This is a genomic window from Mobilicoccus pelagius NBRC 104925 (assembly GCF_000247995.1).
In the GTDB taxonomy this organism is placed as follows: Bacteria; Actinomycetota; Actinomycetes; order Actinomycetales; family Dermatophilaceae; genus Mobilicoccus; species Mobilicoccus pelagius.
Genome location: NZ_BAFE01000075.1, coordinates 1 through 56,321, shown reverse-complemented (window position 1 = coordinate 56,321; position 56,321 = coordinate 1). Strand labels below are relative to the sequence as shown.

At 68.7% G+C, this 56,321-nt stretch carries 58 protein-coding genes and 1 tRNA gene (1 of these 59 running past the window's edge); 6 read left to right on the top strand and 53 right to left on the bottom strand.

From position 1 onward, the window contains the following. Positions 1-208, bottom strand: partial view of an Ltp family lipoprotein gene (locus MOPEL_RS16095; protein ID WP_009483088.1) — the 5' portion only. The gene continues 284 nt to the left of window position 1, outside the view; 208 of the gene's 492 nt are visible here — the first part of the coding sequence; it begins with the start codon at positions 206-208; the stop codon falls past the left edge of the window. A 362-nt stretch (positions 209-570) separates the two neighbouring features. Between MOPEL_RS16095 and MOPEL_RS11535 the strand changes: the two genes are divergently transcribed. Next, on the top strand, positions 571-3,657 hold the full coding sequence (locus tag MOPEL_RS11535) for a DEAD/DEAH box helicase (protein ID WP_040634235.1): 3,087 nt from the start codon (positions 571-573) through the stop codon (positions 3,655-3,657). Positions 3,658-3,837: 180 nt separating this feature from the next. Beyond that, positions 3,838-4,227 (top strand): SDR family oxidoreductase, encoded by a 390-nt coding sequence (locus MOPEL_RS19010; protein ID WP_373279739.1) that lies wholly within the window; start codon positions 3,838-3,840, stop codon positions 4,225-4,227. Here the strand turns inward: MOPEL_RS19010 and truA are convergent. The 43 genes from truA to aspA form a co-directional block, all read right to left on the bottom strand. Further along, positions 4,151-4,987, bottom strand: coding sequence for a tRNA pseudouridine(38-40) synthase TruA (truA, locus tag MOPEL_RS11525; protein WP_009483085.1), 837 nt, complete (start codon positions 4,985-4,987; stop codon positions 4,151-4,153). The two genes, MOPEL_RS19010 and truA, sit on opposite strands and share 77 nt — an antisense overlap. A gap of 1 nt (position 4,988) precedes the next feature. After that, positions 4,989-5,948 carry a serine hydrolase gene (locus MOPEL_RS16090; protein WP_009483084.1) on the bottom strand — a complete coding sequence of 320 codons (960 nt, stop codon included), beginning with the start codon at positions 5,946-5,948 and terminating at the stop codon, positions 4,989-4,991. Between the two features lie 268 nt (positions 5,949-6,216). After that, positions 6,217-6,801, bottom strand: a complete 585-nt coding sequence (gene rplQ / locus MOPEL_RS11515; protein WP_009483083.1) for a 50S ribosomal protein L17 — start codon at positions 6,799-6,801, stop codon at positions 6,217-6,219. Positions 6,802-6,860: 59 nt separating this feature from the next. After that, on the bottom strand, positions 6,861-7,877 hold the full coding sequence (locus MOPEL_RS11510) for a DNA-directed RNA polymerase subunit alpha (RefSeq protein ID WP_009483082.1): 1,017 nt from the start codon (positions 7,875-7,877) through the stop codon (positions 6,861-6,863). 155 nt (positions 7,878-8,032) lie between these two features. Next, the gene (gene rpsD, locus MOPEL_RS11505) at positions 8,033-8,641 is read right to left on the bottom strand and encodes a 30S ribosomal protein S4 (RefSeq protein WP_009483081.1); all 609 of its coding nucleotides are present in this window, start codon (positions 8,639-8,641) and stop codon (positions 8,033-8,035) included. A gap of 23 nt (positions 8,642-8,664) precedes the next feature. Continuing rightward, positions 8,665-9,072: a 30S ribosomal protein S11 gene (gene rpsK / locus MOPEL_RS11500; RefSeq protein ID WP_009483080.1), complete on the bottom strand. Its 408-nt coding sequence runs from the start codon at positions 9,070-9,072 to the stop codon at positions 8,665-8,667. 167 nt (positions 9,073-9,239) lie between these two features. Continuing rightward, positions 9,240-9,617 (bottom strand): 30S ribosomal protein S13, encoded by a 378-nt coding sequence (rpsM, locus tag MOPEL_RS11495; protein ID WP_009483079.1) that lies wholly within the window; start codon positions 9,615-9,617, stop codon positions 9,240-9,242. A 179-nt stretch (positions 9,618-9,796) separates the two neighbouring features. After that, positions 9,797-9,910 (bottom strand): 50S ribosomal protein L36, encoded by a 114-nt coding sequence (gene rpmJ / locus MOPEL_RS11490; protein WP_006592630.1) that lies wholly within the window; start codon positions 9,908-9,910, stop codon positions 9,797-9,799. Positions 9,911-10,017: 107 nt separating this feature from the next. Beyond that, entirely contained in the window at positions 10,018-10,239 is a 222-nt protein-coding gene (gene infA, locus MOPEL_RS11485; protein ID WP_009483078.1) for a translation initiation factor IF-1, read from the bottom strand. Positions 10,240-10,538: 299 nt separating this feature from the next. Next, positions 10,539-11,393, bottom strand: a complete 855-nt coding sequence (map, locus tag MOPEL_RS11480; RefSeq protein WP_040634228.1) for a type I methionyl aminopeptidase — start codon at positions 11,391-11,393, stop codon at positions 10,539-10,541. A gap of 2 nt (positions 11,394-11,395) precedes the next feature. Beyond that, positions 11,396-11,959, bottom strand: coding sequence for an adenylate kinase (locus tag MOPEL_RS11475; RefSeq protein WP_009483076.1), 564 nt, complete (start codon positions 11,957-11,959; stop codon positions 11,396-11,398). Further along, entirely contained in the window at positions 11,959-13,272 is a 1,314-nt protein-coding gene (gene secY, locus MOPEL_RS11470) for a preprotein translocase subunit SecY (RefSeq protein ID WP_009483075.1), read from the bottom strand. The genes MOPEL_RS11475 and secY overlap by 1 nt, the downstream gene beginning before the upstream one ends. A gap of 179 nt (positions 13,273-13,451) precedes the next feature. Then, positions 13,452-13,940 carry a 50S ribosomal protein L15 gene (gene rplO / locus MOPEL_RS11465; protein WP_009483074.1) on the bottom strand — a complete coding sequence of 163 codons (489 nt, stop codon included), beginning with the start codon at positions 13,938-13,940 and terminating at the stop codon, positions 13,452-13,454. Between the two features lies 1 nt (position 13,941). Beyond that, complete coding sequence (rpmD, locus tag MOPEL_RS11460) at positions 13,942-14,124, bottom strand: 50S ribosomal protein L30 (RefSeq protein ID WP_009483073.1); 183 nt, start codon at positions 14,122-14,124, stop codon at positions 13,942-13,944. Then, positions 14,124-14,759 (bottom strand): 30S ribosomal protein S5, encoded by a 636-nt coding sequence (gene rpsE, locus MOPEL_RS11455; RefSeq protein ID WP_009483072.1) that lies wholly within the window; start codon positions 14,757-14,759, stop codon positions 14,124-14,126. Before rpsE ends, rpmD begins: the two co-directional genes overlap by 1 nt. 40 nt (positions 14,760-14,799) lie before the next feature. Then, positions 14,800-15,174 (bottom strand): 50S ribosomal protein L18, encoded by a 375-nt coding sequence (rplR, locus tag MOPEL_RS11450; protein ID WP_009483071.1) that lies wholly within the window; start codon positions 15,172-15,174, stop codon positions 14,800-14,802. Further along, positions 15,174-15,713: a 50S ribosomal protein L6 gene (gene rplF / locus MOPEL_RS11445; RefSeq protein ID WP_009483070.1), complete on the bottom strand. Its 540-nt coding sequence runs from the start codon at positions 15,711-15,713 to the stop codon at positions 15,174-15,176. The genes rplR and rplF overlap by 1 nt, the downstream gene beginning before the upstream one ends. A gap of 27 nt (positions 15,714-15,740) precedes the next feature. Then, positions 15,741-16,139, bottom strand: coding sequence for a 30S ribosomal protein S8 (rpsH, locus tag MOPEL_RS11440; RefSeq protein ID WP_009483069.1), 399 nt, complete (start codon positions 16,137-16,139; stop codon positions 15,741-15,743). Positions 16,140-16,231: 92 nt separating this feature from the next. Continuing rightward, complete coding sequence (locus MOPEL_RS11435; protein ID WP_009483068.1) at positions 16,232-16,417, bottom strand: type Z 30S ribosomal protein S14; 186 nt, start codon at positions 16,415-16,417, stop codon at positions 16,232-16,234. 2 nt (positions 16,418-16,419) lie between these two features. Beyond that, positions 16,420-16,992, bottom strand: a complete 573-nt coding sequence (gene rplE / locus MOPEL_RS11430) for a 50S ribosomal protein L5 (protein WP_009483067.1) — start codon at positions 16,990-16,992, stop codon at positions 16,420-16,422. Next, a complete protein-coding gene (gene rplX, locus MOPEL_RS11425) occupies positions 16,992-17,345 on the bottom strand; it encodes a 50S ribosomal protein L24 (protein ID WP_009483066.1) in 354 nt (117 codons plus the stop codon). The genes rplE and rplX overlap by 1 nt, the downstream gene beginning before the upstream one ends. A gap of 3 nt (positions 17,346-17,348) precedes the next feature. Continuing rightward, on the bottom strand, positions 17,349-17,717 hold the full coding sequence (gene rplN, locus MOPEL_RS11420; RefSeq protein ID WP_009483065.1) for a 50S ribosomal protein L14: 369 nt from the start codon (positions 17,715-17,717) through the stop codon (positions 17,349-17,351). 127 nt (positions 17,718-17,844) lie between these two features. Next, positions 17,845-18,153, bottom strand: a complete 309-nt coding sequence (gene rpsQ, locus MOPEL_RS11415) for a 30S ribosomal protein S17 (protein ID WP_040634225.1) — start codon at positions 18,151-18,153, stop codon at positions 17,845-17,847. A gap of 2 nt (positions 18,154-18,155) precedes the next feature. Beyond that, complete coding sequence (gene rpmC / locus MOPEL_RS11410) at positions 18,156-18,383, bottom strand: 50S ribosomal protein L29 (protein ID WP_009483063.1); 228 nt, start codon at positions 18,381-18,383, stop codon at positions 18,156-18,158. Continuing rightward, on the bottom strand, positions 18,383-18,802 hold the full coding sequence (rplP, locus tag MOPEL_RS11405) for a 50S ribosomal protein L16 (protein WP_009483062.1): 420 nt from the start codon (positions 18,800-18,802) through the stop codon (positions 18,383-18,385). The genes rpmC and rplP overlap by 1 nt, the downstream gene beginning before the upstream one ends. Beyond that, positions 18,802-19,647 carry a 30S ribosomal protein S3 gene (gene rpsC, locus MOPEL_RS11400; RefSeq protein ID WP_009483061.1) on the bottom strand — a complete coding sequence of 282 codons (846 nt, stop codon included), beginning with the start codon at positions 19,645-19,647 and terminating at the stop codon, positions 18,802-18,804. Before rpsC ends, rplP begins: the two co-directional genes overlap by 1 nt. Then, entirely contained in the window at positions 19,647-20,015 is a 369-nt protein-coding gene (gene rplV / locus MOPEL_RS11395; protein WP_040634248.1) for a 50S ribosomal protein L22, read from the bottom strand. Before rplV ends, rpsC begins: the two co-directional genes overlap by 1 nt. A gap of 44 nt (positions 20,016-20,059) precedes the next feature. Beyond that, positions 20,060-20,341: a 30S ribosomal protein S19 gene (gene rpsS, locus MOPEL_RS11390; protein WP_009483059.1), complete on the bottom strand. Its 282-nt coding sequence runs from the start codon at positions 20,339-20,341 to the stop codon at positions 20,060-20,062. A gap of 15 nt (positions 20,342-20,356) precedes the next feature. Continuing rightward, complete coding sequence (gene rplB / locus MOPEL_RS11385; RefSeq protein ID WP_009483058.1) at positions 20,357-21,193, bottom strand: 50S ribosomal protein L2; 837 nt, start codon at positions 21,191-21,193, stop codon at positions 20,357-20,359. Positions 21,194-21,238: 45 nt separating this feature from the next. Continuing rightward, positions 21,239-21,538 (bottom strand): 50S ribosomal protein L23, encoded by a 300-nt coding sequence (rplW, locus tag MOPEL_RS11380; RefSeq protein WP_009483057.1) that lies wholly within the window; start codon positions 21,536-21,538, stop codon positions 21,239-21,241. Next, complete coding sequence (gene rplD, locus MOPEL_RS11375) at positions 21,535-22,185, bottom strand: 50S ribosomal protein L4 (RefSeq protein ID WP_009483056.1); 651 nt, start codon at positions 22,183-22,185, stop codon at positions 21,535-21,537. Before rplD ends, rplW begins: the two co-directional genes overlap by 4 nt. Before the next feature lie 2 nt (positions 22,186-22,187). Beyond that, positions 22,188-22,850, bottom strand: coding sequence for a 50S ribosomal protein L3 (rplC, locus tag MOPEL_RS11370; RefSeq protein ID WP_083841844.1), 663 nt, complete (start codon positions 22,848-22,850; stop codon positions 22,188-22,190). Between the two features lie 11 nt (positions 22,851-22,861). After that, the gene (rpsJ, locus tag MOPEL_RS11365; RefSeq protein WP_006502853.1) at positions 22,862-23,170 is read right to left on the bottom strand and encodes a 30S ribosomal protein S10; all 309 of its coding nucleotides are present in this window, start codon (positions 23,168-23,170) and stop codon (positions 22,862-22,864) included. A 496-nt stretch (positions 23,171-23,666) separates the two neighbouring features. Continuing rightward, on the bottom strand, positions 23,667-24,476 hold the full coding sequence (locus MOPEL_RS11360) for an enoyl-CoA hydratase/isomerase family protein (RefSeq protein ID WP_009483054.1): 810 nt from the start codon (positions 24,474-24,476) through the stop codon (positions 23,667-23,669). Positions 24,477-24,645: 169 nt separating this feature from the next. Then, positions 24,646-24,990 carry a DUF2599 domain-containing protein gene (locus MOPEL_RS11355; protein ID WP_051992297.1) on the bottom strand — a complete coding sequence of 115 codons (345 nt, stop codon included), beginning with the start codon at positions 24,988-24,990 and terminating at the stop codon, positions 24,646-24,648. Positions 24,991-25,352: 362 nt separating this feature from the next. Then, positions 25,353-26,546 carry an elongation factor Tu gene (gene tuf, locus MOPEL_RS11350; protein ID WP_009483052.1) on the bottom strand — a complete coding sequence of 398 codons (1,194 nt, stop codon included), beginning with the start codon at positions 26,544-26,546 and terminating at the stop codon, positions 25,353-25,355. 115 nt (positions 26,547-26,661) lie between these two features. After that, complete coding sequence (fusA, locus tag MOPEL_RS11345) at positions 26,662-28,764, bottom strand: elongation factor G (protein WP_009483051.1); 2,103 nt, start codon at positions 28,762-28,764, stop codon at positions 26,662-26,664. Between the two features lie 112 nt (positions 28,765-28,876). Then, positions 28,877-29,347 carry a 30S ribosomal protein S7 gene (gene rpsG / locus MOPEL_RS11340; RefSeq protein WP_009483050.1) on the bottom strand — a complete coding sequence of 157 codons (471 nt, stop codon included), beginning with the start codon at positions 29,345-29,347 and terminating at the stop codon, positions 28,877-28,879. Further along, positions 29,347-29,721, bottom strand: coding sequence for a 30S ribosomal protein S12 (rpsL, locus tag MOPEL_RS11335; protein ID WP_009483049.1), 375 nt, complete (start codon positions 29,719-29,721; stop codon positions 29,347-29,349). Before rpsL ends, rpsG begins: the two co-directional genes overlap by 1 nt. 438 nt (positions 29,722-30,159) lie before the next feature. Further along, a complete protein-coding gene (locus MOPEL_RS11330; protein ID WP_009483048.1) occupies positions 30,160-34,053 on the bottom strand; it encodes a DNA-directed RNA polymerase subunit beta' in 3,894 nt (1,297 codons plus the stop codon). Positions 34,054-34,157: 104 nt separating this feature from the next. Next, the gene (gene rpoB, locus MOPEL_RS11325; RefSeq protein ID WP_505758755.1) at positions 34,158-37,613 is read right to left on the bottom strand and encodes a DNA-directed RNA polymerase subunit beta; all 3,456 of its coding nucleotides are present in this window, start codon (positions 37,611-37,613) and stop codon (positions 34,158-34,160) included. A gap of 564 nt (positions 37,614-38,177) precedes the next feature. Further along, positions 38,178-39,491, bottom strand: coding sequence for an anaerobic C4-dicarboxylate transporter (locus MOPEL_RS11320; RefSeq protein ID WP_009483046.1), 1,314 nt, complete (start codon positions 39,489-39,491; stop codon positions 38,178-38,180). Further along, positions 39,488-40,933 (bottom strand): aspartate ammonia-lyase, encoded by a 1,446-nt coding sequence (aspA, locus tag MOPEL_RS11315; protein WP_009483045.1) that lies wholly within the window; start codon positions 40,931-40,933, stop codon positions 39,488-39,490. The genes MOPEL_RS11320 and aspA overlap by 4 nt, the downstream gene beginning before the upstream one ends. Positions 40,934-41,120: 187 nt before the next feature. On the opposite strand from aspA, the gene MOPEL_RS11310 reads away from it, so the two are divergent. The 3 genes from MOPEL_RS11310 (at position 41,121) to betT (ending at position 46,554) form a co-directional block, all read left to right on the top strand. Continuing rightward, complete coding sequence (locus MOPEL_RS11310; protein ID WP_009483044.1) at positions 41,121-42,629, top strand: aldehyde dehydrogenase family protein; 1,509 nt, start codon at positions 41,121-41,123, stop codon at positions 42,627-42,629. Positions 42,630-42,733: 104 nt separating this feature from the next. After that, a complete protein-coding gene (gene betA, locus MOPEL_RS11305; RefSeq protein ID WP_009483043.1) occupies positions 42,734-44,500 on the top strand; it encodes a choline dehydrogenase in 1,767 nt (588 codons plus the stop codon). Further along, positions 44,497-46,554, top strand: coding sequence for a choline BCCT transporter BetT (gene betT, locus MOPEL_RS11300; protein ID WP_009483042.1), 2,058 nt, complete (start codon positions 44,497-44,499; stop codon positions 46,552-46,554). The genes betA and betT overlap by 4 nt, the downstream gene beginning before the upstream one ends. 119 nt (positions 46,555-46,673) lie before the next feature. Here betT and rplL read toward each other — a convergent pair whose 3' ends face one another. The 8 genes from rplL to MOPEL_RS11260 form a co-directional block, all read right to left on the bottom strand. Then, positions 46,674-47,066, bottom strand: coding sequence for a 50S ribosomal protein L7/L12 (rplL, locus tag MOPEL_RS11295; protein WP_009483041.1), 393 nt, complete (start codon positions 47,064-47,066; stop codon positions 46,674-46,676). A gap of 71 nt (positions 47,067-47,137) precedes the next feature. Next, the gene (gene rplJ / locus MOPEL_RS11290; RefSeq protein ID WP_009483040.1) at positions 47,138-47,719 is read right to left on the bottom strand and encodes a 50S ribosomal protein L10; all 582 of its coding nucleotides are present in this window, start codon (positions 47,717-47,719) and stop codon (positions 47,138-47,140) included. A gap of 394 nt (positions 47,720-48,113) precedes the next feature. Further along, positions 48,114-50,522 carry a thiamine pyrophosphate-binding protein gene (locus MOPEL_RS11285; protein ID WP_009483039.1) on the bottom strand — a complete coding sequence of 803 codons (2,409 nt, stop codon included), beginning with the start codon at positions 50,520-50,522 and terminating at the stop codon, positions 48,114-48,116. 275 nt (positions 50,523-50,797) lie between these two features. Then, a complete protein-coding gene (gene rplA, locus MOPEL_RS11280; RefSeq protein WP_009483038.1) occupies positions 50,798-51,511 on the bottom strand; it encodes a 50S ribosomal protein L1 in 714 nt (237 codons plus the stop codon). A gap of 290 nt (positions 51,512-51,801) precedes the next feature. After that, positions 51,802-52,230 (bottom strand): 50S ribosomal protein L11, encoded by a 429-nt coding sequence (gene rplK, locus MOPEL_RS11275; RefSeq protein WP_009483037.1) that lies wholly within the window; start codon positions 52,228-52,230, stop codon positions 51,802-51,804. Positions 52,231-52,522: 292 nt separating this feature from the next. Further along, positions 52,523-53,410, bottom strand: coding sequence for a transcription termination/antitermination protein NusG (gene nusG / locus MOPEL_RS11270; RefSeq protein ID WP_009483036.1), 888 nt, complete (start codon positions 53,408-53,410; stop codon positions 52,523-52,525). A 100-nt stretch (positions 53,411-53,510) separates the two neighbouring features. Beyond that, on the bottom strand, positions 53,511-53,777 hold the full coding sequence (gene secE / locus MOPEL_RS11265; protein WP_009483035.1) for a preprotein translocase subunit SecE: 267 nt from the start codon (positions 53,775-53,777) through the stop codon (positions 53,511-53,513). A 90-nt stretch (positions 53,778-53,867) separates the two neighbouring features. Beyond that, a tRNA-Trp gene (locus MOPEL_RS11260) sits at positions 53,868-53,940 on the bottom strand. 194 nt (positions 53,941-54,134) lie between these two features. Here MOPEL_RS11260 and MOPEL_RS11255 point away from each other — a divergent pair. After that, complete coding sequence (locus tag MOPEL_RS11255; RefSeq protein WP_009483034.1) at positions 54,135-55,190, top strand: adenosine deaminase; 1,056 nt, start codon at positions 54,135-54,137, stop codon at positions 55,188-55,190. 205 nt (positions 55,191-55,395) lie between these two features. On the opposite strand, the gene MOPEL_RS11250 is transcribed toward MOPEL_RS11255, so the two are convergent. Beyond that, a partial coding sequence (locus tag MOPEL_RS11250; RefSeq protein ID WP_009483033.1) for a UDP-N-acetylmuramate dehydrogenase occupies positions 55,396-56,321 on the bottom strand: 926 nt, incomplete at its 5' end.

Sequence of the window (56,321 nt, the reverse complement as noted above, 5' to 3'; positions counted from 1 at the left end):
CGTTCGCCTTCTCGCGGGACACCGAGCGAGCCGCAGTCTTGCCTGCGGAGGTCCGAGGCGCAGCGGTGGTGACGGCCGTGACCGTAGTGGCCCTCGTGGTCCGGACCGTGGTGGTCTGGGCCGCAGCCGGAACGGCCATCGCGAAGGAGCCGGACGCGGCGAGCGCGAGGGCGAGACTGGTCAGACGACGCGGTCCGTGGGATTCCATGGGTGCCTCCTGGCACGGCGCACGCCTCTGGCAGCACGACGCCGACGAAAGTGGGTCTCCGAGATGCGGGTCGTCCCGTTGAACAGTGGCCCGGTCGGCATCGAGGCACTCGTCCTGAGCGCTCGTACCAGTCCTACGGCGGCACACGGGTGTTCGACCCGTGGCGCAGGCTACGGCACCTTGGACCCCGGCGGACTGCACATTCGCGAGCAGACGTGGAGCTCACCTTGTCGAGGGGCCGGCTCCTGCGCTCCTCGACGGGGTGTGCCGCTCAGCGGCGGGCGGAGACACCGTGGAGCACATGGTTGTTGACCCCCGCCGGCTCCCCGCGAGACCCTGCCGGCGTGAGCGATGACGCCGGGTTGAGTGAGGGTCTCCACGATTCGGTGGTGACGAGGGCCTTGCTCGAGCGCCTCGCGCAGCAGGCGGAGCTCACGCCGACGATCGAGCCGGTCGATCAGGCGGACCAGGCGGACGTGCTCGCCCGACACGTGGGGCGGGCGATCCTGCGGTCGCTCCGCTCCCCCGGTGACTCCGACGAGGCCGCGCGACTCGCCACGGTGCGGGAGGTGCTCGACCTCCTGCAGGCGACCGACGAGATCCCGGAGGACGGCGTACGCCGGCTCCTCGCTCTCACCCGACCGGTGGTGCCGGGACGTCCCGCGGGCTACCCGGCCGGCGTCCGGCCGAGCACTCCCCTGGCCGACGTCGCCCTCCTCACGAACGCTCACGGCGATCCGAGCCTGGGCAGCGAGATCAAGGCCGAGCTCGACACGTGCGACGGCGTCGACCTCATCTGCGCGTTCGTCAAGTGGCACGGCATGCGCACCCTGGAACAGCAGTTCGAACGGCTCCGCGAGCGCGGGGTCCCGTTCCGGGTCATCACGACGACGTACCTCGGCAGCACCGACCAGAAGGCCCTCGACCGCCTGGCCCGCGACTACGGCGCGCAGGTCCGGGTGCAGTACGACCCGCGCCGCACCCGCCTGCACGCCAAGGGGTGGCTGTTCCGCCGGAACAGCGGGTTCGACACGGCGTACGTCGGCTCGTCCAACCTCACCGTCTCCGCGCTCGTCGACGGCGCCGAGTGGAACGTGCGGCTCTCGACAGCGACGCCCACGCTGCTCGAGAAATTCGCCGCCACGTTCGAGACGTACTGGCACTCCGACGAATACGCGCCGTACGACCCCGACGACGAGGCCGACCGCGAGCGCCTGGCCCTCGCCCTACGCGCCGCCGGCGGACAGACCCCCGCCTCGCTGCTCGTCTCGGGACTGGACGTGCGGCCGTACCCGCACCAGCAGGGCATCCTCGACGCGCTCGACGCCGAACGCACCCTGCACGACCGACATCGCAACCTCGTCGTCGCGGCGACGGGCACCGGCAAGACGGTCGTCGCGGCCCTCGACTACCGCCGCCTCGCCGGCACCGCACCCGCGGCGGACCGCCCCTCGCTGCTGTTCGTGGCCCACCGCAAGGAGATCCTCGACCAGTCGCTGCGCACCTACCGCGAGGTCCTCGCCGACGGCATGTTCGGCGAGCTCTGGGTCGGCGGGCACGTCCCCACGCAGTGGAAGCACGTCTTCGCCGGCGTGCAGACCCTGGCCTCACGAATCGCCGGCCTGGAACCCGACGCGTTCGACATCGTCGTCGTCGACGAGTTCCACCACGCCGAGGCCCCGACGTACCGCCGCCTGCTCGAGCACCTCGCGCCCCGGGAACTCCTCGGCCTCACCGCGACGCCGGAACGCACCGACGGCACCGACATCCGTGCCTGGTTCGACGGGCGCACCGCCGCCGAGATCCGTGTGTGGGACGCGATCGGCCAGAACCTCCTGTCGCCCTTCCACTACTTCGGCATCGCCGACGGCACCGACCTCACGAGCGTCGACTGGAGCGCGGGCCGCTACTCCGACGCCGCCCTCGATGTGCTGTACACCGGCAACGACGCACGCGCCCGCCTCGTGCTGCGGCAGGTGGAGGACAAGGTCACCGACCCGCACACCATGCGTGCATTGGGGTTCTGCGCCGGCGTCGCGCACGCGGAGTACATGGCGCAGGTCTTCCGTGCCCGGGGACTCGCCGCGGTCGCCGTCACCGGACAGACACCGCGCCTCGACCGTGAAACCGCCATCGCCGCTCTGCGCGCGGGGCGAATCCAGGCGATCTTCACCGCCGACCTCTTCAACGAGGGCGTCGACATCCCCGAGGTCGACACCGTCCTGTTCCTGCGCCCCACCGAGAGCGCCACCCTGTTCCTCCAGCAGCTCGGCCGCGGCCTGCGCCTGGCGGAGGGCAAGGCGGTGCTCACCGCCCTCGACTTCGTCGGCCACCACCGCGCCGAGTTCCGCGCCGACCTCCGGTTCCGCGCCCTCACCGGCGCACCCCGCGGGCGATTGGCCCGCGACGTCGAGAAGGGCTTCCCGTTCCTGCCCTCCGGCTGCCAGATCGTCCTCGACCGGGTCGCCCAGGACGAGGTGCTGCGCAGTATCCGCACTCACGTCGCGATGAGATGGCCCCACCTTCGCGACGAACTCCGCGCCCGCCCCACCGACGATCTGCGCGCCTTCCTCACCGATGCGGGCATCGACCTCCCCCAGGTGCTGCGCGGCACGAAATCCTGGACGTCGTTGCGCCGAGAGGCGGGTCTGCTGCCCGGCGACGCGACCCCGGTGGAGACACGCCTCACCCGCCGGGTGCGCACGATGGCCCACATCGACGACCCCGTCCGCGCGAAGGCCTACGGCAGGGTCCTCGCACAGGCGCCCCGTTACGACGAGCTCACCGACGTCGAGCAGCACCTCGCCCGCATGCTCTTCTTCTCGCTGTGGCCCGACGGTGGCGGATTCACCTCCTACGACGAGGGCCTCGAAGCGCTCCGGGCGGAATTCGCACTCCGGGACGAACTACGCCAGGTCGTCGACCTCACGTTCGACACGAGCCGCAGATCCCTCGTCCCGTTGGAGGGGCCACTCGCGACGACCGGCCTCCAGATCCACGCCCGCTACTCCCGCGAGGAGGTTCTCGCCGCCCTCGGCTACGGGACACTGCAGAAGAAGCCGAGCTACTTCCAGGAGGGCGTGCTCCACACGACGGTCGGGGGTGAGGAGGTCGACGCCTTCTTCGTCACGCTCACGAAATCCGAGGCCGACTACTCCCCCTCGACGCTCTACCGCGACTACCCCATCAGCCCGACCCTCTTCCACTGGGAGTCGCAGTCGACCACCCGCGCCGAGTCGCCCACCGGACAGCGGTATCGCGACGGCACGAGCAACGTTCTGCTCTTCGTCCGCCACGAACGACAGGGCGAGTTCGGGACGGAGCCGTACACGTTCCTCGGCCCCGCGACGTATGTGAGCCACATCGGTGAAAAGCCGATGGCGATCACGTGGCGGCTCGCCCACGCGATGCCGTCCGACCTCTACGCCGCCTCCGCCGTCGCCCTCTGACCCTGCCGGGGAAAGACTGTCGGACCAGCGTGTCACGGTGAGTTCCGGATCCACCGGGGGTCGGTGGCCCACGGTGAGGACGGGCCGCTGGGCAGGTTGGAGAACAAGGTCGCGGTGATCACGGGCGCGGCGAGTCTCCTCCAGCTCGCCTACGGCACCGCCAAGGCCGCCGTCATCCGCATGACGGAGTACATCGCCACCCAGTACGGCCCCAGACACGTCCGCTGCAACGCCGTCGCGCCCGGCGCGCTCATGACGCCCGCCCTGCGCGACAACCTCGACATCCACATGATCGAGCAGATCCGCAGCCACAACGTCCTGCCCTTCATCGGCGACCCCGAGGACATCCCACGCGATGCTCTTCCTCGCCTCCGACGAATCCCGGTACGTCACCGGCCAGGTCCTCACCGTCGACGGCGGCACGAGCAGCCACAGCTCCATCGCCGAGGACCGCCGCGCGATGCTCCCCTGGCCGCCAGGACCCGAGGGCGCCTCACTCCCCCGGCAGCATGCGGATCGCCCGCGCCGTGCGGGCCCGCGCCGCGAGATCCTCGTCGCTCGGGTACGTGACCTCCTCGAGGCACAACCCGTGCGCCGGCATCACCGTGACGCCCGGGTCCCGCTCGGCGCGCTCCTGCACCTGCGCCGGCCACTCCACGGGCCGACGCCCCTCACCCACGGGCACGACCGCCCCGACGAGAGCCCGCACCATCGAGTGGCAGAACGCGTCGGCGACGACCGTCCCCACGACGAGATGCCCTTCACGCCGCCACGAGTACTCGAGCAGCGTCCGCACCGTCGTCGCACCCTCCCGCCGCTTGCAGAACGCCGCGAACTCCCGCAGCCCGCACAGCGACCGCGCGGCCACGTCCATCGCGTCGACGTCGAGGGGACGCCGCACCGTCACGGTGTCGCGCCGCCGCAACGGATCGAGGAGCTCGGGCGCGTCGCAGATGCGGTAGGAGTATTGGCGCGTGAGCGCGGAGAACCGCGCGTCGAAGTCCTCCGCCACCACCCGCGCACGCCGCACGACGACGTCGCTCGGCAGAACGCCTGCGAGGCGCCGCACCGCGGCGGCCTCCGGGGCAAGGTCCGACCGTCCGGGCAGCGCGTTCCACGCCTCCTCCTCGACGTCGACGTGGGCGACCGCCCCCCGCGCATGGACACCCGCGTCCGTGCGTCCCGCGACCGTGAGCGACGGGGCCGGGTCGGCCCGGAGGATGCGCCCGAGCGCGGCAGTCAGCTCCCCCTCGACCGTGCGCAGACCCGGCTGGGCCGCCCAGCCGGAGAAGTCCGTGCCGTCGTAGGCGAAGTCGAGACGGACGCGCACGTCAGACGATCGGGTGCGGCGGCAGCGCGGCACCGCGACGGATCCAGAACGGCGTCGGACGCCTCCCCGACGGCGTCGCCCCCTCGGATGCGACGTCCGCGGAGGATCCCAGCGTCCTCCAGACGTACTCCGACACCTTGCGCGCCCGCTCGACGCCCGACTCCATCGAGCCGTTGTCGTAGCTGAGGATCGCGAGCGTGTAGTCACGCCCGTCGCCCTTGACGCTGCCGATGCTGTTGATGCGCCACCCGCGCGGCTCGAGCGGCAGCCACCCGTTCTTCACGGCGACGCGCGTCCCCTTGGGCACGCTGCCCACGCCCCACCGCTGCTCCGGCGTGACCCGCCCCATGAGCTGGAGGATGTACGCGCGGTCGCGCTTCTCGAGGTGCGGCGTCCCGTCGACGAGCTTGTCCATGAGCAGACGCTGATCGGCCGCGCTGGTCGTCGTCGTCCCCCACGCGCCCTTGACCTTCGTCCGGGTCATGCCGAGATCGTCTGCGGTGCGCTGCACGGCCGCACGCCCACCGGCCTGCGAGAACAGCGACGTCGTCGCGTCGTTGTCGCTGTACCGGATCATCCGCTCGGCGAGGGCCCGCTGCTTCGAGGACAGACCCCGCCCGTCCTCGCGCCGCTCCCGGACGATCGTCGTGAGCACGAGGACCTTGACGATGCTCGCCGTCGTGTTCCGGAACCCGCCGTTGTACGTGTACGTCTCCCCCGTGCCGCGGTCGCGCACCGAGAACGACACGTCGTCCGCGCCCTTGCCGAGCATCCTCGCGACGTCACGGTCGGAGAAGGACGGGCTCTTACGGTCGGAGGCGGCGGGTGTGGCCGACGCCATCTCGGGGCCGGGCGTGACCGCGGACGCCGACGGAACGGCCACCGCGGGGGCGCACGCCATCGCGGCGGCGACGACGCCACCGACGACACCCGCCCTACGGCCGGCCCACCACGCACCCATCACACTCTCCCGTCACCCGTCCAGTTGCTCTCAGCTTAATCCTCTCCCCCACGCCCATCGGACGTCGTCGAACCCATCCGCGCCCGCCCGCCGATCGGCCCGCTCACACAGGCACGTCCACCACCCGACGGGAGGCACGAACCCCTCGCCGCCCCCACCGCCGCACACTCCCGACCCACCCCCAGGAGCCCCGGACACGGCCCCGCACACGCGACAGCGGCGCGCCCCCGGGAAACCGGAGATGCGCCGCTGTCGGCGACGGGGTACGTCAGGCCTTGTCGGCGTCCGACACGGCGGCCTCGGCCGCCTCGTCCGAGACGCCCTCGCCCTCGGCGGGGAGCTCGGCACCGGCCGGGCCGGCTGCCACGGGGGCCTCGGCGATCTCCGGCTCGACGGCCTCGGACTTCTCGTCCGCCGACTTCGCCGCGGCCTCGTCGGCGGCGGAGCGCTTGGTGGCGGCCTCCGCCTCCTTCACCGTGGCCTGCTTCGGCGAGTAGGGCTCACGCACGAGCTCGATGACCGCCATGGGGGCGTTGTCGCCCTTGCGGTTGCCGACCTTCGTGATGCGGGTGTAACCACCCGGACGCTCGGCCATCGCCGGGGCGATCTCGGTGAAGAGGACGTGCACGACGCCCTTGTCACGGATCGTCGCCATGACGCGACGACGGCTGTGCAGGTCACCGCGCTTGGCGAACGTGATGAGACGCTCGGCGATCGGACGCAGACGCTTGGCCTTCGTCTCGGTCGTCTGGATACGGCCGTGCTCGAACAGTGCCGTCGCCAGGTTCGCGAGCATGAGGCGCTCGTGAGACGGGCCGCCTCCGAGACGGGGTCCCTTGGTGGGGGTAGGCATGAGTTTCTCCTGTGATGGTCGCTGACCGATCCGCGTGTACGCGGCCAGTCACTGATCGGTCAGTACTGCTCGTCCTCGACGAACGCGTTGTCCTCGTCCTCGTCGTACCGGTCCGCGATGGCGGACGGGTCGAACCCGGGCGGGCTGTCCTTGAGGGCCAGACCCATGCCGACGAGCTTGGCCTTGACCTCGTCGATCGACTTCGCACCGAAGTTGCGGATGTCGAGCAGGTCGGCCTCGCTGCGCCCCACGAGCTCACCCACGGTGTGGATGCCCTCGCGCTTGAGGCAGTTGTAGGACCGCACCGTGAGGTCGAGGTCCTCGATCGGCAGCGCCAGGTCGGCGGCCAGCGCCGCATCCGTCGGCGACGGACCCATGTCGACGCCCTCGGCCTCGACGTTGAGCTCCCGCGCCAGACCGAACAGCTCGACGAGCGTCTTGCCGGCCGAGGCCAGCGCGTCACGCGGCGCCATCGAGTTCTTCGTCTCGACGTCGATGACGAGCTTGTCGAAGTCCGTGCGCTGCTCGACACGCGTCGCCTCGACCTTGTAGGTCACGGCGAGCACGGGCGAATAGATGGAGTCGACCGGGATGCGACCGATCTCGTGGTCGCCGGCCTTGTTCTGCTGCGCCGACACGTAGCCACGGCCACGCTCGACGGTCAGCTCCATCTCGATCTTGCCCTTGTCGTTGAGCGTCGCGATGTGGAGGTCCGGGTTGTGCACCTCGACGCCGGCGGGCGGTGCGATGTCCGCAGCGGTGACCGGGCCGGGACCCTGCTTGCGCAGGTACATGACGACCGGCTCGTCGTGCTCGCTGCTGACGACGAGACCCTTGATGTTGAGGATGATCTCGGTGACGTCCTCCTTGACCCCGGGGATCGTGGAGAACTCGTGGAGCACACCGTCGATGCGGATGCTCGTCACGGACGCGCCAGGGATGCTCGACAGGAGCGTGCGACGCAGGGAGTTACCGAGGGTGTACCCGAAACCCGGCTCGAGCGGTTCGATGACGAACCGCGACCGCGCCGGGGAGATGACCTCTTCGGAGAGGACGGGACGCTGTGCGATGAGCACTGAATTCTTCCTTCCCACGAGCACCCGCTATTTGATGCTCGTGAAATCCGGCCGGCCTGGGCCGACCGCCCGCCGATGCCTCTGTCCGCACCGGCAGGCCGAGATGTCGTGCACCGTGGGCCCGGCCGAAGACGACCGGGCCCACGGGTGACGAATCAGTTCTTCGAGTAGAGCTCGACGATCAGCTGCTCGGTGAGAACCGTGTCGATCTGCTCACGCACCGGGAGCTGGTGGACGAGGATCTGCAGCGTGCCGGGCACGACCTTCATCCACGCCGGGACCGGACGCTCACCGAACGTCTGGCGGGCCAGCTCGAACGGGAAGAGCTCACGGCTCTTGGGGCGGACGTCGATGATGTCGTACTGGCTCACGCGGTAGCTCGGCACGTCGACGCGCTTGCCGTTGACCATGAAGTGGCCGTGCGTGACGAGCTGGCGGGCGGCGCGACGCGTACGGGCCAGGCCCGCGCGGTACACGACGTTGTCCAGACGCGACTCGAGGATCTGCAGCAGGACCTCACCGGTCTTGCCGGGCCGACGGACGGCCTCCTCGTAGTAGTTGCGGAACTGCTTCTCCATGACGCCGTAGGTGAAGCGGGCCTTCTGCTTCTCCTGCAGCTGGTGGAGGTACTCCTTCTCCTGGATACGGCCGCGGCCGTGCTGTCCGGGAGGGAACGGGCGGTTCTCGAAGTTCTTGTCCCCGCCGACGAGGTCGACCTTGAGACGACGGGACTTCTTGGTGATGGGGCCGGTGTAACGAGCCATGTGTGTTCAGTCCTCTCGATCGCTCAGACGCGACGGCGCTTGGGCGGGCGGACGCCGTTGTGCGGCATGGGCGTGACGTCGCTGATCGCGCCGACCTCGAGGCCGGTGGCGGTGAGCGAACGGATCGCGGTCTCACGACCGGAGCCGGGACCCTTGACGAACACGTCGACCTTGCGCATGCCGTGCTCCATGGCGCGGCGGGCGGCGGCCTCGGCAGCCATCTGCGCGGCGAAAGGGGTGGACTTGCGGGAGCCCTTGAAACCGACCTGGCCGGCGGAGGCCCACGAGATCACGGCCCCGGAGGGGTCGGTGATGGACACGATCGTGTTGTTGAACGTGCTCTTGATGTGCGCGTGGCCGTGGGAGACGTTCTTCTTCTCCTTGCGGCGCACCTTCTTGGCGCCACCGGCCGTCCTGCTCTTGGGAGGCATGAATTCTCTTTCCTACGAATCTTCGAATGCGTGGGTGTCCGGAGGCTGCAGCCCCGGCTGTCCGGCGTTCGCGGCGGGAACCGCTCGCGGAGTCTCGGACGTGTCGAAGGCGGTGAGCATCGGGCTGGCCGATGGACTCGCCCGTGACGGTCGACGTCAGTCGAGCGTCACTTGCCCGCCTTCTTCTTGCCGGCGACCGTGCGCTTCGGGCCCTTGCGGGTGCGCGCGTTCGTCTTGGTGCGCTGGCCACGGACCGGGAGGCCGCGACGGTGACGCAGACCCTGGTAGCTGCCGATCTCGACCTTGCGGCGGATGTCGGCGGCGATCTCACGACGAAGGTCACCCTCGGTCTGGACGTTCTCGTCCAGCCAGTCGCGGAGCTTGACCAGGTCCTGCTCGGTGAGGTCACGGACGCGCGTGGCGGTGTCGATGCCGGTGGCCTCGACAGCCTCCTTCGCGCGGGTACGGCCCACGCCGAAGATGTAGGTGAGAGCGATCTCGACGCGCTTCTCGCGCGGGAGGTCGACTCCGGCAATACGTGCCATTGAGGTGGTTCTCCTGTGGTCACTCGGAGGTATGGGGCCTCACCGTTCCGGATGCGCTCGGAGAGCGCCCGGTCCCCGGCCTCCGAGCCGGGGGTGACGTCCGGACCGTGTGGTCCGGGGCCGGGTGAAGCGTGATGCTGTCTCGCGTCGGGATCAGCGGGTGGTGCGTGGTGAGGTGATCAGCCCTGGCGCTGCTTGTGGCGCAGGTTCTCGCAGATCACCATGACCCGACCGTTACGGCGGATCACCTTGCACTTGTCGCAGATCTTCTTGACGCTGGGCTGAACCTTCATGTGCCTGCCGTCTTCAGATCGGTCCTCCGTGCACGGGCCGCGACGAGGCGTGGACCGTCCCCGGAGGGATGTTCGGTACCACCGACGGTTGCCGGTGGCGGGGGGTCTCAGCGGTAGCGGAAGACGATGCGGCCGCGGGTGAGGTCGTACGGGCTGAGCTCCACCAGCACACGGTCCTCGGGGAGGATCCGGATGTAGTGCTGACGCATCTTGCCCGAGATGTGAGCGAGCACCTTGTGTCCGTTGCTCAGCTCAACGCGGAACATCGCGTTGGGCAGGGCTTCGACGATCGTGCCCTCGACCTCGATGACGCCGTCCTTCTTGGCCATGTCCTCCGCAATCCCTGACTGCCCCTGCTCGGGGCGTATGCCGTGTCGACGGTGACCCGTCGACCCCCTCCCGGACGGGCGGGGAATCTCGGCCCGTGTCGCACCCTTACCCGAAGGTGACCCACCGAAGGTGGACGACCCCGGACAAGTCCGGGGCACACGGGTACGACGACATACCTGAGCCGACTCGACAGTCTAATGCACGGGATGCTCGCGGGACGAATCGCCCCGGTGAGCAGCACACGCCCAAACGGGTGCGCAGGTCGCACCCGGGACCTCGGCGGCGTGCGGCCCGCGCGTCAACGGGGCGCGCCGCAGGGAAGACCGCGGCTGGCGAGCTCGGCGCGCCCGCCGTCGGCTGCGGTGAGCACCCAGGGCCCCTCGGGTGTGGCGGCGACGGTGTGCTCCACATGGGCGCCACGCGAACCGTCGGTCGTCACGACGGTCCAGCCGTCGGTGAGGGTGTGCCCCTCGGCCGTGCCGAGGGTGATCATCGGTTCGATGGCGACCGTGGCGCCGGCCCGGATGCGGGGCCCACGCGCCTGGACGGCGACGTTGGGGACGCCCGGCGTCTCGTGCATCTCACGACCGATGCCGTGGCCCTCGTACCCCTCGAGGATGCCGTAGGGGGCACGCCCTGCCTGCGCGGCGGACGTCTCGACGGACTCCTCGACCGCCTCTCCCACGTCGAAGAGCCGCCCGCCGACGACGAACGCACCGATCCCCGCCCACAGCGCGTCGGTGCACGCGGCGACGAGTTCCAGATCTTCGGGACGGGCCGCCTCCGGCCCGCCGGCGACGACCGTGATGGCCGAGTCGCCGTGCCACCCCTCGACGCTCGCACCGCAGTCGACGCTCACGACGTCACCGGCGAGGAGCGTGCGCCCACCCGGGATGCCATGGACGACCTCGTCGTTGACGCTGATGCACAGCGTGTGCCGGTAGTCCGGCACGTCGGGGAACGAGGGTCGGGCCCCCCGCGATCGGATGCAGGCCTCCGCGAGAGCGTCGAGCTCTCCGGTGGTGATGCCGGGCCGCACCGCCGCCTCGACGGCGGCGAGCGTCTCGGCGACGACCATGCCTGCGACACGCATCGCCCGGACGTCGTCAGGACGACGCGGGACGAGCCTCTCCGGCCACGGGGGCGACCACACGATCAGGCGACCAATGCCGCGAAGATCCGCTGGGTGACCTCGTCGATGTCACCCATGCCGTCGACCTCGACGAGCAGGCCGCGCTCCCGGTACGTGTCGGACAGCGGAGCCGTCTCCTCCGCGTAGATGCGCATGCGCTCACGGATGACGTCCTCGGTGTCGTCGGCACGACCTTCGATCTCGGCGCGCTTGAGCAGACGGGCGACGACCTCCTCGACGTCGACGACCAGTTCGACGACCTTCTCGAGGGCGGTGTCGTTCTTCGCCAGCATCTCGTCGAGCGCACGCACTTGGTCCGTCGTCCGCGGGTAGCCGTCGAGGAGGAACCCGTCGACCGCGTCCGCCTCGGCGAGACGGTTCTCGACGATGGAGTTCGTGATGTCGTCGGGGACGAACTGGCCGGCGGCCAGCAACTCCTTGACCTTGAGACCGAGCTCGGTCTCGTTCTTGATGCTGGCACGGAAGATGTCTCCCGTGGAGATCGCCGGGATCGAGTACTGCTCGGCGATACGCGTGGCCTGCGTGCCCTTACCGGCACCGGGCGGACCGAGGATGATGAGTCGCATCAGCGTAGGAACCCTTCGTAGTGGCGCTGCTGCAGCTGCGACTCGATCTGCTTCACCGTCTCGAGGCCGACACCCACCATGATGAGCACCGACGTGCCGCCGAACGGGAAGTCCTGGGACGCCCCGAGGCCGGCGAACGCGATGAGCGGAATCAGCGAGATGAGCGCCAGGTAGGTGGCACCCACGACGATGACGCGATTGAGCACGTAGCTGAGATACTCCACCGTAGGACGACCGGCGCGGATCCCGGGGATGAATCCCCCGTACTTCTTCATGTTGTCCGCCACTTCCTCGGGGTTGAACGAGATCGAGACGTAGAAGAACGTGAAGAAGATGATGAGTGCCGTGTAGACGACCATGTACACCGGGTGGTCGCCGCGGACGAGGTTCTGCGAGATCCACGTGACCCACCCGGGCGGGTCGGGGTTGCCCTGCTGGAACTGCACCGCGAGGCCCGGCAGCGCGAGCATCGAGCTCGCGAAGATGACCGGGATGACGCCCGCCTGGTTGACCTTGAGCGGGATGTACGTGGACGTGCCGCCGTACATGCGGCGCCCGATCATCCGCTTCGCGTACTGCACGGGAATGCGGCGCTGACACTGTTCGACGAACACGACGGCCGCGATGATGAGCAGACCGATGAGGATGACGATGAAGAAGACGTCCCAGCTGCCGCCGCGCTGCTTGATCGACCACAGCGAGCCGGGGAAGCCCGCGACGATCGACGTGAAGATGAGCAGCGACATCCCGTTGCCGACGCCCTTCTCGGTGATGAGCTCACCCATCCACATGATGAGGCCAGTGCCCGCCGTCATCGTGAGCACGATGAGCGTCAGGGTCGTCCAGTGTTCGTCGACGAGCACCTGCTCGCAACCGCCACCGAAGAGGTGGCCGGGGTTGCGGGCGAACGTGACGAACGTCGAGCTCTGCAGCAGGGCCAGCCCGATCGTGAGGTAACGCGTGTACTGCGTCATCTTCGCCTGGCCCGACTGACCCTCCTGCTTGAGGGTCTCGAACCGCGGGATGACGACGGTGAGGAGCTGGATGATGATGCTGGCCGTGATGTACGGCATGATCCCCAGCGCGAAGATCGACAGCTGCAGCATGGCGCCACCGCTGAAGAGGTTCGCCATGCCGAGGAACTGGTTGTCCTGCGCCCCGCCGGTCTGCACGCACTTCTGCACGTCCGTGTAGCTCACGCCGGGGGTGGGGATGAACGAGCCGAGCCGGAAGATCGCCATCACCATGAGGGTGAACAGGATCTTGCGGCGCAGGTCCGGCGTCTTGAAGGCACGGACGAACGCGGTGAGCACAGGTGAACCCTCCCGGGGGTCTGGAGCGCTGGCGGCGGGGCCCCCCACGCCGGCTCCGAAAAGTCGATCGAACACGAACAGGGTTGGTCGAATCCCCTTGAAAACGATAGCACCCCGCGGCCGGGGTTACCGGCACGCGGGGTGCTATCGCTATACGTCGTCGCTGGTCAGCGCGGCGCTCAGAGCTCCGTGACGGAGCCCCCGGCGGCCTCGATCTTCGACTTCGCGGAACCGGAGAACCGGTGCGCGGAGACGTTGACCTTGACGCCGATCTCGCCCTGCCCGAGCACCTTCACGAGGTGGCCCTTGCGGACGGCGCCCTTCTCCACGAGCGCGTCGACGGTGACGTCGCCGCCCTCGGGGAAGAGGGACCCGATCTTGTCCAGGTTGACGACCTGGTACTCCGTACGGAACGGGTTCGTGAACCCGCGCAGCTTCGGGAGGCGCATGTGGAGCGGCATCTGGCCACCCTCGAACGCACCCGGAACCTGGTAGCGGGCCTTCGTGCCCTTGGTGCCGCGGCCGGCGGTCTTACCCTTGCTGCCCTCACCACGACCGACGCGCGTACGCGCCGTCTTGGCACCGGGAGCGGGACGAAGGTGGTGCACCTTGAGGGCGTGGGACTTCTGCGCCCCGTCGGTCTCGGTGGCCTTGGTCTCGTCGGCCATGTCAGTCAACCTCCTCCATGGAGACGAGGTGCGTCACGGTGCGGACCATGCCGCGGATCTCCGGGCGGTCCTCCTTGACGACGACGTCACCGATGCGCTTGAGGCCGAGCGAACGCAGCGTCTCGCGCTGGTTCTGCTTGCAGCCGATCTCGGAACGGGTCTGCGTCACCTTGAGCTGAGCCATCAGGCATTCACCCCCGCGGCACGCGCCCGCAGCATGGCGGCCGGCGCGACGTCCTCGAGCGGCAGACCACGGCGCGCGGCCACGGCCTCCGGCTGCTCGAGCTGCTTGAGCGCCTCCACCGTCGCGTGGACGATGTTGATGGCATTCTGCGACCCGAGCGACTTGCTCAGCACGTCCTGGATACCGGCGCACTCGAGCACGGCGCGCACCGGACCACCGGCGATGACACCGGTACCCGGTGAGGCCGGACGCAGGAGCACGACACCGGCAGCGGCCTCACCCTGGACGGGGTGGGGAATGGTGCCCTGGATACGCGGGATGCGGAAGAAGGCCTTCTTGGCCTCCTCGACACCCTTCGCGATCGCGGCGGGCACCTCCTTGGCCTTGCCGTAGCCCACGCCCACGGTGCCGTCACCGTCGCCGACGACGACGAGTGCGGTGAAGCTGAACCGGCGTCCACCCTTGACGACCTTGGAGACGCGGTTGATGGTGACGACGCGCTCCAGGAACTGGCCGCGCTCGTCGTCGCGTCCGCCCCGGCGGTTGTCGTTGCGGTTGTCGCGGCCGCCACGGCGGTCGTTGTTCGCGCCGGCGGAGTCGCCGGCGCCGGTGCCTCGGCGCTGGGGTCCAGCCATCAGACGTTCCTCTTCTTCTCGTTACGGGTCGACATCGCGCTCACAGCGACAGACCTCCCTCTCGGGCGCCCTCGGCGATCGCCGCGACACGTCCGTGGTACTTGTTGCCGCCACGGTCGAACACGACCGCGTCGACGCCGGCGTCCTTGGCGCGCTGGGCGAGGAGCTCGCCGACCTTGCGCGCCTTGGCCGTCTTGTCGCCCTCGAACGCGCGGAGGTCGGCCTCCATCGTCGAGGCGGACGCGAGGGTGTGACCCTGCACGTCGTCGACGACCTGGGCGAACATGTGCCGCGACGAACGGGTGACGACGAGCCGCGGACGAACCGCGGTGCCGGTGATGCGCTTGCGAAGGCGGAAGTGACGACGCGTACGCGCCGAAGCCTTGCTCTTGCCGCGCTTGATCGTGAGTGCCATCACTTACCAGCCTTTCCGACCTTGCGGCGAATGTGCTCGCCCGCGTACCGCACACCCTTGCCCTTGTACGGGTCGGGCTTGCGGAGCTTGCGGATGTTGGCGGCGGTCTCGCCCACGAGCTGCTTGTCGATGCCCTGGACCGCGAACTTCGTGGGGCCTTCGACGGTGAAGGTGATGCCCTCGGGGGCCTCGACCGTGATGGAGTGGCTGTAGCCGAGCGCGAACTCGAGGCTCCCGCCCTTGTTCTGCACGCGGTAACCGGTGCCGAAGATCTCCATCTTCTTCTCGTACCCGTTGGTGACGCCCTCGACCATGTTCGCGATGAGCGTCCGGGTGAGGCCGTGCAGCGAGCGGGACTCGCGCTCGTCGTTGGGACGGGTGACCGTGAGGGTTCCGTCCTCTTCGCGAGCGACCCGGATGGGTTCGGCCACGGCCATGGCCAGCTGGCCCTTGGGACCCTTGACCGAGACGGCCTGGCCGTCGATCGTCACGTCGACGCCTGAGGGAATGGTGATGGGGAGTCGTCCGATTCGGGACATTGCCTGGTCTCCTTCCTGCTTCTCGGATTACCAGACGTAGGCGAGGACTTCCCCACCCACACCCTTGTTGGCGGCCTGCTTGTCCGTGAGGAGGCCGGAGGACGTGGAGATGATCGCCACGCCGAGACCACCCAGGACCTTGGGCAGGTTGGTCGACTTCGCGTAGACGCGGAGTCCGGGCTTCGACACGCGCCGCACGCCCGAGATGGAACGCTCGCGGTTCGGGCCGTACTTGAGGTCGATGGTCAGCGTCTTGCCGACCTCGGCGTCCTGCACGCTCCAACCCGCGATGTAACCCTCGGAAGCGAGGATCTCCGCGATGTTGGACTTGAGCTTCGAATACGGCATGGACACCGCGTCGTGGTGCGCCGAGTTGGCGTTACGCACGCGGGTCAGCATGTCCGCGATGGGGTCTGTCATCGTCATTTTGGGCTTCTCCGCCCTTCCTCACCGCGGTTTCTCCCGCACCTGCTGTGCGGCAGACCTTCGGTGTAGAAGTGTTGAAAGTGGACGAGCTGTTACCAGCTGCTCTTGGTCACGCCGGGCAGCTCACCGCGGTGAGCCATCTCGCGCAGGCAGATTCGGCAGAGGCCGAACTTGCGGTACACCGAGTGGGGCCGGCCGCACCGCTGGCAGCGGGTATAGGCGCGGACCTTGAACTTCGGCTTGCGGTTGGCCTTGTTGATCAGTGCGGTCTTGGCCACGATCAGTTCTCCTTGAACGGGAATCCGAGGTGACGCAGCAGCGCCCGACCCTCGTCGTCGTTGGTCGCCGTCGTGACGACGGTGATGTCCATTCCGCGAACGTGGTCGATCTTGTCCTGATCGATCTCGTAGAACATGGACTGCTCGTTGAGGCCGAACGTGTAGTTGCCACGACCGTCGAACTGCTTCGGCGAGAGGCCACGGAAGTCACGGATACGGGGAAGCGCCACGGTGACCAGACGGTCGAGGAACTCCCACATCCGGTCGCCACGGAGCGTCGTGTGGCAGCCGATCGGCATGCCCTCACGGAGCTTGAACTGCGCGATGGACTTGCGGGCCTTGGTGACGACCGGCTTCTGACCGGTGATCGCCGTGAGGTCGCGGACCGCGCCTTCGATGCGCTTGCTGTCCTTGGCGGCCTCGCCGACACCCATGTTGACGACGACCTTGACGACACCCGGGACCTGCATGACGTTCGCGTAACCGAACTCGTCCTGCAGCTGGCTCTTGATCTCGTCGCGGTACTTGACCCGAAGACGCGCCTCAGGAGCCTGCGTCATGGTGCTCTCACTCATCAGAGGTCCTTCCCGGAGCGCACGGCGACGCGGACGCGCTGCGTCTTCGTCTTGCCGTCACGCTCGACCGTCTCGACCCGCGTGCGGATCCGGGTCGGCTTCTTCGTCTCGGGGTCGACGACCATCACGTTGCTCACGTGGATCGGGGACTCGACCTGGACGATGCCGCCGGCACCCCGCTGGCTCGCACGGGTGTGCTTGGTGATGCGGTTGATGCCCTCGACCAGCACGCGCTGGGTCTCCGGGTACACCTCGAGGACCTTGCCCTGCTTGCCGCGGTCGCCGCCCTTGTCCTGCTTGCGACCGGAGATGACCTGCACGAGGTCACCCTTCTTGATCTTCATCTTGGCCATGGGTTACAGCACCTCCGGGGCCAGCGAGATGATCTTCATGAACTTCTTGTCACGCAGCTCACGGCCGACAGGGCCGAAGATGCGCGTACCACGCGGGTCGCCATCGTTCTTGAGGATGACGGCAGCGTTCTCGTCGAACCGGATGTAGGAACCGTCCGGACGGCGGCGTTCCTTCTTGGTGCGCACGATGACGGCCTTGACGACGTCGCCCTTCTTGACGTTGCCGCCAGGGATGGCGTCCTTCACCGCGCCGACGATGACGTCCCCGATGCCGGCATAACGCCGGCCGGAGCCACCGAGCACGCGGATGCACAAGATCTCCTTGGCACCGGTGTTGTCGGCGACGCGAAGTCGCGACTCCTGCTGGATCACTTCTCACTCCTGTCGTCGCGCCGGTTCTCAGTCGGGGTCTCCCCCCGGTGAGCCTTGCGGAACTTACTGGCCAGATGCCTGGCCGAGGTCTGTTGAGAGGGCGGGTGCGGGGGCCTCGGCCCCGGGATCACTTGGCCTTCTCGACGATGCGCACGAGGCGCCAACGCTTCGAGGCGGAAAGGGGACGCGTCTCCATGATGAGTACGCGGTCACCCACGCCGGCCTCGTTGTTCTCGTCGTGCGCCTTGAGGCGGCTGGTACGACGCATGACCTTGCCGTAGAGCGCGTGCTTCACGCGGTCCTCGACCTCGACGACGATGGTCTTGTCCATCTTGTCGCTGACGACGTAACCGCGAGCGGTCTTGCGGAAGTTGCGGCCCTCGCCGGTCTCGACGCTCTGGTCGGTCACGGTGTTCTCCTCCGGTGTGGTCGTCATGGTCACTTCGCCACCTTCGGGCCGCCGATGTTGAGCTCGCGCTCACGCATGATCGTGTAGATCCGCGCGATGTCCTTGCGGACCGCACGCAGGCGGCTGTTGTTCTCGAGCTGACCAGTGGCGGACTGGAACCGCAGGTTGAACAGTTCGCCCTTGGCCTTCTTGAGCTCGTCGGCGAGCTTCTCGTCGGACATCTCGCGGACGGCGTCCGCTGCCAGGTCCTTCGCCATCAGTTCTCACCACCCTCACGTGCGACGAAACGGCACTTCATGGGGAGCTTGTGCGCGGCGAGACGCATGGCCTCACGCGCGACCTCCTCGCTGACACCGGACAGCTCGAACATGACACGGCCCGGCTTGACGTTCGCGACCCACCACTCCGGCGAACCCTTACCGGAACCCATGCGGGTCTCGGCGGGCTTCTTCGTGAGCGGGCGGTCCGGGTAGATGTTGATCCAGACCTTTCCGCCACGCTTGATGTAGCGCGTCATCGCGATACGAGCGGACTCGATCTGACGGTTGGTGACGTAGGCCGGCGTGAGCGCCTGGAGGCCGTAGTCACCGAACGCGATCTGCGTGCCGCCCTTCGCCATGCCGCGGCGAGTGGGGTGGTGCTGCTTGCGGTGCTTGACTCGACGGGGAATCAACATCAGGAATCTGCTCCCTCGGTGGTCGCGGGGGCGCCCGACGTCACGGCCGTCTCACTGCCACCCGTGCTCTCGTTCGTGCGGGGGGCGCGGGTACCGCGGTCTCCCCCACGCTCGCCGCCGGGTCGACGTCCACGGGCGGGACGGTCACCGCGAGGTCCACGACCGCCGCGGCCGGGGGCCGCCGCCTGCTGGGCAGCGAGCTCCTTCGCCGTGAGGTCGCCCTTGTAGATCCACACCTTCACGCCGATACGGCCGAAGGTGGTGCGGGCCTCGTAGAAGCCGTAGTCGATGTTCGCGCGGAGGGTGTGCAGCGGCACGCGGCCCTCGCGGTAGAACTCGGTGCGGCTCATCTCGGCGCCGCCGAGACGACCGGAGACCTGGACACGGATGCCCTTGGCGCCGGCGCGGAGCGAGGACTGCATGCCCTTGCGCATCGCACGACGGAAGGACACACGGGCCGAGAGCTGCTCGGCGATGCCCTGCGCGACGAGCTGGGCGTCCATCTCGGGGTTCTTGACCTCGAGGATGTTGAGCTGCACCTGCTTGCCCGTGAGCTTCTCGAGCTCGCCGCGGATGCGGTCCGCCTCGGCGCCGCGGCGACCGATGACGATGCCCGGGCGGGCCGTGTGGATGTCGACGCGGACGCGGTCACGCGTGCGCTCGATCTCGACGCGGCTGATGCCGGCGCGCTCCATGCCCGTGGACATGAGCTTGCGGATGGCCACGTCTTCCTTGACGTAGTCGCGGTAACGCTGGCCGTCCTTGGTGCTGTCGGCGAACCACCGCGACACGTGGTCGGTGGTGATGCCGAGACGGAAGCCGTTCGGGTTGACCTTCTGACCCATCAGCGAACGCCTCCATTCGTCTCGGGCTGGCTGACGTGCACGGTGATGTGGCTCGTGCGCTTGTTGATGCGGTAGGCGCGGCCCTGTGCACGGGGCTGGAACCGCTTCATCGTGGGACCTTCGTCGACGTACGCCGTCGTGACGACGAGCGCACGCTCGTCGAACGGCAGCGACTCGCGCTCCGCCTTCTGGCGGGCGTTCGCGATGGCGCTGGCGAGAACCTTGTACACCGGCTCGCTCGCGGACTGCGGCGCGAACTGCAACACGGCGAGGGCCTCGGTGGCCTGCTTGCCGCGGATGAGGTTCACGACACGGCGGGCCTTCATCGGCGTGACACGCACGCCGCGGGCCTGTGCCCTGGCTTCCACAGTCACGACCTCCTCCTGCGTGGTCTGGGACTTCGTAACGGCCATCAGCGACGACGACCCTTCTTGTCGTCCTTCACGTGACCCTTGAAGGTGCGCGTCGGGGCGAACTCGCCGAGCTTGTGCCCGACCATCGCCTCGGTGACGAACACCGGCACGTGCTTGCGTCCGTCGTGGACGGCGAGCGTGTGGCCGAGGAAGTCGGGCGCGATGACCGACCGGCGCGACCAGGTCTTGATGACGTTCTTGGTGCCCGCTTCGTTCTGGGCGTCCACCTTCTTCTGAAGGTGGTCGTCGATGAAGGGGCCCTTCTTCAGGCTGCGAGGCATATCAGCGGGCTCCTATCAGCGCTTCTTGCCGGTACGACGACGACGGACGATGAGCTTGTCGCTCTCCTTGTTGGGGCGGCGGGTACGTCCCTCCGGCTGGCCCCAGGGGCTGACCGGGTGACGTCCACCGGAGGTGCGACCCTCACCACCACCGTGCGGGTGGTCCACCGGGTTCATGACGACACCACGGACGGTCGGGCGCTTGCCCTTCCACCGCATGCGGCCGGCCTTGCCCCAGTTGATGTTGCTCTGTTCGGCGTTGCCGACCTCGCCGATCGTCGCGCGGCAGCGGACGTCGACGTTGCGGATCTCACCGGAGGGCATACGCAGCTGGGCGTAACGACCCTCCTTGGCCACGAGCTGGACTCGCGCACCGGCGGAGCGGGCGATCTTAGCGCCGCCACCGGGGCGGAGCTCGATCGCGTGAATGACCGTACCGACGGGGATGTTGCGCATCGGCAGGTTGTTGCCCGGCTTGATGTCGGCGCCGGGGCCGTTCTCGATGCGGTCACCCTGCTTGAGGCGGTTCGGCGCGATGATGTAGCGCTTCTCGCCGTCGGCGTAGTGCAGCAGCGCGATGCGGGCGGTGCGGTTCGGGTCGTACTCGATGTGAGCGACCTTCGCCGGCACGCCGTCCTTGTCATGACGACGGAAGTCGATGACGCGGTAGGCGCGCTTGTGGCCACCGCCAATGTGACGGGTCGTGATACGGCCCTGGTTGTTACGACCACCGGACTTGGAGAGCGGGCGGACCAGCGACTTCTCAGGCTGGCTACGCGTCACTTCGACGAAGTCGGCGACGCTGCTCCCGCGACGACCCGGCGTCGTCGGCTTGTACTTTCGGATACCCATGAGATCAGTTCTCCCTTAGCGATTCGATCGGCTGCAGGGGCGCGCTCAGCGCGCTCCGCCGAAGACGTCGATCGAGCCTTCCTTGAGGGTGACGATGGCGCGCTTGGTGTCCTTGCGCTTGCCCATCCCGAACCGGGTCCGACGGGTCTTGCCGGGGCGGTTCAACGTGTTGACGGAAGCCACCTTGACCTTGAAGATCTCCTCGACGGCGATCTTGATCTCGGTCTTGTTGGCGCGCGTGTCGACGAGGAACGTGTACTTGCCCTCGTCCATCAGCGTGTAGGACTTCTCGGAGACGACCGGCGAGAGCAGGACGTCACGGGGGTCCTTGTTCAGGGCGCTCACTTGGCGGCCTCCTTGGACTTCGTGGCGGCGGCGACGAACGCCTCGAAGGCGTCCTCGGTGAAGATGATGTCGTCGGCGCACAGGACGTCGTAGGTGTTCAGCTGGTCGGCGAACAACACGTGCACGGACGGCAGGTTGCGCACCGAGAGCATGGACGTCTCGTCGCCCCGGTTGACGACCACCAGCTGGTTGACCCGCTCGGTGATCGCAGCCATGAGCTTCGTCGCGGAACGCGCCGACGGGGTGTCCCCCTCGACGAGGCCGGTGACGACGTGAACGCGGTCGTGACGGGTACGATCGGAGAGGGCACCGCGGAGGGCGGCGGCCTTCATCTTCTTGGGGGTCCGCTGGCTGTAGTCACGCGGCTGCGGGCCGTGGACGGTGGCACCACCGGCGAACTGCGGCGCACGGATCGAACCCTGGCGGGCGCGGCCGGTGCCCTTCTGGCGGTAAGGCTTGCGGCCACCACCGCGGACGTCGGACCGCGTCTTGGTGGCGTGCGTCCCCTGGCGGGCCGCGGCCTGCTGAGCCACGACGACCTGGTGGATGAGCGGCACGTTGGTCTGCACGTCGAAGATCTCGGCGGGCAGGTCGACCGTGCGACCGGCAGCGGCACCCGTGGTGTCACGGACGTCGATCGTCGTCATGGTCACGCTCCCTTCACAGCGGTGCGGACGAGCACGACGGCGCCGCGGGGGCCGGGAACGGCACCCTTGATGAGCAGGAGACCCTGCTCGGCGTCGACGGCGTGGATCTGCAGGTTCTGGGTCGTCTGACGGACCCCACCCATGCGGCCGGCCATGCGGTGGCCCCTGAACACGCGGGAGGGCGTCGCACAGGCGCCGATCGAACCCGGCTTGCGGTGGTTGCGGTGGGCACCGTGGCTGGCGCTCACACCGGAGAAGCCGTGACGCTTCATGACACCGGCGAAGCCCTTGCCCTTGGTGCGGCCGACGACGTCGACACGCTGCCCGACCTCGAAGGCCTCGGCGGTGATCTCCTGGCCGGCGTTGAAGGTGCCGGCCTCGGAGGTGCGGAGCTCGACGAGGTGACGGCGCGGCGTCACGCCGGCCTTCTCGAAGTGCCCGGTCATCGGCTGGTTGACCTTGCGCGGGTCGATGGCCCCGAAGGCGATCTGCACGGCGTTGTAGCCGTCGGCGTCTTCGGTGCGAACCTGCGTGACGACGCACGGGCCGGCCTTGACGACGGTCACCGGGACGAGGCGGTTGTCGGCGTCCCACATCTGGGTCATGCCGAGCTTCTCGCCCAGCACGCCCGTGACGGGGCGCTCGGTCTTGGAAGAAATGCTCATCTGCACTGCCCTCAGAGCTTGATCTCGATGTTGACGTCGGCCGGCAGGTCGAGACGCATGAGCGAGTCGACGGCCTTGGGCGTCGGGTCCACGATGTCGATGAGGCGCTTGTGCGTGCGCATCTCGAAGTGCTCGCGGCTGTCCTTGTACTTGTGGGGCGACCGGATGACGACGAAGACGTTCTTCTCCGTCGGCAGCGGCACGGGGCCCACCACGGTCGCTCCCGCACGCGTCACGGTGTCGACGATCTTGCGCGCCGAGGAGTCGATGACCTCGTGGTCGTACGACTTCAACCGGATGCGGATCTTCTGTCCCGCCATCGTCGTTACGTCTCTCTTCCCTGTCGTTCCACTACGGATCCGATCCCGTGAGGCCGACCCACGCGGTCGGGCGTGTCGCACCGAACGGCTTGGCCGAAGGCAGCACGAAGTACTACCCCTCGGTCCTGGTCGACCCCGGCCGGAACCGGAAGTCTCAGATTGATCGCGCGAGGCTCCAGTTCACGGACGGATCCGTGTGCTAGTCACCTCTCGCGAGGGACGGCAGCGGTCCGGACGCGTCTTTTTCCACGAGGCACGAATCAGCGCACGCTGCCGTCAAGCAACCGTTCGATTCTGACAGATGAGCGGCCCAGAGCCAAATCGGGCCGGAAGGGCGACCGTTTCGTGGACATCCGGGTGTCACCGGTCGGCCACCCGGGATTCTCCCCCACGTCCCCGAACCCCACCTCGCACGGTGCGTGGCGCCGGGCGCGCCTCACCGAGGCGCACCCGCCCGACGCACGTCCTGCGGCCGGAGCATCTCCGGGCCGATTCGTCAGCGCCCGGGAAAGGCGGGCTTGTCCTTGGCGACGAACGCGCGGACGCCCTCTGCCTTGTCCTCCGTGCCGAAGGCCTGTCCAAAAACTCCGGCCTCGAGGTCGAGCCCCTCCGCGGTAGGCAGGGGCCCGGCCTGCTCGACGAGACGCTTGCTAAGGCGGATCGCCACCGGCGACTTCGCCGCCATCTCGGCGACGACGGCCTTCGCACCGGCAACGACGTCCGCCGGGGTGTCGAAGAGCGCGTTGACGAGGCCGATACGGTGCGCCTCCTCCGCCGGGACGGTCCGACCGGTGAAGACGAGCTCGCGCGCCATGCCGACACCCACTCGATCGGTCAGGCGCACGGACCCCCCGAAGCCGGGGACGAGGCCAAGGTTGACCTCGGGCTGACCGAACTTGGCGTTGCGACTCGCGTAGATGAAGTCGCACGCCATCGCGAGTTCGCAACCCCCTCCCAGGGCGAAGCCGTTGACCGCGGCGACGACGGGGACGGGGAGCGCCTCGAGACGCAACGTCACGTCCTGCATGCGCCGGCTGTACCGCTCACCGTCCTCGGGACTCATCCCCTCCATCTCGCGGATGTCGGCGCCGGCGACGAACGACTTCTCCCCCGCCCCGGTGACGATCACGCCGCGGATGGGCCAGTCACCCTCCTCACCGACGTGGGCGAGGACCTCGGTGAGGTTCCACAGATCCTCGACGACCTGCCCGGCGAGGGCGTTCATCGCCGCGGGGCGGTTGACCGTCACGACGAGCGCGGGCCCGTCCTGCTCGACGAGAAGAGTCTCGTAGCTACCGAAGTCCATGCGTGTCTCCTGGGGTCGGGCGGGCGTTCGCGGCCCGCGAGGTCGGTCGCCCCACGCTATCCCGCGCCGAACCACACCACCCGTCCGCCCCGGGCGCATAACACGACGGGCGGCCGGCCCCATCACCCTCACCGACATCATCGGTGTGTCGACGACGGCCCGGAGCACATCACCCGGCGTCTCGGACGTCTCCCGGGTTGCAGCCCGCACGCACGGTCCGCCAGTACCCGACCGCCGGCCGCGCGGGCTCGAGGTACCACGCCTCCTTCTGCGAGGCGAACGCCGCGTGACACACGAACTGGTCGCGCATCCCCGGCGCGTCGGCCCCGGGGACGGCACAGACCACCCGTCGCCATGCCTCCTCGTACACCTCGGGATCGCTCGACTCTCGGAGCCTGTCGGAGGGGGTGACCCGGAGGGCTCCCTCGCCATCCCGCCCGACCCACGACGCGTCGTCGACGAGGCGTCCCTCCTGCCGCGCCGAAGGTCCGTGCCCGCCGGAGGGGGGGCGCACTCGTCGACGAACCGGACGACGTGGAGGCTCCTGCACCGGCCTCGGCCGGTCCTCGGTCCGCGTCGCCTCCACCCCCGGCTCGCAGCCCGCCTGCTCCACACCCCGCAGCCGACACCCCCAACAGGCACGCTGCCATCAGACAGCTCGCCACGGTGCGCGGCGCCCGCCGGGCCCCGACCGACCGCGCCCCCCGGACTCTCGTCCCCATCTTTGCCACCTCGGGCTCCCTCCCCTCCCCCGCACACCCGGCCCACTCGAGGGCCCCTCCCCCACCGACATGCCCCAGGGACACGCCGAAGGCCCGGGCAGCGAACTGCCCGGGCCTTCGTGATCGGCGCGAACGCCGAATCAGCTGCGAATCATCACTTGATGATCTCGGTGACGCGGCCGGCGCCGACCGTACGACCACCCTCACGGATGGCGAACTTGAGGCCCTCTTCCATCGCGATGGGCTGAATGAGGTCGACCTTCATGTCGGTGTTGTCACCGGGCATGACCATCTCGGTACCCTCGGGGAGGTGCACGACGCCCGTGACGTCCGTGGTCCGGAAGTAGAACTGCGGACGGTAGTTGTCGTAGAACGGCGTGTGACGGCCACCCTCGTCCTTGGACAGGATGTAGACCTGGCCCTCGAACTCGGTGTGCGGGGTGATCGAGCCCGGCTTGCAGATGACCTGGCCGCGCTCGACGTCCTCGCGCTTGGTACCGCGGAGGAGCAGACCGACGTTCTCGCCCGCACGACCCTCGTCGAGGAGCTTACGGAACATCTCGATGCCGGTGACCGTCGTCTTGGAGGAAGCCTCCTTGATGCCGACGATCTCGACCTCCTCGTTGACCTTGAGGACACCGCGCTCGATACGGCCGGTGACGACCGTGCCACGACCGGTGATCGTGAAGACGTCCTCGACGGGCATGAGGAACGGCTTGTCGATGTCGCGCTCCGGCTGCGGGATGGCCTCGTCGACGGCGTTCATGAGCTCGAGGATGGACTCGGCCCACTTCTCGTCGCCCTCGAGGGCCTTGAGAGCGGAGACCTTGACGACGGGGACGTCGTCACCGGGGAACTCGTAGGAGGACAGCAGCTCGCGGACCTCCATCTCGACGAGCTCCATGATCTCCTCGTCGTCGACCATGTCGGCCTTGTTGAGGGCCACGACGATGTAGGGGACGCCGACCTGGCGGGCCAGGAGGACGTGCTCCTTCGTCTGAGGCATCGGGCCGTCGGTCGCCGCGACCACGAGGATCGCGCCGTCCATCTGAGCGGCACCGGTGATCATGTTCTTGACGTAGTCGGCGTGCCCGGGGCAGTCGACGTGCGCGTAGTGACGACTCTCGGTCTGGTACTCGATGTGAGCGATCGAGATCGTGATGCCGCGCTGCTTCTCTTCCGGGGCCTTGTCGATCGAGTCGAACGGCGACGCCTCGTTCAGGTCCGGGTACTTGTCGTGCAGAACCTTGGAGATGGCAGCCGTCAGCGTCGTCTTGCCGTGGTCGATGTGACCGATGGTGCCGATGTTGACGTGCGGCTTGCTCCGCTCGAACTTCGCCTTCGCCACTGTTGTCCTCCTGGTGGACTTGGTGTGGATACGCCACCGGCCGGGGCCAGGTGTGGCGTCTTTTGATGGGTTACTGCGGTGTGATCACGAAGAGGAGGGGGTGAGTGTACCCGCCTCACTCGCCTCGCATCTTCTTGACGATCTCGTCGGCGACGGCCCGGGGGACCTCCGCGTACGAGTCGAACTGCATCGTGTAGTTGGCTCGACCCTGGGTCTTCGACCGGAGGTCGCCAACGTACCCGAACATCTCCGAGAGCGGAACGAGCGCCCGGATGGACTTCGCACCACTCACGTCGTCCATGGACTGCATCTGCCCACGACGAGAGTTGATGTCGCCGATGACGTCGCCCATGTACTCCTCGGGCGTACGGACCTCGACGGCCATCATCGGCTCGAGCAGGACCGGGTCGGCCTTGCGGAGAGCCTCCTTGGTGGCCATCGAACCGGCGATCTTGAACGCCATCTCCGAGGAGTCGACGTCGTGATAGGCGCCGTCGACGAGGGTCGCCTTGATGCCGACCATCGGGTAGCCGGCGAGGATGCCGACGTGAAGCGCGTCCTGGATACCGGCGTCGACGCTCGGAATGTACTCACGCGGGATACGACCACCGGTGACGGCGTTCGCGAACTCGTAGAGCTCACCCTCGGAGGTGTCGAGGGGTTCGTACGTGATCTGCACCTTGCCGTACTGACCCGAGCCACCCGTCTGCTTCTTGTGGGTGTAGTCGTACTTCTCCACCTTGCGGCGGATGGTCTCGCGGTACGCGACCTGCGGCTTACCGACGTTGGCCTCGACCTTGAACTCGCGACGCATACGGTCGACGAGGATGTCGAGGTGGAGCTCACCCATACCGCCGATGACGGTTTGGCCGGTCTCCTCGTCCAGCCGGACGGTGAAGGTCGGGTCCTCCTGCGCGAGGCGCTGGATGGCCGTGCCGAGCTTCTCCTGGTCGCCCTTCGTCTTGGGCTCGATGGCGACGTGGATGACCGGCTCGGGGAAGGTCATGGACTCCAGCACGATCTGCTGGTTCATGTCCGAGAGCGTGTCGCCCGTCGTCGTGTCCTTGAGACCGATGACGGCGTAGATGTGACCGGCGGAGGCCTTCTCGACCGGGTTCTCCTTGTTGGCATGCATCTGGAACAGCTTGCCCAGACGCTCCTTCTTGCCCTTGGTGGCGTTCATGACCGGCTGGCCTGCCGTGATCTCACCGGAGTACACGCGGATGTAGGTCAGCGTGCCGAAGAAGGGGTGGGCCGCGATCTTGAACGCCAGCGCCGCGAACGGCTCGTCCGTGGACGGGTTGCGGTGCAGGATCGTCTCCTCGTCGCCCGGCTTGTGACCCTCCGTCGGCGGAAGGTCGAGCGGGCTCGGCAGGAAGTCGACGATGCCGTCGAGGAGGGGCTGGACGCCCTTGTTCTTGAAGGCCGTACCGCAGAAGACGGGGTTGTACTCGCCGGCGAGCGTGAGGGCGCGGACGCCCTTCTTGATCTCGTCCTCGGTGAGCTCCTCGCCCTCCAGGTACTTGTCCATGAGGACCTCGTCGGACTCCGCGACCGTCTCGATGAGCTGGGTGCGGTACTCCTCAGCCTTCTCCTTGAGGTCGGCCGGGATCTCCTCGACGTCGTAGTCCTCGCCCAGCTGCGTCTCACCGTGCCAGGTGAGGGCCTTCATGCGGACCAGGTCGACGACACCGACGAAGTCGGACTCGGCGCCGATCGGGATCTGCATGACGAGGGGCTTGGCGCCGAGGCGGTCGACCATCGTCTTCACGGAGAAGTAGAAGTCCGCGCCCATCTTGTCCATCTTGTTGATGAAGCACATGCGCGGGACGCCGTAGTGGTCGGCCTGGCGCCACACCGTCTCGGACTGCGGCTCGACGCCCTCCTTGGCGTCGAACACCGCGACGGCACCGTCGAGGACGCGCAGGTTGCGCTCGACCTCGACCGTGAAATCGACGTGTCCAGGCGTGTCGATCAGGTTGATCTGGATGCCCTTCCAGAAGGAGGTGACGGCAGCGGAGGTGATGGTGATACCCCGCTCCTTCTCCTGCTCCATCCAGTCGGTGGTCGAGGCGCCGTCGTGCGTCTCGCCCATCTTGTAGTTGACACCCGTGTAAAACAGGATGCGCTCGGTCGTGGTGGTCTTGCCGGCGTCGATGTGCGCCATGATGCCGATGTTGCGGACCTTGCGCAGGTCGGTCAGGACATCCTGTGCCACTGGCTACTCAGCTCTCTTGTCGTGGGGATTGTCGGAACGGAAGCGCGGGTCTCGCCCTCGCCGGCCGCATTCCCCCGCCCCGGCAGGTGCCGGGGCGGAGGGATGAGCTGAATTACCAGCGGTAGTGCGCGAAGGCGCGGTTGGACTCGGCCATCTTGTGCATGTCCTCGCGGCGCTTGACAGCGGCGCCGAGGCCGTTGCTGGCGTCCAGGATCTCGTTCATGAGGCGCTCGGTCATCGTCTTCTCGCGACGCTGACGGGAGTACCCGACGAGCCAACGGAGGGCGAGGGTCGTGGAACGACCCGGCTTGACCTCCACCGGGACCTGGTAGGTCGCGCCACCGACACGGCGGCTGCGGACCTCGAGGGCGGGCTTGACATTGTCGAGCGCACGCTTGAGCGTGACGACGGGGTCGGTACCCGTCTTCGCGCGGCAGCCCTCGAGGGCGCCGTACACGATGCGCTCGGCGGTGGTCTTCTTGCCGTCGAGGAGGATCTTGTTGACGAGCTGCGTGACGAGCGGCGACCCGTAGACCGGGTCGACGACGAGCGGGCGCTTGGGAGCGGGGCCCTTACGAGGCATTACTTCTTCTCCTTCTTCGCGCCGTAGCGGGAACGCGCCTGGCGGCGGTTCTTGACGCCCTGCGTGTCGAGCGAGCCGCGGATGATCTTGTAACGGACACCCGGAAGGTCCTTCACACGGCCGCCACGCACGAGCACGATCGAGTGCTCCTGCAGGTTGTGTCCCACGCCGGGGATGTAAGCGGTGACCTCGATCTGGCTGGTCAGCTTGACGCGCGCAACCTTGCGCAGCGCGGAGTTCGGCTTCTTCGGCGTGGTGGTGTACACACGCGTGCACACGCCACGTCGCTGGGGGCTGCCCTTCAGCGCGGGCGTCTTGGCCTTGGTGGCCTTGTCGCTACGTCCTTTACGGACGAGCTGGTTGATCGTAGGCACGTAGTCTCCGTACGTCGTCGATGTGATCGGCCCTCGCTGGGACGTCGGGCCTCCTTGACTGCCGCGGGTCGGTACCCGCGGCGCTCTCCCCTGCACTTCCCGTCCTGGACGCGTACGACGACGGGTTGCCCGGCGAGAGGACATCTCCTGGCCGCGACCGGTCGAGCGGACCGATGGCCGCCGCTCCGCCGGTGGGGCGTTGCTCACGATCTCGGTCCCGCGACCGATGTATGAACCGACCGCGTTCGGCGGGACTGGGCACGACTGTCCCAGGACATGCCCCACCAGCGTACCTGCAGGGTCGACATGCGGCCAAATCGAGGCGATTGCGACCGGCTTCGCGTCGCCGCGGCACGGCCCCCTGGCGGAGGCCCCCCGACGCCACGAGGGCCGACCACGCAGGTGCGTGATCGGCCCTCGCGAGGCATCTCCGAACGGTCAGTCCGCGTCGAGCCCCAGGCTGACGTCGTCGAGCCGAACCGCCGCGCCCGACCCCGGCCCGAAGGTCGGGTAGTCGAACTGCTGGTAGTCGGGCATCGAGTACATCGCGGCCTTGGCCTCCTCGGTGGGCTCGACCCGGACGTTGCGGTAGCGGGGCAGACCCGTACCGGCCGGGATGAGCTTTCCGAGGATGACGTTCTCCTTGAGGCCCAGCAGCGGGTCGCTCTTGGCGTGGATCGCCGCGTCCGTGAGGACACGGGTCGTCTCCTGGAACGACGCCGCCGACAGCCACGAGTCCGTGGCGAGCGAGGCCTTGGTGATACCCATGAGCTCGGGACGGCCGGACGCGGGCTTGCCACCCTCGGCGACGACCCGACGGTTCTCCGTCTCGAAGCGCCCACGCTCGGCCATCGAACCCGGCAGCAGGTCGGCGTCGCCCGCCTCGATGATCGTCACGCGACGGAGCATCTGGCGGACGATGACCTCGATGTGCTTGTCGTGGATCGACACACCCTGCTGGCGGTAGACCTTCTGCACCTCGTCGACGAGGTGCATCTGCACGGCGCGCGGGCCGAGGATGCGGAGGACCTGCTTGGGGTCGATCGCACCCTGGATGAGCTTGGTCCCCACGTCGATGTGCTGGCCGTCCTGCACGAGCAGACGCGCACGCTTGCTCACGGGGTAGGCGTGCTCCTCGCTGCCGTCGTCCGGCGTGAGGAGGACCCGGCGAGCCTTGTCGGTCTCCTCGATCTGCACCCGACCGCTGGCCTCAGCGATCGGCGCGACACCCTTCGGCGTCCGTGCCTCGAAGAGCTCGACGATACGGGGCAGACCCTGGGTGATGTCGTCGGCCGAGGCCGCACCACCGGTGTGGAACGTCCGCATCGTGAGCTGGGTACCCGGCTCACCGATCGACTGGGCCGCGATGATGCCGACGGCCTCGCCGATGTCGACGAGCTTGCCCGTGGCGAGGCTGCGCCCGTAGCACTTGGCACAGGTGCCGACGTGGCTGTCACAGGTGAGGACGGACCGCACGCGGACCTCCTCGATGCCCGCGGCGACGAGCCGGTCGATGAGCACGTCTCCGAGGTCGACACCGGCCTCGACGAGCACCTCGCCGTTCTCGTCGCTGATGTCCTCGGCGAGCGTACGGGCGTAGACGGTGCTCTCGACGTCCTCGTGGGCGACGAGGCTGCCGTCGGTCCGACGCATCGCGATGGGCAGCGTGAGGCCGCGGTCGGTGCCGCAGTCCTGCTCGCGGATGATGACGTCCTGGGAGACGTCGACGAGACGACGCGTCAGGTAACCCGAGTCGGCCGTCCGCAGTGCGGTGTCGGCGAGACCCTTACGGGCACCGTGCGTCGAGATGAAGAACTCCAGCACGGAAAGACCCTCGCGGAAGTTCGACTTGATCGGTCGCGGGATGATCTCGCCGCGCGGGTTGGCCATGAGGCCACGCATACCGGCGATCTGACGCAGCTGGAACCAGTTACCACGGGCACCCGAGGACACCATGCGGTAGATGGGGTTGAGGCGCGGGAAGTTCGCCTCCATCTCCTTGGCGACCTCGTTGGAGCCCTGGGTCCAGATCTCGATGAGCTCCTGACGGCGCTCGTCGTCGGTGATGAGACCCCGCTCGTACTGGACCTGGACCTTCTCGGCCTTGGCCTCGTAGTTCTCGAGGATCTCCTGCTTGCGGGGCGGCGTGACGACGTCCGAGATCGACACGGTCGTGCCCGACCGGGTCGCCCAGTAGTAGCCCGTCTCCTTGAGCGCGTCGAGGCTCGTCGCGACCTGCACCTTGCTGTAGCGCTCGGCGAGGTCGTTGACGATCGTCGACAGACGCTTCTTGTCCACGGGGGCGTCGACGAACGGGTAGTCCGCCGGCATCGTCGTGTTGAAGATCGCGCGGCCGAGGGTCGTCTCGACGAGGATCTCGGCGATGGAGCCGTCCTCGCGCACCTCGACGCCCTCGGGCAGCTCGTAGCCGATCGGGGGGACGAAGTCGGTGAGGCGGATCCTGACGACCGAGCCCAACCCGATCTCGCGGGCGTCGAAGGCCATGCGGGCCTCGGCGACGCTGCGGAAGCAGCGGCCCTGGCCCGGCCCGTCGTCGAGCGCGGAGGTGAGGTGGAACAGGCCGATGATCATGTCCTGGCTGGGCATGGTGACCGGGCGTCCGTCGGCCGGCTTGAGGATGTTGTTGCTGCTCAGCATGAGGATGCGGGCCTCGGCCTGCGCCTCGGAGGAGAGCGGCACGTGGACGGCCATCTGGTCGCCGTCGAAGTCGGCGTTGAACGCACCGCAGACGAGCGGGTGGAGCTGGATGGCCTTGCCCTCGACGAGCTGCGGCTCGAACGCCTGGATGCCGAGACGGTGCAGCGTGGGCGCACGGTTGAGCAGCACGGGGTGCTCGGTGATGACCTCTTCGAGGACGTCCCACACCTGCGGACGGGCACGCTCGACCATGCGCTTGGCCGACTTGATGTTCTGCGCGTGGTCGAGGTCGACCAGACGCTTCATCACGAACGGCTTGAACAGCTCGAGCGCCATCTGCTTGGGCAGACCGCACTGGTGCAGCTTGAGCGTCGGGCCGACGACGATGACCGAACGGCCGGAGTAGTCGACGCGCTTGCCGAGGAGGTTCTGACGGAATCGACCCTGCTTGCCCTTCAGCATGTCGGAGATCGACTTGAGCGGGCGGTTGCCCGGACCCGTGACTGGACGACCGCGACGACCGTTGTCGAACAGCGCGTCGACGGCCTCCTGCAGCATCCGCTTCTCGTTGTTGACGATGATCTCGGGCGCGCCGAGGTCGAGCAGTCGCTTGAGGCGGTTGTTGCGGTTGATGACACGGCGGTAGAGGTCGTTGAGGTCCGACGTCGCGAAGCGGCCACCGTCGAGCTGCACCATCGGGCGCAGGTCCGGGGGGATGACCGGGACGCAGTCGAGCACCATGCCGTTCGGGCTGTTGCTCGTCGTCTGGAAGGCCGTGACGACACGGAGACGCTTGAGGGCGCGGGTCTTCTTCTGGCCCTTGCCCGTCGCGATGATCTCGCGGAGGATCTCGGCCTCGGCGTCGAGGTCGAAGTCCTCGAGGCGCTTCTGGAGCGCCGCAGCACCCATACCGCCCTCGAAGTACATGCCGAAGCGATCACGCATCTCGCGGTAGAGGAGCTCGTCGCCCTCGAGGTCCTGGACCTTGAGGTTCTTGAAGCGGTCCCACACCTGCTGGATGCGCTCGGCCTGCTGGTCGGCCTTGCGACGGATCGCGTTCATCTCGCGCTCGGCGCCCTCGCGCACCTTGCGGCGCACGTCACCCTTGGCACCCTCGGCCTCGAGCTCGGCCAGGTCGGTCTCGAGCTTCTTGGCACGCGCGTTCACGGCCGCGTCGCGGTCGTTCTCGATCGTCTTCTTCTCGACCTCGATCTGCGCCTCGAGCGAGGGCATGTCGCGGTGACGCGCCTCGGTGTCGACGGACGTGATCATGTAGGCCGCGAAGTAGATGACCTTCTCGAGGTCCTTCGGGGCCAGGTCGAGCAGATAGCCGAGGCGGCTCGGAACACCCTTGAAGTACCAGATGTGGGTGACGGGGGCGGCGAGCTCGATGTGGCCCATCCGCTCACGGCGCACACCGGACCGGGTGACCTCGACGCCGCACCGCTCGCAGATGATGCCCTTGAACCGGACGCGCTTGTACTTGCCGCAGTAGCACTCCCAGTCCCGGGTGGGGCCGAAGATCTTCTCGCAGAAGAGTCCGTCCTTCTCGGGCTTGAGGGTGCGGTAGTTGATCGTCTCGGGCTTCTTCACCTCGCCATGGCTCCACGCACGGATGTCCTCCGCGGTGGCCAGGCCGATGCGCAACTCGTCAAAGAAATTGACGTCGAGCACGTGTGTCTCTCTCTCGCTCTACAAAACTCAGGTCAAGACGTGGTGTGGCCGGGTGGGCCGGCACGGTCGGTTCCCCGAACGTGCCGGCCCACCGGCGAGGTGCGTCAGACTTCCTCGACGCTGCTGGGCTCGCGTCGGGACAGGTCGATGCCGAGCTCCTCCGCCGCGCGGAAGACCTCCTGGTCGGGCTCGCGGAGGTCGATCGCCCCGCCGTCCGTCGAGAGGACCTCGACGTTGAGGCAGAGGCTCTGCATCTCCTTGATGAGAACCTTGAACGACTCGGGGATGCCCGGTTCGGGGATGTTCTCCCCCTTGACGATGGCCTCGTACACCTTGACGCGTCCGGTGACATCGTCCGACTTGATGGTGAGGAGTTCCTGCAGCGCGTACGCGGCACCGTAGGCCTCGAGGGCCCACACCTCCATCTCGCCGAAGCGCTGACCACCGAACTGCGCCTTACCACCGAGCGGCTGCTGGGTGATCATCGAGTACGGACCCGTGCTACGCGCGTGGATCTTGTCGTCGACGAGGTGGTGCAGCTTGAGCATGTACATGTAGCCGACCGAGATCGACTCCGGATACGGCTCTCCCGAACGGCCGTCGAACAGGCGCGCCTTGCCGGAGGCTCCGATGAGGCGCTGACCGTCACGGGTCTTGTTCGTCGAGTCGAGCAGGCCGGTGATCTCACCCTCGTGCGCACCGTCGAAGACGGGCGAGGCGACACGCGTGCCGGCGGGGGCGCTGCGGGCGTCGTCGGGAATCATCTGAGCCCACTCGGGGTCGCCCTCGATCTCCCAACCGCGGCTCGCGACCCACCCGAGGTGGAGTTCGAGCACCTGACCGATGTTCATGCGGCCGGGGACACCGAGCGGGTTGAGCACGATGTCGACGGGGGTGCCGTCCTCGAGGAACGGCATGTCCTCGATCGGGAGGATCTTGGAGATGACGCCCTTGTTGCCGTGACGTCCGGCGAGCTTGTCGCCGTCGGTGATCTTGCGGCGGTTGGCGACGTAGACCCGAACGAGCTGGTTGACGCCCGGGGGAAGCTCGTCGCCCTCCTCGCGGTCGAACACCTTGACGCCGATGACCGTGCCCGTCTCGCCGTGGGGCACCTTGAGGGAGGTGTCGCGGACCTCGCGCGCCTTCTCGCCGAAGATCGCACGGAGCAGACGCTCCTCCGGGGTCAGCTCCGTCTCACCCTTGGGCGTGACCTTGCCGACGAGGAGGTCGCCGTCCCGAACCTCGGCACCGATGCGGATGATGCCGCGCTCGTCGAGGTCGGCGAGGACCTCTTCGGAGACGTTGGGGATGTCCCGCGTGATCTCCTCCGGGCCCAGTTTGGTGTCGCGGGCGTCGACCTCGTGCTCCTCGATGTGGATCGAGGAGAGGACGTCGTCCTGGACGATGCGCTGGGAGAGGATGATCGCGTCCTCGTAGTTGTAGCCCTCCCACGGCATGAACGCGACGAGGAGGTTACGACCGAGGCTCATCTCGCCGTTGTCCGTGGCCGGACCGTCGGCGATGACGCTACCGATCTCGAGGCGCTGCCCCTCGGCGACGAGGACCCGCTGGTTGTAGCAGGTGCCCTGGTTGGAGCGGAGGAACTTGGCGATGCGGTAGCTCGACCGCGTGCCGTCGTCGTTGGCGACGGTGACGACATCGGCCGAGACGTCCTCGACGACACCGGCCTTCGTCGCACGCACGACGTCACCGGAGTCGAGCGCGGCACGGTACTCCATGCCGGTGCCGACGTACGGGGCCTCGCTGCGCACCAGCGGCACGGCCTGACGCTGCATGTTCGCACCCATGAGGGCACGGTTGGCGTCGTCGTGCTCGAGGAACGGGATGAGCGCCGTCGCGGCCGACACCATCTGGCGGGCCGAGACGTCCATGTAGTCGACGTCCTCGCCGGGGATGAACTCGACCTCGCCGTCCTTGGACCGGACGAGGACGCGCTCCTCGGCGAAGTGCCCGTCCTCGGCGATGGGCGCGTTCGCCTGCGCGATGACGAAGTCGTCCTCCTCGTCGGCCGAGAGGTAATGCACCTCGTCGGTGACGCGGCCGTCGACGACCTTGCGGTACGGCGTCTCGACGAAGCCGAACGGGTTGATGCGACCGAACGACGCGAGCGAACCGATGAGACCGATGTTCGGGCCTTCCGGCGTCTCGATCGGGCACATGCGGCCGTAGTGGCTCGGGTGGACGTCACGGACCTCCATGCCGGCGCGGTCACGGGACAGACCACCCGGGCCGAGCGCGGAGAGGCGACGCTTGTGCGTCAGGCCCGCGAGCGGGTTGTTCTGGTCCATGAACTGCGACAGCTGGCTCGTGCCGAAGAACTCCTTGATAGAGGCGACGACCGGTCGGATGTTGATGAGCGTCTGCGGCGTGATGGCCTCGACGTCCTGCGTCGTCATCCGCTCGCGGACGACGCGCTCCATGCGGGACAGACCCGTACGGACCTGGTTCTGGATGAGCTCGCCGACGTTGCGGAGACGACGGTTGCCGAAGTGGTCGATGTCGTCGGTCTCGACGCGGATCTCGGCCTGCTCGCCGTTGCGGATGCCCGGCATCGTGCGCTCCCCCGCGTGGAGGGCGACGATGTACTTGATGGTCGCGACGATGTCCTCGACCGTGAGCGTCGACGCCTCGAGCTCGGTGTCGAGACCGAGCTTCTTGTCGATCTTGTACCGACCCACCTTGGCGAGGTCGTACCGCTTCGGGTTGAAGTACAGGTTGTCGAGGAGGGCCTGAGCGGCCTCCTTCGTCGGGGGCTCACCCGGACGCAGCTTGCGGTAGATGTCGAGGAGCGCGTCGTCCTGGCCCGTCGTGCTGTCCTTCTCGAGAGTGGCCCGCATGGACTCGTACTCGCCGAACTCCTCGAGGATCTGCGCGTCGGTCCAGCCGAGCGCCTTGAGGAGGACGGTGACCGACTGCTTGCGCTTGCGGTCGACGCGGACGCCTACCATGTCGCGCTTGTCGACCTCGAACTCCAGCCACGCACCCCGGCTGGGGATGACCTTGGCGGAGTAGATGTCCTTGTCACTCGTCTTGTCGGGCGTGCGCTCGAAGTACACACCCGGGCTACGGACGAGCTGGGAGACGACGACACGCTCGGTGCCGTTGATGATGAACGTGCCCCGGCTCGTCATGAGGGGGAAGTCGCCCATGAACACGGTCTGGCTCTTGATCTCGCCCGTGTTGTTGTTCATGAACTCGGCGGTGACGAACAGCGGCGCGCTGTACGTCATGTCGCGTTCCTTGCACTCTTCGATGGAGTACTTCTGCTCCTCGAAGCGGTGGTCGCGGAAGCTCAGCGACATCGACCCGGAGAAGTCCTCGATCGGGGAGATCTCCTCGAAGATCTCCTCCAGACCGGAACGGGTGGGCACGTCGTTGCGGCCGGCCTCGAGGGCCTCCGCCACGCGGTCCTGCCACCGCTCGTTGCCGAGCAGCCAGTCGAAGCTCTCCGTCTGGAGAGCGAGGAGGTCGGGGACCTCGAGGGGTTCGCGGATCTTCGCGAAGGAGATACGGCCTGAAGCCGTCAATGCGCTGGACATCTTCTGGGTCGCGGTACGCGAGGCAGCCAAGGATGGTCCTTCCTAAGCCTGGTGAGCGGCAAGTCGTCACTGCCTGCTCGACCCGGCACCGACCGAACATGGATCTCCCCAGGTGAGGAGCGATATTCAGCGGTACGTGGCACCACATCGCGCGATGATGCAGCTATTGGGGGAAGAACATAGGCAGCGCAAAGGCATAGCCTACCGAGGACATGGTTGCCCGTCAACCCCGACGTCCGTCGCCCACGGTCTGCTCGACCGTCCCCCCTCGACCGTTCCTCGCCGAGCCGAAGGACGAGGACGGGAGCACGGGTGGAGGAAGACCGCCACGCGGTGCCGGTGACGTGGTGCGACGTTCCCGCAAGCATGACCCCCAACCCCGTGCGGGTCAAGCAACCCCATCCCGAGCGACCCGCCGACCGGTGGCCCCCGAGACGCACGCCGCCACGTCCCCGCCCACGACCGCAGGCCAAGCCGGTCCGCGGACACGACGCGCCCGGGGCCGTGTCCGACGAACACGACCCCGGGCGCATCCGGAGCGGAGGGCCCCGCCGCATGGCTCCCTCAGACGAGGAGCTTCGCGAAGAGGAAGCCGAGGGCCACCGAGAACGAGATTGCGAGGACGCCCGGGAGGATGAAGGGGTGGTCGAACACCGCCTTGCCGATCCGGGTGCTCCCCGTGTCGTCCATCTCGACGGCCGCGAGCAGCGTCGGGTAGGTGGGGAGGACGAACAGTGCCGACACCGCGGGGAACGCCGCGAGCGCCGCGGCGGGGGCGACCCCGAGGGCGAGCGCCGACGGCATGAGGGCCTTGGTCGTCGCTGCCTGCGAGTACAGGAGCGACGCCGCGAAGAACAGCACGACGGCGAGCATCCACGGGTACTGCTGGAGCAGCCCGCCGGCGGCCTCCTGGATCGCCTTCTCGTGGGCGGCGACGAACGTCGTCCCCAACCACGCGACACCGAGGACGCAGATCGAGGCGCTCATCCCCGACTTGAACGTCGACGCCGAGAGGATGTCCGCCGGTGCGACCCGCGCGAGAAGCACGATCACCGCGGCGATCGTGAGCATGAACGCGATGATCGCCTGGTCGCGCGCCATCGGCGGGTTCTCGATGAGGCCGACCTTGTCGGAGATCGCCGTGGCGTACGCCATGACGGCCACGAGACCGACGAGGAAGACGAGCACCGAGGAGCGGGCGTGCGGGGAGACCTCGCGCCGCTCCGGCCCGCGGACCTCGACGACACCCCGCGCGAGACGGTCCTGGTAGACGGGGCACTTCGAGAGCGGACTGTTCGGGTTGGCCTTGTCGAGGAGGGTCATGACGAAGGCGGTGAGCATGCAGCCGATGAACGTCGACGGGATCGCGACGCCGAGGACCTGCAGGTAGCCCACCCCCTTCTCCTCCAGCAACGAGGAGAAGTAGACCACCGCCGCCGAGATCGGTGACGCCGTGATGGCGATCTGGGAGGCGACCACGGCGATCGACAGCGGCCGGGAGGGCCGGATGTCGTTCTCCTTGGCGACCTCGGTGATGACCGGCATCGTCGAGAACGCCGTGTGCCCCGTGCCGGCCATGAGCGTCATGAGGTAGGTGATGATCGGCGCGAGGAACACGAGGTGCTTGGGATTGCGCCGGAGCACCTTCTCGGCGAGGTCGACGAGGTAGTCCATGCCGCCCGCCACCTGCATCGCGGCGATCGCGCAGATGACCGCCATGATGATGGAGATGACGTCGAGCGGCATGTCGCCCGGGGATACGCCGAGCAGCGCGAGGACGAGCACCCCGAGGCCGCCGACGAAACCGATGGCGATGCCGCCGAGCCTCGCCCCCAGGAAGATCGCGGCGAGGACGACGAGCAGATGTAGCCAGATCATCGCGTCTTGGAATCCTTCGTGACGTCGTCGGCCGTGATCGCGAGGCGACCCGGATGCATGAGGTTGTCACGGGACAGGACGCGGTCGAGGAGCTCGGCGTCCATGAGGCCCCGTTCGAGGACGATCTCGCGGACTCCCTTGCCGGTGGCGGCCGCCTCCTTGCCGATGGAGTCGCCCGCCTCGTGCCCGATGTAGTCGTTGAGGTAGGTGATGACGCCGATCGAGTTCGTCACGTACCCGAGGCAGACGTCCTCGTTGGCCACGATGCCCTCGACGCACTTCGTGCGCAGCGTCTCGCACGCATTCGTGAGGAGCGTCATCGACTCGAAGAGGGCCTGCGCGATGACCGGCTCCATGACGTTGAGCTGGAGCTGACCGGCCTCGGCACCGAATCCGACGGTGACGTCGTTGCCCATGACCTTGAAGCAGACCTGGTTGACGACCTCGGGGATGACCGGGTTGACCTTCGCGGGCATGATCGACGACCCGGCCTGCATCTCCGGGAGGTTGATCTCGTTGAGGCCGGCCCGCGGTCCCGAGGAGAGCAGGCGGAGGTCGTTGCACACCTTGGAGAGCTTGACCGCGAGGCGCTTGAGGGCGGCGTGCGTCATGACGTAGTCACCGCAGTCGCTCGTCGCCTCGATGAGGTTGGGGGCGGGGACGCAGGGCCGGCCCGTGACCTCGGCGAGGTGGCGCACCGCGAGGGGGGCGTATCCGGGCGGGGTGTTGAGGCCGGTGCCGATGGCCGTCGCGCCGAGGTTCATCTCGAGGAGCAGCTCCCGTGCCGAGTCGAGGTGACGCAGTTCCTCCCCCAGGGTGACGCCGAACGCGGTGAACTCCTGGCCGAGGGTCATCGGCACCGCGTCCTGAAGCTGCGTGCGCCCCATCTTGAGGACCTCGGAGAACTCCTCGCCCTTGGCCCGGAACGCCTGCTGCAGGGCGGTGAGTGCCTCACCGAGACGACCGAGCATCTCATCGACCGCGAGACGGAAACCCGAGGGGTAGGCGTCGTTCGTCGACTGGCTCCGGTTGACGTGGTCGTTGGGGTTGACGACCTCGTAGGACCCCTTGGGCTCCCCGAGGTGCTCGAGCGCAAGGTTCGCGATGACCTCGTTGGTGTTCATGTTGAGGGACGTGCCCGCGCCGCCCTGGAAGACGTCGACGGGGAACTGGTCCATGCAGCGGCCCTCCTGCAGCACCGCATCGCACGCCCAGACGATCGCGTCGGCGATCTTCTCGTCGAGGACCCCGAGCTCCTTGTTCGTGAGGGCGGTCGCCTTCTTCACCATGACCATGCCGCGGACCATCGCGGGGACCTCGCTGATCGTCCGGCCGGAGATGGGAAAGTTCTCCACCGCGCGAACCGTATGCACCCCGTAGTAGGCGTCGGCCGGCACCCCCTTACGTCCGAGAAGATCGGATTCCCACCGCTGGTCACTCATGAGCCCTCCTGAGAATGTCAACAAGATGCAGGCACACCGCCCACGTTCCGATCGTAGGCAATCGGCCTGTTCAGGCGCTGGAGAACGGGAGTATTGGGGAACCCTCCGCACTCCCCCGGGAACCACGGTGAAAAGGCCGATCCGTAAGATTTCGGACTCCCCGTCCCCCACCGCAGGAGATTTCCTCATGCCCGAGATCTACATCGACGGAAAATGGAGGGCCCCCGTTGCGGGCGGCACCCGCGACATCCGTTGTCCCGCCGACGGTTCCCTCGTCGCGACGGTCGCCGAATGCGACGAGCAGGACGCCGCGTCCGCCGTCGCCGCCGCCCGGAAGGCCTTCGACCACGGCCCCTGGCCCACCACCCCCTCCCCCGAGCGCGCCGCCCTCCTCCACCGCGTCGCCGACCTCCTCCAGGAGGAGAAGGAGACCGTCGCCACCCTCGAGGCGAAGGACACCGGCAAGCGCCTCGTCGAGTGCCGCATCGACGTCGACGACATCACCGGCGTGTTCCGCCACTTCGCCGGGCTCGCGCAGGCCGACGTCGGCCGCGTCGTCGACCCCGGCATGCCCGCCGTGAGCAGCCGCGTCGTCCACGAGCCCGTCGGGGTGTGCGTCCTCATCACGCCGTGGAACTACCCGCTGCTCCAGACGGCCTGGAAGGTCGCTCCCGCCCTCGCCGCGGGCAACACGTTCGTCCTCAAACCGAGCGAGCTCACCCCCCATACCGCGCTGTGGCTCGTCGACGCCCTCGAGCGCGTCGGACTCCCCGCCGGTGTGGCCAACCTCGTCCTCGGCGCGGGCGCCGCCGTCGGCCCCGCCCTCACCGACTCCGAGGACGTCGACCTCGTGTCGTTCACCGGTGGCCTCGCCACCGGCACCTCGATCGCCGAGACCGCCGCACGCACCGTCAAGCGGGTCGCGCTCGAGCTCGGCGGCAAGAACCCCAACGTGATCTTCGCCGACGCCGACCTGCCCGCCGCGATCGACAACGCCGTCACGGCGATCTTCCTCGACTCCGGTCAGGTGTGCTCCGCCGGTGCGCGACTCGTCGTCGAGGAGTCGATCCACGACGAGGTCGTCGACGAGATCGTCCGCCGCGCCCGCCTCATCCGCCTCGGCGGCCCGTTCGACGAGGACGCCGAGAGCGGTCCCCTCATCAGCGAGACCCACCGCGAGAAGGTCCACGGCTACGTCGAGCAGGCGATCGCCGACGGCGCCGTACTGCGCTGCGGCGGCGAGATCCCCACCGAGGGTCCGCTCGCCGAGGGCTCCTACTACCCGCCGACCGTCCTCGACCGGTGCACCCGCGGCATGGCGTGCGTCCACGACGAGTCGTTCGGCCCCGTCCTCACCGTCGAGACCTTCTCCGGCGACGACGACGAGTCCCTGGAGGACGCGGCCGTCGAGATCGCCAACGACACCCACTACGGCCTCGCCGGCGCCGTATGGACGGAGAACGCCGGCCGCGCCGAACGCGTCGCCCGCCGCCTGCGTCACGGCACCGTGTGGATCAACGACTACCACCCCTACGTCCCCCAGGCGGAATGGGGCGGCATGAAGCGCTCGGGTGTCGGCCGCGAGCTCGGTCTTGCCGGGCTCGAGGAGTACCGCGAGACCAAGCACATCTGGCACAACACGCAGCCCACCCCCGCCGAGTGGTTCTCCGGCGGCCCCAGCGCAGCCACCGACTGACGTACACCCTGCGGGCCGCACCGGCGCGGCCCGCAGGGGTACGCACCCCACCGCCACACCACCCGGGGCACGAGCCCGTCGCCCCGACGACACGAGGAGACACCATGACCAAGACCTACGACTACGTCATCGTCGGAGGTGGATCGGCCGGCTCCGCGCTCGGCAACCGCCTCTCCACCGACCCCGGCACGAGCGTCCTCGTCCTCGAGGCCGGCCGTTCGGACTTCAAGTTCGACCCGCTGATCCACATGCCGGCCGCGCTGCCCTTCCCCATGGGCAACTCGCTCTACGACTGGCAGTACGAGACCGAGCCCGAGCCCTACATGCACGGCCGTCGCCTCGCGCACGCCCGCGGCAAGGTCCTCGGTGGCTCCTCGAGCATCAACGGCATGATCTTCCAGCGCGGCAACCCCATGGACTACGAGCGCTGGGCCGCCGACACCGGCATGGAGACGTGGGACTACGCCCACTGCCTCCCCTACTTCAAGCGCATGGAGACGTGTCTCGAGGGCGCCGACGCCTGGCGCGGCGGCTCCGGCCCGCTCGTGCTCGAGCGCGGCGAGGCCCAGAACCCCCTGTTCGGTGCCTTCTTCGAGGCCGCGCAGCAGGCCGGGTTCCCGCTCACCGACGACGTCAACGGGTACCGCCAGGAGGGCTTCGGCCGCTTCGACCGCAACGTCCACAAGGGCCGTCGCCTCTCCGCCTCCCGCGCTTACCTCCACCCGGTGCGCGACCGCAAGAACCTCACCATCGAGACCCTCGCGCACGTCACCGGCCTCCGCACGCAGGGCAACCGCGTCGTCGGCGTCGACTACCTCCGCGCCGGCCGCGCCCACCGCAGCGTCGCCGCCCGCGAGGTCATCCTCTGCGGTGGCGCCTTCAACTCGCCCCAGCTCCTCCAGCTCGCCGGCATCGGCGCCGCCGACGAGCTCTCCGCGCTCGGCATCACGCCCGTCGCCGACCTGCCCGGCGTCGGCGCGAACCTCCAGGACCACCTCGAGGTCTACGTCCAGCACGCGAGCAGCCAGCCCGTCTCCCTCGGGCCCTGGTTCAGCAACTGGAAGGCCCCGCAGATCGGCCTCGAATGGCTGTTCCGCAAGGGCATCGGCACGAGCAACCACTTCGAGGCCGGTGGTTTCATCCGCAGCAACGACGACGTGAAGTACCCGAACCTCATGTTCCACTTCCTGCCGATCGCCGTGCGGTACGACGGAAGCTCCGTCGCCGCCCCCCACGGCTACCAGGTGCACATCGGACCGATGTACTCCGACGTCCGTGGCACCGTGAAGATCACGAGCACCGACCCGCGCAAGCACCCCGCCATCCGGTTCAACTACCTCTCCACCGACAACGACCGTCGCGAGTGGGTCGAGATGGTCCGCGCGGCCCGCACGATCTTCGCCCAGCCCGCCTTCGCCGCGTTCTCCGCCGGCGAGATCTCCCCCGGACCCGAGGTCGAGACCGACGAACAGATCCTCGACTGGGTCGCGCGCGACGGCGAGACCGCCCTCCACCCCTCCTGTACTGCCAAGATGGGCACCGACGACATGAGCGTCGTCGACCCGCGGACGATGCGCGTCCACGGCGTCGAAGGACTCCGCGTCGTCGACGCCTCCGTCTTCCCCTACGTGCCCAACGGCAACACGTACGCCCCCGTGATGATGGTCGCCGAGAAGGCCGCCGACCTCATCCTCGGCAACACGCCCCTCCCCCCCTCGCACGCGCCGTTCTACCGCCACGGCACCGGCATGACCCTCTTCCCCGAGGGCGACCCCCGCAACTCCGCGTGGGACGCCACCACCGAGCCACCCTCGGCGGCGGGCGTCGCGCGCGCGGCCGGTAACCCCGGAGGGCAGGTCGGCCTCGGATGAGTCCGACGACGAACGGCACCGGGGCCCCCAGCACCGGCGCCGCCGAGACGAAGACGACGGTGAACCGCGTCAACCCCGTCGTCTTCGGCGGCTCCCTGGTGGGAGTCCTCGCCGTCGCGCTGTGGGCGATGCTCGCCCGCGGCCAGGCCGAGACCGTGATCGGCGATGCCGTCGCCGCGGTCTCGGCCGGATTCGGCTGGTACTACATCGCCCTCGCCACCCTCTGCGTCGTGTTCGTCCTCGTCGTCGCGCTCTCCCGCTACGGGAACGTCCGCCTCGGCCCCGACCACGTGACCCCCGAGTTCTCGACCTTCTCGTGGGCGGCGATGCTCTTCGCCGCGGGCATCGGCACCGACCTCATGTTCTTCTCGGTCGCCGAACCCGTGTCCCAGTTCCTCGAACCGCCCACCGGCAAGGGCGGCACCGTCGAGGCGGCGAACGACGCGATCGTCTGGACGCTCTTCCACTACGGCATCAGCGGCTGGGCCATGTACTCCGTCATGGGGATGGCGCTCGCGTACTTCGCGTACCGGCGCCACCAGCCCCTCGCGGTCCGCTCGGCCCTCACCCCGCTGCTCGGCCGTCACCTCGACGGGCCCATCGGGCACGCCGTCGACATCGCCGCGATGCTCGGCACGATCTTCGGCGTCGCGACCTCCCTCGGCATCGGCGTCGTGTCCCTGTCCGTCGGGCTCGACATGCTGTTCGGCACCGGCACCAGCCTCGGAACCCAGATCGCCCTCGTCGTCGTCGCCGTCGTCATGGCGGCCGTGTCCGCCACGACCGGCGTCGCCAAGGGCATCCGGATCCTCAGCCAGCTCAACGTGCTCCTCGCCATCGGCATCGCGGCGTGGGTGCTCGTGGCGGGGCGGACGACGTTCCTGCTCAACGCGCTCGTGCAGAACATCGGCCGCTTCGTGGCCACGTTCCCCGAGCTCACCGGGCAGACGTTCGCCTACGACCAGCGCGCCGAGTGGATGTCGCTGTGGACGTTGTTCTTCTGGGCCTGGTGGATCGCCTGGGCGAGCTTCGTCGGGATGTTCCTCGCGCGCATCAGCCAGGGACGCACGATCCGCCAGTTCGTCGCGGGGACGATGATCCTTCCGTTCAGCTACATCGTCATGTGGGTGTCGATCTTCGGGAACTCCGCCATCGACCGCATCCGCTCGGGCGACACGGCGTTCGGCGAACTCGCCTCCGCCACCCCCGAACGGGGCTTCTACACGCTGCTCCAGCAGTATCCCGGCTCGGGCATCCTCATCGCGCTCGCGACGTTCGTCGGGCTGCTCTTCTACGTGACGTCCGCCGACTCCGGCGCCCTCGTCATGGCGAACCTCAGTTCGCGGATCTCCGACCCGCACGAGGACGCCGCGCCCTGGCTGCGCATCGTCTGGGCCGCGACCACCGGCCTGCTCACCATCGCGATGCTCATGGTCGGCGGCATCGTCACGCTCCAGTACGCGACGGTCATCATGGGCGCCCCGTTCGCCGTCGTGATGATCCTCGTCATGGTGAGCCTCTCGCGGGCGCTCCAGGTCGAGGCGCACCTCGCGGACGGGCGACGCCGCCCCACCCTCCCGCCGATGTCCGGACCCGACGGGGCCGGCGCCGGCGAGTGGAAGGCGCGCCTGGAACGTCTCCTCGAGGCGAGCGACCCCGAGGCCGCGCGCCGCTACCTCGTCCGCGTCGTCCGCCCGGCGCTCGTCGCGGTGGGCGAGGAACTCACGCAGCAGGGCGTCGGCGCCACCGTCACCACGGAGGGCGGAGACCTCCCCGACTCCGTCGAGCTCCGCGCCGACGACGGGCCGCACCCGTTCGTCTACGCGGTGCACGTCGAGGCCGCCCAGGCACCTGCCTACGGCGGCCGAATGGTCTACGGGAAGGATGTCATCGGACGCCTCCACGTCCACCTCGCCGCGGGTGGACAGGGCTACGACGTCATGGGCTACAGCCGGGCCCAGCTCATCCACGACGTCCTCGACCAGTACGAGGACCACCTCGAGTTCCTCCGCCTCGAGGACAACGCCACCACCGGCCTCACCGCCGGGGGCTGACGCCGCGACACGCCGGGCGGTGCACCCGCCCGACACGACGAACGGGGCGGGACGGACATGATGTCCATCCCGCCCCGTTCGTGTGTGCCGAGAACGAACTCAGCAGACGGAGGCGAACGTCACTTGAGGGTGACGGTGGCGCCGGCGCCCTCGAGGGCAGCCTTGGCCTTCTCCGCGTCTTCCTTCTTCGCGGCCTCGAGGACGGGCTTGGGGGCGCCGTCGACGAGGTCCTTGGCCTCCTTGAGGCCGAGCGACGTGAGGGCGCGGACCTCCTTGATGACCTGGATCTTCTTGTCACCGGCGGACTCGAGGATGACGTCGAACTCGTCCTTCTCCTCGGCAGCGCCGGCGTCGCCGCCGCCCGCAGCCGGGGCGCCCGCGGCCGCAACCGCGACCGGAGCCGCAGCGGTGACCTCGAACTTGTCCTCGAACGCCTTGACGAACTCGGAGAGCTCGATGAGGGTCATCTCTTCGAAAACGCCGAGGAGCTCCTCGGTGGACATCTTCGCCATGATTGGCTTCCTTCCTAGAACGAACTACGTGCCGTGAGTGGCTGAACTGGGGTGGCCGGACGCGTGAAGCGTCAGGCCTCGTCGCCACCCTCGGCGGCGTCGGCGGGGGCCTCGGCGGGAGCCGTAGCGGCCCCACCGGTCGTCTCGACCTTCGCCCGGAGGGCGTCGATCACGCGCGCCGTCTGCGACAGCGGAGCGGCGAACAGCGACACGGCCTGGTTGAGCTTGCCCTTCATCGCGCCTGCAGCCTTGGCCAGCAGGACCTCACGCGACTCGAGGTCGGCAAGCTTGGTGATGTCCTCCGCGCTCAAGGCCTTGCCGTCGAGGACGCCGGCCTTGATGACGAGGAGGGGGTTGGCCTTGGCGAAGTCACGCAGCACCTTGGCCGCCTCGACCGGGTCACCGGTGACGAAGGCGATGGCCGAGGGGCCGACGAGCTGACCGTCGAAGGCCGTGACTCCGGCCTCCTTGGCGGCGAGCTCGGTGAGCGTGTTCTTCGCGACGGCGTAGCTACCGTTCGGGCGCAGCTGCGAGCGGAGCTCGGACAGCTGGGCCACGGACAGGCCGCGGTACTCCGTCAGCACGGCCGCACCGGACTCGCGGAACTTGTCCGTGAGCTCGGCGATGGCTGCCTGCTTCGCGGGCGTTGCCATAGGGCCTCCTTAAGGTGATGCCGGCACCCACGGCCCCTACGACGACAAAAGCTCCCGTGCACAGGGCAACGGGAGCACACGACCGAACAGGATCTGCTCGGTGAACGTTCTCGGTGGCCTGCGCTGGATGCCCCGTGTGTAGGGGCCTTCGGTCGGACGTGATGATCCGACAACCGGCGGTCATGGGTCTCCCCCAGTCTAGGCGCACCCCGCGCGAGGGGCCAAATCCCACCACGATGACCATCCCCGACCGCGCTACAGCGAACGGCCACCCACGACATCGACCCCACCACCGGACGCCGCGGACCACCACCGACGAGGCGTCGACGACACGCGGACGGCCCACCCCCGGAGGTCCGGAGGTGGGCCGTCGTCATGCCGGTGGTCTGCGACCTCAGCGCCCCACGAGGTCGTACGCGGCACGGACGACGGACTCCGCGTCGATGGCGTGGAGACGGTGCGCGTCCTCCATCCCGCTCGACTGCCCGAACATCGAGACGCCGAGCGACGCGATGCGGTCGCCCCGCACCCCGGCGAGGAACGTGAGGGTGTGCGGGTGGCCGTCGAGGACGGTGACGAGCGGGGCGCGCCGCTCCTCGGGGAAGAGGACGTCGACGATGCCACCGGCACGCGCACCGGAGAGCGATCCTCGCGCCTGGAGCGAGCGGAACACGAGGTCGGGGCTCGTGAGACAGACGACCCCGGCGGTGACACCGAACTCACGGAGGCGCTCGGCCGCGGCGAGGACCTCCGGCATGATCGCGCCGACACCGACGAGGGTGACGTCCTCCTCCCCCGGCGTCGTGTCGTCGAGGCGGTAGCCGCCCGCGACGGCCTGCTCGCGGCGACGCTCCCGCAGCATGGGGTCCTCGGGGACGGCCGCGAGCGCCTGCACGACGGGGCGGGTCGAGAGTCGGAAGTACGCCGACTCCCCGTCGGGCCGACCGATGCGGGCCATCGCTGCGAGGAGGCACCACTCGAGGTCCTGGGTGAACGCCGGCTCGTAGGCCACGCACTCGGGCTGCTCGAGACCGATCGACGGGGTCGTGATCGACTGGTGCGCCCCACCCTCGGGAGCGAGCGTCACACCCGACGGGGTGCCGACGAGGATCGACTGCCCACCGGCGTACATGCCGTACGACCACGGCTCGAGTGCGCGGGAGACGAACGGGTCGTAGACGGTGGCGACGGGGATGAGCGGACGCCCCCACCGGCTCCACGTCGCCCCGAGCTCACCGGCCAGGCAGACGAGGTTGACCTCGGCGATGCCGAGCTCGATGTGCTGACCGCCACTGCCCTCCGTCCACTTGAGGACGCGTTCGGCGTCGTCGGCGAACCAGTCCGTGCGGTCGCGCACCGACCACACCCCGGTCTTGTTGATCCACCCGCCGAGGTTCGTCGAGGACGCGACGTCGGGGCTGAGGGTGACGACCCGCCCGGCGACGTCGGGGGCGGCCCGGAGAAGGTCGGAGAGGACCCGCCCGAGGGCGGCCTGCGTCGACCCGACCGCCTTCGGCCGCCACGGGAGTTCCGCCGGCACGTCGACCGGCGTCGGGGCGGGGACGGCCGGACGCGCGAGACGAGCCGCAGCCTCCTCACACCGGCGCGCCGCGGCCGACCCGGGCTCGAAGCGATGCCACGGGTCCTCCGGGTCCATCCCCGACAGCTCGGCGAGCTCGGAGAGCTGCTCGGCGGTGATCATCGCCGAGTGGTTCTGCGGGTGCCCCTCCGTCGCGAGGCCACGCCCCTTGACCGTGTACGCGAAGACCACCGTCGGGCGGGAGTCGTCGATCTGCTCGTACGTCTCGAGGAGCAGACCGATGTCGTGGCCACCGAGGTCACGGATGACCTGGGCGAATTCCCGCGGCTCGAACTCGCCCAGCAGACGCTCGAGTTCCGCGGGCGCGTCGCCCCCGAGCACCCGCTCGTGGAGCTCCTGGGGGCGGGCGCGGAGCAGGCGCTGGTACTCCTCGTTCGGCATCGTCTCGAGCCGCTCACGCAGCAGCTCGCCGCCGGGCCGCGCGAAGACCTCCTCGATCCGACGGCCCCACGTGCACGTGAGCACCTGCCAGTCGGCCGCCTCGAACATGCCGACGAGACGCTTGATCTGCACGTCGGGGATGATCCGGTCGAGCGACTGACGGTTGAGGTCGACGATCCACGTGATCTCGCCCAGCTGACGCACGCCGGGGTCGGTGATCGCCTCCCACACCGCACCCTCGTCGAGCTCCGCATCGCCGAGGAGGCTGATGAAACGGCCGCCCGCAGGCATGTCCTGGTCGCGGTCACGGAGGTACCGGTGGCTCATCGCCGCCCAGATCGGCGCCGTCGCACCGATGCCGACGCTGCCCGTCGAGAAGTCGACCGTGTCGGGGTCCTTGCGGCGGCTCGGATAGCTCTGCAGACCGCCCAGCTCACGCAGACGCGGGAGGTAGGACTCGTCGAGGTCCCCCAGCAGGTAGTTGATCGCGTGAAGCACCGGCGAGGCGTGCGGCTTGACCGACACCCGATCCGCCGACGTGAGCTCCGAGAACCACAGCGACGTCATGATGCCGACCATCGACGCGCTCGACGCCTGATGGCCGCCGGCCTTGACCCCCGAGGTGTTCTCCCGACCGCGGTTCGCGGCGTCGACGATCGCCGTCGCCGTCCACAGCACCCGCTGCGCGATCTCGTCGAGGACGTCGTCGCCGAGGGACGCCGCGGCTGACAGGGGGCGGTCGTCGACGTGCGGCTCCGTGCCCTCGCCTCCGCCCAACCACGTCGACTCGCCGTTCGTCCCCTGGGATGTGCCCTGGGTCATCGTCGACCCCTTCCTCGCGGCCTCGCCGGTGTTCCGTCCCGTCCGCGACGGCGTCGCGGCGTCTCACACTGTACGGGCCCGACACGCCTCCAGCGTGACTGCCGCCGAAGATTCCACCGAAACCGACGGGATCGATTGCGGAAAACGCGATGAGAAGTGGCCTTCGCCGCATGTCGCGAGGGACCTGCGCACCCGACGCCGGACGTCACACCCTCCCACACACGACAACGCCCGCCCCGAGAACGGGACGGGCGTCGGTGAGACGGGTAAGAGGCTCAGGCCTCGTCCTCCGCCGTGAGGTTGCGGGTGCGGTTGCCGTCGAGCGGGATGCCGGGGCCCATCGTCGTGGCCATCGTGGCCTTGCTGATGTAGCGACCCTTACTCGCGGACGGCTTGAGACGGAGGATCTCCTCGAGCGCCGCACCGTAGTTCTCCACGAGGGCCTTCTCGTCGAAGGAGGCCTTGCCGATGATGAAGTGGAGGTTGCTGTGCTTGTCGACGCGGAACTCGATCTTTCCGCCCTTGATGTCGGAGACGGCCTTCGCGACGTCCATCGTCACCGTGCCGGTCTTCGGGTTCGGCATGAGACCACGCGGACCGAGGACCTTGCCGAGACGACCGACCTTGCCCATGAGGTCAGGGGTCGCGACGACGGCGTCGAAGTCGAGCCAGCCACCCTGGACCTTCTCGAGCATGTCGTCCGAGCCGACGAAGTCGGCGCCGGCCTCGCGGGCGGCCTCGGCGTTCGCACCGTTCGCGAACACGAGGACGCGCGCCGTCTTACCGGTGCCGTGCGGAAGGTTGACCGTGCCACGGACCATCTGGTCGGCCTTGCGGGGGTCGACGCTGAGACGGAGCGCGACCTCGACGGTCGAGTCGTACTTCGTCGTCGCCGTCTCCTTGGCGAGGCGGACGGCCTCGAGCGGCGAGTAGAGCTTGCTCTGGTCGATCTTCTCGGCGGCGGCGCGGTAGGCCTTGCTGCGCTTCATGATGCTCCTCTGAGGTGATGAGCCCGCATCGTCGGCCCGGGGACCGGGGCGGGCGGCGGAGTCGTGGTCCAACGGGCCGCGCTCGGCCCTGCCACGAGGATCCATTTTGCCACACGACCGGCCCGACCCCGCATCCGCCGTCTCGGCACGGCCCAACCCACCCCGGTTCCGGGCATGCACAACGCGGACCCGCCCCGGCTCGCCCCCCGCACAGGAACGCACGAGGGCCGCAGGTGCGCACACCTGCGGCCCTCGTGGCGGACCCCGCAACGGAGTCGACGTTCAACGACTCACTTGACCGTGATGCCCATCGAACGCGCCGTGCCGGCGATGATCTTCTTCGCCTGCTCGATGTCGTTCGCGTTGAGGTCCTGCATCTTCTGCTCGGCGATCTCACGCACCTGGTCGTCGGTGAGGCTCGCGACCTTGGTCTTGTGCGGCTCGCCGGAACCCTTGGCCACACCCGCGGCCTTCTTGATGAGCTCCGCGGCCGGCGGCGTCTTCGTGATGAAGGTGAACGAGCGGTCCTCATAGACCGTGATCTCGACCGGGATGACGTTGCCGCGCTGGGACTCCGTCGCGGCGTTGTACGCCTTGACGAACTCCATGATGTTGACACCGTGCTGACCCAGAGCCGGACCCACCGGCGGCGCGGGCGTGGCCGCACCGGCCTGGATCTGCAGCTTGATGTAGCCGGCGACCTTCTTCTTCGGAGGCATGTCGCTCCTCTTTCGCTTCGTGGGCCCACGCCGTGGGCGATGACCCGGTTGCAGCAACGGCCGGGGCTCCGACCGCGGGCGCCCGGACACGCCGGGCACCGAGGGTCCACGGTACGCGCCCCCGGGGGCGCGGCGCGAATCGTCCGGCCGCCTCCCCGCTCCCACGCCGCGACGCACCCGCCTCGGACCACCACGCCGGGATCACGACGCCGGATCACGAAGGACGAGCGACCCCACACGACGACGCCCGCCCCGGTGCGAGGACCGGGGCGGGCGCGATGTCGTCGTTGGATCAGATCTTGGCGACCTGGTTGAAGCCGAGCTCCACCGGGGTCTCACGACCGAAGATCGAGACGAGGACCTTGAGCTTCTGCTGCTCGGGGAGGATCTCGGAGATCGTCGCCGGCATCGTCTCGAAGGGGCCCTCCATGACCGTGACGGACTCGCCGATCTCGTAGTCGACGACCGTCGTCGAGGCCACCGTGGCCGGATCCTGACGGCTCGGGGCGGTCGCCGCACCGGCGGCGGCCTCACGCTCGACCTGCGGGGCGAGCATCGAGACGATCTCCTCGAGGCCCAGCGGCACCGGCTGGTGCGCGTTGCCGACGAACCCGGTGACGCCCGGCGTGTGACGCACGGCACCCCAGCTCTCGTCGGTGAGGTCCATGCGGACGAGGACGTACCCGGGCATCCGGACGCGACGGACGACCTTCTTCTGGCCGTTCTTGATCTCGGTGACCTGCTCCATCGGCACCTCGGCCTGGAAAATGTACTCCTCCATGTTGAGCGAGGTGACGCGCTGCTCGAGGTTCTGCTTCACGCGGTTCTCGTAGCCCGCGTAGGAGTGGATGACGTACCAGTCACCCGGGAGGAACCGCAGCTCGCGACGGAGCGCGTCGACCGGGTCCTCCTCCGGCTCCTCGGCCTCGTCCTCCGCCTCGACCCGGTCGCCCTCGACGACCTCGCCCGTGGCCTCGTCGCCGGCCTCCGCGGCGGCCTCGGCGTCCGCGTCCTCGTCGGACTCGTCCGCGTCGCCTCCGTCGGGGACGTCGACGGCCTCGTCGGTCTCCGGCTCGACGACCTCACCGGTGGTCTCGTCGACCTCCAGGTCCTCCGAGAACTCGGCGACGGGCACCTGGGCCTCCTCGACGGCCTCGGGCTGGAACTCCGACTCGCTCACGGGTGAACTCACTTCCTTGCCTGATACGGGACGCCCCGGAACGGGTCCGGGGCGAGGTACTCGATGGGGGCGTCGTGGGACGCGGAGAGGCGGGGCCGGATCAGGCGCCGCCGAACACCCAGCCGACGAGACGGGTGGAGAGGGCGTCGATCGCGATCGTGAAGAGCATCACGGTGGTGACGAAGAGGATGACCACCGTGGTGTAGGTGGTGAGTTCCTTGCGCGTGGGACGGACCACCTTGCGCATCTCGTCGAGCACCTGGCTCATGAAGAGCGCGATCGAGGAGAAGAACCTCGTGACGACGTTTCCGCCCTCGGGGCGTCGCTGCCGGGCGGACGCTCGCGTCGCCGTGCTCTGGTCGCTCACGTGTCCTCATCTCCTGGGTCACCACTCGCGGGGAGCGGGATACGGGATTCTCCGCGGCGACCCTTTCGTCCTCGACAACATCCGTCTTCGCAGGGCAGGAGGGACTCGAACCCCCAACCGCCGGTTTTGGAGACCGGTGCTCTACCAATTGAGCCACTGCCCTACGGGTCAGGCGGCACGAGCTCGTGCCGGTCTCACCCAGACGGAGAGCATACGGGAGAGGTCGCCGGATACGCCAACCCGGGCCGTTCCCACGGTGCGTCGCCGCACGTCGGACGCCCGTCCGGAACCTGCCGACACGCCCCGTCACCCGCCCCGACGGGGCCCCCGGAGCGGTCCGTCTGGGAGACTGGAGGGGTGAGCAGGCCGGTCAGCACCCTTCCCAAGGCGCACCTCCACCTGCACTTCACCGGGTCCATGCGGTTCTCCACCCTCATGCAGACGGCCCGGGAGCAGGGGGCCCGCCTCCCCCGCGCCCTCGTCGATGACTGGCCGCCGCAGCTCGCGGCCGTCGACGAACGCGGCTGGTTCCGGTTCCAACGCCTCTACGACGCCGCCCGCGCCTGCGTGCGCTCCGAGGGCACCATGCGCCGCATCGTCGCCGAGGCCGCCGAGGACGACGCCGCCGAGGGGTCGCGCTGGCTCGAGATGCAGGTCGACCCCACGAGCTACGCCCCCCACGTCGGCGGTCTCACCCGCGCCCTCGAGATCGTCCTCGACGAGGCGCGCCGCGTGAGCGAGGCCGGCCCCGTCGGGGTGGGGATCGTCGTCGCCGCGAGCCGGATCCGGCACCCCCTCGACGCGCGCACCCTCGCTCGGCTCGCCGCCCAGCACGCGGGCGAGGGGCCCGGCAGCGTCATCGGCTTCGGCCTCTCCAACGACGAGCGCCGCGGTCACGTCGAGGAGTTCGAGGGCGCGTTCCGCATCGCCCGCAAGGCCGGGCTCGCCATCGTCCCCCACGGCGGAGAGCTCCTCGGCGCCGACGCCGTGCGCTCGACGCTCGAGGCGGCCCGGCCCGACCGCATCGGTCACGGGGTGCGCAGCATCGAGGATCCCGAGGTGCTCGCCGAGGTCGTCCGCGAGGGCGTCACCCTGGAGGTGTGCCCCGGCAGCAACGTGGGCCTCGGCGTCTACGGGACGCCGTCCGACGTGCCCCTGCGTCGGCTCTACGAGTCGGGGGCCCGCATCGCCCTCGGCGCCGACGACCCGCTCCTCTTCGGCTCGCGCCTCGCCGACCAGTACGAGCTCGCTCGCGCCGCACAAGGATTCGACGACGCCGAACTCGCCGACCTCGCCAGGATGTCCCTCGAGGGCAGCCGTGCCCCGCAGGCGACCAAAGACTCTGCCTTCGCCGACATCCGGGCCTGGCTCGAGGCCGACGACACCGACGCCCCGTCCACGCGGCAGGACTGATCCCCCAGGCCCCGGGGCCGGACGTCGCCGCGCCCGGCACAGCCGGGCCGGGGGCACGAGGACGCACCACGGGCACGGAGCATCGTGAGGCCTTGGCCGGGGAACGACCAGGGCTTCGGCGACATCCTGCGGTGACGCACCCGCCGGGGTTCAGCCCCTCGCCGCGTGCGGCCGAAGCTCTCCCTGTGGGGCGCCGTCCGGAGCGTCAGAGGGTGAGGCCGACGAGGACGGGTTCGTTGACGAGACGGACCCCGAACCGCTCCTCGACGCCGTCACGCACCTCGCGGGCGAGAGCGACGACGTCGGCGGCGCGCGCCTCGCCACGGTTCGTCACGGCGAGGACGTGCTTCGTCGACAGGCCCGCGGGGCCCGGCAGACCATAGCCCTTGTCGAACCCCGCCTCGTCGATGAGCCACGCCGCGCTCGTCTTCTCGTGGCCGTCGTCGGCCGGGAAGCGCGGCGGCGTGAGATCGGGCCCCGCGACCTCGTGGATGCGTTCGACGAGAGCGTCCATGCGGTCCGTGGGGAGGATCGGGTTGGTGAAGAACGAGCCGCAGCTCCACGTGTCGGGGTCGTCCGCGTCGAGCACCATGCCGCGACGACGACGTTGTTCGAGGACCGCCTCGCGCGCGTCCGCGAGCGGCACCCGGGCGCCGAGCTCGACGCCGAGCCCCTTCGCGAGGTCGGCATAGGCGATCGGCTTCGAGAGGTCCGCGACCTCGAACTGGAACGTCACGTCGAGGACGACGTAGCGGGGCGAGAACCCGCCGAGCGCCGCCGAGATCTCCGCACCCGTCGTGCGGGGCGGCATCGGGGTGCCCTTGAACCGGGAGTGGCGGTAGGAGAAGTCGCACTCGGCCGCCGTGAACGTGCGGACCTCCTCGCGGGCGCGGTCCCACGTGCGGACGCGCGCGATGGTCTGGGCGACCTCCTGGCCGTAGGCTCCGACGTTCTGCACCGGCGTCGACCCGACGCAGCCCGGGATGCCCGAGAGCGCCTCGACACCCGCCCACCCCGAGTCGATCGCATGGGCGACGAACGCATCCCACGGCTCCCCCGCGGCGACGCGGACCATCGCGCCGCCGCAGAAGTCCTGTGACTCGACGGTGACGCCGCGCGTCGCGACCTTGA

Bases quoted from the DNA above. Each gene is read 5' to 3' on its own strand.
- aspA (WP_009483045.1), bottom strand. From the start codon at position 40,933: ATGAGTGACCAGCGGTGGGAATCCGATCTTCTCGGACGTAAGGGGGTG.
- rpsK (WP_009483080.1), bottom strand. From the start codon at position 9,072: ATGCCTCCCAAGAGCAGGACGGCCGGTGGCGCCAAGAAGGTGCGCCGC.
- rplO (WP_009483074.1), bottom strand. From the start codon at position 13,940: ATGGCCGACGAGACCAAGGCCACCGAGACCGACGGGGCGCAGAAGTCC.
- rpsJ (WP_006502853.1), bottom strand. From the start codon at position 23,170: ATGGCGGGACAGAAGATCCGCATCCGGTTGAAGTCGTACGACCACGAG.
- rplE (WP_009483067.1), bottom strand. From the start codon at position 16,992: ATGAGTGAGAGCACCATGACGCAGGCTCCTGAGGCGCGTCTTCGGGTC.
- rpsS (WP_009483059.1), bottom strand. From the start codon at position 20,341: ATGCCTCGCAGCCTGAAGAAGGGCCCCTTCATCGACGACCACCTTCAG.
- rplC (WP_083841844.1), bottom strand. From the start codon at position 22,850: ATGAGCATTTCTTCCAAGACCGAGCGCCCCGTCACGGGCGTGCTGGGC.
- MOPEL_RS19010 (WP_373279739.1), top strand. From the start codon at position 3,838: ATGACGGAGTACATCGCCACCCAGTACGGCCCCAGACACGTCCGCTGC.
- rplK (WP_009483037.1), bottom strand. From the start codon at position 52,230: ATGCCTCCGAAGAAGAAGGTCGCCGGCTACATCAAGCTGCAGATCCAG.
- MOPEL_RS11360 (WP_009483054.1), bottom strand. From the start codon at position 24,476: ATGGACTTCGGTAGCTACGAGACTCTTCTCGTCGAGCAGGACGGGCCC.
- rplQ (WP_009483083.1), bottom strand. From the start codon at position 6,801: ATGCCTACCCCCACCAAGGGACCCCGTCTCGGAGGCGGCCCGTCTCAC.
- rplD (WP_009483056.1), bottom strand. From the start codon at position 22,185: ATGACGACGATCGACGTCCGTGACACCACGGGTGCCGCTGCCGGTCGC.
- MOPEL_RS11475 (WP_009483076.1), bottom strand. From the start codon at position 11,959: ATGCGACTCATCATCCTCGGTCCGCCCGGTGCCGGTAAGGGCACGCAG.
- rplR (WP_009483071.1), bottom strand. From the start codon at position 15,174: ATGGCACTCACGATCAAGCGCGGCAAGAGCAAGGCTTCGGCGCGTACG.
- rplP (WP_009483062.1), bottom strand. From the start codon at position 18,802: ATGTTGATTCCCCGTCGAGTCAAGCACCGCAAGCAGCACCACCCCACT.
- infA (WP_009483078.1), bottom strand. From the start codon at position 10,239: ATGGCCAAGAAGGACGGCGTCATCGAGGTCGAGGGCACGATCGTCGAA.
- rpsC (WP_009483061.1), bottom strand. From the start codon at position 19,647: ATGGGTCAGAAGGTCAACCCGAACGGCTTCCGTCTCGGCATCACCACC.
- betT (WP_009483042.1), top strand. From the start codon at position 44,497: ATGAGTCCGACGACGAACGGCACCGGGGCCCCCAGCACCGGCGCCGCC.
- rpmD (WP_009483073.1), bottom strand. From the start codon at position 14,124: ATGGCTCAGCTCAAGGTGACGCAGACCCGTTCCGAGATCGGCTGCAAG.
- rplL (WP_009483041.1), bottom strand. From the start codon at position 47,066: ATGGCGAAGATGTCCACCGAGGAGCTCCTCGGCGTTTTCGAAGAGATG.
- MOPEL_RS16090 (WP_009483084.1), bottom strand. From the start codon at position 5,948: ATGGGTGCGTGGTGGGCCGGCCGTAGGGCGGGTGTCGTCGGTGGCGTC.
- rpoB (WP_505758755.1), bottom strand. From the start codon at position 37,613: ATGTCCAGCGCATTGACGGCTTCAGGCCGTATCTCCTTCGCGAAGATC.
- MOPEL_RS11285 (WP_009483039.1), bottom strand. From the start codon at position 50,522: ATGACCCAGGGCACATCCCAGGGGACGAACGGCGAGTCGACGTGGTTG.
- rpmC (WP_009483063.1), bottom strand. From the start codon at position 18,383: ATGGCGAAGGACCTGGCAGCGGACGCCGTCCGCGAGATGTCCGACGAG.
- MOPEL_RS11320 (WP_009483046.1), bottom strand. From the start codon at position 39,491: ATGATCTGGCTACATCTGCTCGTCGTCCTCGCCGCGATCTTCCTGGGG.
- rpsM (WP_009483079.1), bottom strand. From the start codon at position 9,617: ATGGCACGTATTGCCGGAGTCGACCTCCCGCGCGAGAAGCGCGTCGAG.
- rplX (WP_009483066.1), bottom strand. From the start codon at position 17,345: ATGGCCAAGATGAAGATCAAGAAGGGTGACCTCGTGCAGGTCATCTCC.
- rpsQ (WP_040634225.1), bottom strand. From the start codon at position 18,153: ATGACGACCACACCGGAGGAGAACACCGTGACCGACCAGAGCGTCGAG.
- rpsE (WP_009483072.1), bottom strand. From the start codon at position 14,759: ATGGCTGGACCCCAGCGCCGAGGCACCGGCGCCGGCGACTCCGCCGGC.
- betA (WP_009483043.1), top strand. From the start codon at position 42,734: ATGACCAAGACCTACGACTACGTCATCGTCGGAGGTGGATCGGCCGGC.
- rpsD (WP_009483081.1), bottom strand. From the start codon at position 8,641: ATGGCTCGTTACACCGGCCCCATCACCAAGAAGTCCCGTCGTCTCAAG.
- rplJ (WP_009483040.1), bottom strand. From the start codon at position 47,719: ATGGCAACGCCCGCGAAGCAGGCAGCCATCGCCGAGCTCACGGACAAG.
- rpmJ (WP_006592630.1), bottom strand. From the start codon at position 9,910: ATGAAGGTTCAGCCCAGCGTCAAGAAGATCTGCGACAAGTGCAAGGTG.
- rplA (WP_009483038.1), bottom strand. From the start codon at position 51,511: ATGAAGCGCAGCAAGGCCTACCGCGCCGCCGCCGAGAAGATCGACCAG.
- rplF (WP_009483070.1), bottom strand. From the start codon at position 15,713: ATGTCCCGAATCGGACGACTCCCCATCACCATTCCCTCAGGCGTCGAC.
- rpsG (WP_009483050.1), bottom strand. From the start codon at position 29,347: ATGCCTCGTAAGGGCCCCGCTCCCAAGCGCCCGCTCGTCGTCGACCCG.
- rpsH (WP_009483069.1), bottom strand. From the start codon at position 16,139: ATGACGATGACAGACCCCATCGCGGACATGCTGACCCGCGTGCGTAAC.
- rplB (WP_009483058.1), bottom strand. From the start codon at position 21,193: ATGGGTATCCGAAAGTACAAGCCGACGACGCCGGGTCGTCGCGGGAGC.
- MOPEL_RS11310 (WP_009483044.1), top strand. From the start codon at position 41,121: ATGCCCGAGATCTACATCGACGGAAAATGGAGGGCCCCCGTTGCGGGC.